The sequence below is a fragment of the Pseudomonas ceruminis genome, assembly GCF_021602025.1.
Classification (GTDB): domain Bacteria; phylum Pseudomonadota; class Gammaproteobacteria; order Pseudomonadales; family Pseudomonadaceae; genus Aquipseudomonas; species Aquipseudomonas ceruminis.
In genome coordinates, this window is record NZ_BQHW01000023.1 from 1 (window position 1) to 57,671 (window position 57,671).

Consider the following 57,671-nt stretch of genomic DNA (forward strand, 5'->3'; position numbering starts at 1 on the left):
AATCTGATCAACCACCGCCAATTTAAAAGACAGTGAGTAATCTCGCTGTGTGCGCTTTACACCTTGCTCCATCTGACTCTCCGGAAATTCGGGATGGGAGGTGTAAACCTTATTCAGGACGGGACAGAATCTTCGAAAAAAGACGCTTCGGCGTCTTTTTTCGTTTCCGATCATTTGTTTTTATCGTCACACAGGCCGCAGGGTGTTCACCCAGCGGCCTTTTTTGCGCGTTATTTGTAGCTTACGGTAAAGGTCAGCCCCCCCTCGGCCACGCCCGGGGTTATCACTGGTGCGCTCTGGTAGTAGCGCGCCTGGAAGTCCAGATGGGTAGTGCCGATGCTTATTGGCTTGACCATTTGCTCTGATTGCAGTGGCATGGGCGAGCCATCGCTACGCAGCAGCTGGATTTCCACCCCGGCGGCATCTGAAGCGCCACCCAGGCTAAAGCGTCCCTCGGCTGGAACGGTCGGCACCGAGCCATTGGCGCCATCCAGTTCGATGTACACATTCGCGGGCGCGGGGTTGGGAGCGCTGGCGTCTTCGCAGTCGCTGAGTGTTATCTGGAAGGGCACGGGCGGGGTCGCGGGATTTGCCCCTGTGAAATCGGCAGGGGTGTAATTGCCCAGGTTCACCAGACCGGGGCTCACTGAGTTGGATTTCAGCGAACACTGCGCCTGGTTCACCGTGGCGGTTATCTGGTACTCCAAGACCTCGCCCAGGTTATGCAGTTCCCCATGAAACATGGTGCTGTTGATGTATTGGGGGCCGGGTGCGATTGGCCCGGTCTTGATGAGCCAGGCATTGCCACGGATAGTCGACACCACGACGTTGAAAGGCTGGTCTCGCATGGTCCCCGAATAGGGTATGACAGGGGAGGTGCCAGGATCAGGGGCGAAGGAGTTGTTGGTCACGCCGTCAAAAGGCGCACCAAGCTCCAAGTACACACCAACCCCGGGGATGTTGGTTTCCAGGACGTGGCCATTGATGTTCTTGCCACCCACGGGGGGCAAGGTGCCAGAGAAGATTGGCGCGGTATTATTGAGCCTTGCCTTGGGCGGGTTGGCAGGGTCCCACACGCACGAGGCCCTGGCGCCTTCCCTGTTGTTCGCGTTCATTGTGTAGGTACCGATCACGGTACCGTCTGGGGCATCGCGGGGTACCCAGAATGTGTTCATGTCACGCACGTAGGTCATGTAGGTGGCGCTCGTCTGGAACGTACAATTGGCGTAAGCGTTGCCAGAGAACAGGCCCAGGGCCAGGCAGCAGGCGGTCAGGCGCAAGCTGCGGTCGATGTTGAAGGTGAACGCGGTCATCAGAGCATTTCCTGGGTATTGTCGCCGGGCAGCAGGGGCTGGCTGCTGGCTACGGGCAGTTGGCAGTGCAGGGTTTGCAGGCGATAGCCACCCTCTTGTGCGAGTGCTTGCGGGTCGATGTCCAGTGTGCAGGCTTTATCGCTGGCCTCGCCCCACAGCACGCGTATGGTTTGCGGGCCTGTGGTGCGGGTAGACACCAGCGCCTGGCCAGCCTGGCCGACCACACCCAGGCTCTGGCCACTGGCATCGAACACCTGGGCGCCAAACGGCACGGGTTGGTCATTGGCCTGCCGCAGGGTCAGCACCAGGCGGGCCACATGCTCGGTTTCGTAGCTGGCCTTGACCACCGCGCCGCGACGCGGCACCACTTGCTGGCTGGCATTGCCAAACACCACTTCCGGCGAAAGGTCGTCGGTTTGCAGTACCAGTGAATTCAGCCGATAGGGGCGCAGGTACGGCACCAGTGCATAACCTTGGGCATTGGTACGCGCCGAGGCGGTGCTCTGTACGCCGACGCCGGATACATCGGGCACGTGGACCAGGGCCATGGTTTCGCCCAGGTGGCTGCCAAATACCAGGCCGTCGCCATGCAGCATCACGGCACCGCTGGCGTTCACCGACATGCTGCGGTAGTCGTTGCCTTGGTTGTAGCCCATGCCGACACTGGCCTGGCTGCCCTGGTAGTTGATAGACAGCCCACCGCTGTTGCGCCCCTGGCCGTCGTTGGCCAGCAAGGTGCTGTAGCTGAGCTGGTTGTCCAGCAAGCCGCCGCTGAGGCTGGCGCGTTCGCTGGTCCGGCCATTGTTGTTGCGCACGTCGAAGCTGGCCTGTTGCTGGCGGCCAAAGTCCAGTGGCATGCTCAAGCTCAGGCCGAACATGCGGCTGTCGTCGTTTTTTGAGTCCAGGGCCTGCGAGGCAAACAGGTTGACCGCGACCTTGCCCAGGCGGGTGGTGTATTGCAACTGGTACTGGCGGCGCTGGTGGCTGGTTTGCCAGTAGGTGTCCTGAGATAAGGTCAGGTTGAGTGCGCTTCGGTCCCCGACGCTCTGGTACACCGATGCTTCCAGGCGGCTGCGGCGGTTGCCAAGGTAGCTGCTGGCATTACTGCGTTGCCGCACAGCTTCGTCGAAGTCGCGGTAGCCCTCGGTCGAGTAGCGATAACCGGCGAAGCGCACGCTGGTGCGGCTCTGGAAACTTTTGCCGTAGCGCAAGGCAAAGCTGTGGCCGTGAGCATCGCCCAGCGTGGCGCCCAGGGCGCTGGAGGAACGGGTGACATCGAACGACAACGCGCCTATCTGGCCAATGTCGCGGCCCATGCCCAGTACGCTGGCGTTGTAGTACTCGCTGGAAAGCACACCGCCATACAACGTAGTGTCCCAGACACCACCGCGGGCCAGGGTGGCCTGCCAGAACAGCGGGTCGTCGAGTTGTTCGGCGCCGTCGTAGCGGCCCACGGTCGCGCTGTAGCGCCACACGCCTTCGCGCAGCAGGCTGCCCATGCTCGAGTAGGGTTGAGTGAAGCGGCGGATCTGGCCATCGGCTTCGGTGATGACCACTTCCAGCTCGCCATGGCCAGAGCCTACGCTGAGGTCGTCGATGGCGTAAGGGCCGGGGGCAACGTAGCTGGAATAGATGGGGTAGCCATTGTGTAGGATTTCTACCTTGGCACGGCTTTGGGCTACCCCGCGGATTACTGGTGCGTAATGCTGCATTGCATCGGGCAGCATGCCTGTGTCGGACGCCACCTGCGCGCCTGTGAAGCGCACGCTGCGGAACATGTCGCTGTTGGTGAAGGTTTCGCCCAGGGTGAGGTTGGCCTGCAGGCCGGGCAGGTCGCGCTGCGCGAACGTGTCGCTACGGGTCCAGCGGCGTGCCCCATCGGCGTCCTCACGCAGTGCCTGTTTGCTGCGCAGGCGCCAGGGCCCTAGGTTAAGGCCGCTGTTCAGGTACAGGTCCTGGCTGCTGCGGCTGCGGCCATCGCGCTGGCTGCTGTGCTGGGCCGAAGCCTGATAACTGATGAAGGCGGCGTTGATGCCATTGCTCCAGCGGGCCTCGGGCACGCTGCCCGAACGGTCCTGGCGCAGGGCGATTTGCGGGATCGACAGCGACAGGTGCAACTGGGCGGGGTCGAAATCGGCACTGGCCTGTGGTACCAGCTGCGCCAGGTCCACGCAGCTGTCGTCGTCTGGCAGGGGTGATTCCAGGGCCTGCTCGCGCAGGTCGAGGGTGCGTAGCAGTTCGGCCGTCAGGCAGGGCTGCAACCCTTTGCCATTCGGGCCCTCGATGAAGTCGATGTCCTGTTCGTGCAGGGGGCTGAAGTTGAGCGAGACCTGCACCCGGTAGCGCCCCGGCGGCAAGAGTGCCTGGGTGGCTAGGTTTTGTAGCGCCAGGGTCCCGGCCTCGGCGGGCTGGCCGGGGGCCTGGCGCATGAAGCCGGGCTGGAAGGCGAGGTCGGACGGGGCTGCCAAGGCAGGGTGGGCAAGGGCCAACGCCAGGCAGCCGCCAAGCAGCGGCGGCAGCGGGGCGAGGCGCGGGCGCAACGGCAATAGCCTGCGCCGTTCGGGCTGGAGCATGAGCGTGTCCTGAGCGGCGCCGACGGACGATGCACAGGTGGGCTCGTGGCGGGCGCCTGAAGCTGGATATGGAGGTGTGTGTAGGCAGGGGTGCTGCCGGGTCACGGTTTACAGGCAGGGGCAGGGTAGGTGGGAGGGGCAGGTATGAGATGTAGGAATAATCAGCTGTTGCGAGGGGTATTGGATGCAGTGACGGTTCGGGGCGGGTAGGTGCCCGCTGCCTTTGGGCAGCGGGCTACAGCTAAAAAAATTACGGCATAAGCCCAAACTTGCCGCTACCAGCTGGCCCGTAACCCCGTCCTTTATTTCGACCTACAATGACATAGCCCCAAGGGGTTGAGGGAGGTGGTGGTGGCGTACCGGTAGGCTTGGTGATCACCTCTGATAGCCCGGAGAAGAAAGGTTTCATTTCTGCACTCGGTGCAGGGCTTACGGGTGGTCGTAGATTTGAAATTGAGCTGCTGCGCGCGAGGCTTGATACAGTTTCATTGCTGTTGGCCGGCATGTTGGCCCACCATGCAGAGCGCCACACTCGCGCAGGCGCCCGCGCCGGTGCCAGGTTCGGCGCACCCAGACTCCGCGGCGAGTTACCTCCGAGCATGCTCCGGCTGGCGCTTGTGGCTCTACTAACAGTTGCATTGGCGTTTACCGTCACATTTATATTGGAGCCAGCAGCCCCTGCGCTCTGCCCGGCACCTGTCTGGGCCGCCTTCATCCCCCCTTTCGTCGCCGCGGCTCCATACCCGGCCGCAAACATGCCGATAACGGAGAACACAGTCGCGAAGTTCTGCAGCAGGTTCGAAAGTTCCGGGTTTTGGTACATGTACGCTGTCGCCACCCCCTGCAGGACCGCAGCGGCCCCGTTGGCAGCCACGCCGATGACGCCAACGACATAGCTGGTAGTCACGCCGATGGTGGCCGGAGCCGACCAAGGCATTGCGATCGCCGATACGACGAAAATGGCGGCGGCAGCAGCGAGGCCCAGCCAGGCATACCAAGGTACCTTGGGTTTTTCTTCTATGCGCCGTTCCAGCGGTGCCTGGCGGCCACGGGTCACGGGTTCACCGCGATGGCCGGTGGGGTCGTGCCAGTAAACCGGATTGCCCAGGGCATACACGTACGGGTTGATGCCGGCCTCCTCAGGCGGCATCGAGTCTGGGCTGTGAAAGCGCATCAGGCCAGGGTTGTAGGCGCGGTAGCCGCTGCCCAGCAGGTACCAACCCAAAGCGTGCTCGCGGGCTTCGCCGTTGAAGGCCAGCAGGCTGCGCAAGGGCTGCTCGGCGTCGTCTGGCAGTTGTTCACCGTACGGGGCGTAGTGGGCATGGCGCGTACCTTCGGCATCGTACTCGGTGTTCACGCTGCCTGCATGGTCGGTAAGCAGCAGTGTGGCGTTGCCGGCTTGTTGCTGTGCCCGAGGCTGGCCACCGGCGTGCAGGTACTCGGTGAGCAGGCCGTCCTCCAATAGGCTGTCCAGGCTATGGCCCACGTAGCGGCGCTGCATCTTGCGCGCGTCCGTGCCCGAATAAAGCAGCTGATCATGCCCGTCATAGCCGTACTGTGCCGCCACTTTGCGGTTGGCATCCTGCACCTGGCTCAGGCGGCCAAGGCTGTCGTAGTACAAAGCATTGCCGCACTCATCGTTGAGCATGTTGCCCAGTTCGTCGTAGCTGAAGGTCTGTTCTTTCGCGCAGCCTTCAGAGGGCAGACTATGCGTGACCTTTTCCAGCCGGAACCCGTCATGAGCACAGTAGGTGAACTGCGCATCGTCCTGCTCGCGGTCATTGAACGTTGTGCGGCAGCGTATGATGTTGTCTACCGCGTCGAACCTGAACATTTGGGTTGTGATCTGCCGGCCGCTGGCGGTTTCGACAGGGCAATCGTATTTGGTCAGGCGGCCAAGGCTGTCATACTCGTACTTTTCTTCACGCAGTTTTTGCCCGCCTTCCCAAAGGGTTCGCGAATGCAGCATGTCGTCGTCCTGCCACACTTGTACCAGTTGGCGTGCCCTGCCGTTGACGCTCAAGGTGCGGCGGGTCTCCCTGCCCAGGCTGTCATAGTGCTGGGTGCACAGAGTGACAGGTTGCTGTTGCGCGTCGGAGTTGCTGGTGTCGCGGGTTTCGGTGGTCTCCAGCAGGCCGGTGTCTTCGGAGTATTTCAGCGTCGACTTGAGATTGCCCTGTAACACCGACACCAGCCGACCGTGCTCATCGAAGTCATAGTCACAGGCTTGGCCATCGCTGTGCTTGCGCTGTGTCGGCAGGCCTTGCCAGGACTGCTGGTAAATGACGCTGTAAGGCGTACCTTCAGTGTCGGTCAGGTGTTCTTCGCGAAGGTCGCCTTGTTCGGTGTACACATAACGGCGTTTACCCAGTGGATTGTTGGCGTGGGTAATTTCTGCGCTCTTGTCGTCATACTCGAAGTCTGCGCTCTGTTGCTCTTCCTGGTAGGTACGGCCGTCCTCGTCCTCCAGTGTTGCAACAAGCTTGCTGGGTTGCTCGGTCAGCTCTGGCTTGTACTCATAGCCGATCACCCGCTTGCGGGTGCCTTTGCCTGTGGCCTGCAGGCTGAACGCCGTGCGCGTGTCGACTAACTGGGTCGTGCCTTTATAGGTGTACTCCTCCACCCGCGAACCCACGGTCATGCGTACCAGGCGGCCAAGCCCGTCGAACTTGCGCTCGCAGAGCATCTGCTCAGGTGCGTTACTGTTCTCTTTCAACTGCAGTTCAGTGACCAGTTCGCCCATGTTGTGGGGGGCGAACTTGCGTACCAAGGTCGTGCCATCTGGCCGCTGATTGCTGGTCATGCGGCCCAAGGCGTCATAGGTGAACTTGCTGGTGCGTGTGATGACCTGGTTGTCGTCTCTCGGGTCCAGGATAGATTCGATCCGGCTCAGGCAGCGGCCGAGCCCGTCGTAGGTGTAGTCAGTGCGGCCGGCCTCGCGTGTAACCCGCTGTTTACCTCCCTCGGGGGAATCCACCTCTTCCTCCAGCAGGCGGTACTCGTAAATCGGTTTGCTGAAGCGATTGAGCTTACTGACGGTCTGTTGCAGCCTCTGCCCGGGCGCTTTTGGGCTTTCGATCCAGCGGGTGACCAGTTGGCCACCAGGCTCGAGCGGCGTAGCGTCGATACATTCCTTGATGCCGTCGGGGCGCACTTCTTCACACATTTGGCCCCAGCCGTCGTACGCGTAGCTCGACTTCAGCTCGAGCACGCGCGGCTGCGCCTTGCCGTCTTTGTCCGGCAGGTAGTCATAGCCGATTTTGCTCACCAGGCTGCCCGCCGAGTCATACTTCAGCTCGGCTACCGTGCGCGTCACGATCTCTCCTGTCACGGCGTCACAGGCTTTACGCTCTTCCCGGATGGGGCGGTGGCTGCCATCGAATACGGTGCGGGTGACGACGCCCTTGCTGTCGGTGGCTTCCTCACAACTACGTTTGCGCCCGCCGTCGTCGAGTAGCTTGTAGGCGGTGGTGCGCGTGGTGGCATAGGGGGTGCATGGGCTTGCGATTTCTGCGACTACACGGCCCAGTACGTCATGCTCATAGCCTGTGAATACGTCATTGGCATCGTGCTCCAATACCACCTGACCGTTGTGCAGGGAATAAGTGGTGGCCGTTTTTTTCACTAGCGTGTGAGTATGATCAGTGAAGGTTTCGGTGCTGCGGCTCCAGGTGAGTTGGTTATTGCCGTCCTTGACCTTTTCGTACTTCCAGTTGCTGGTGGTGATTGCACCGTTGATCTGCATGTCTTGCTGGTCCACCCGGCCATGCAGGAACGGGGTGTCGGTTTTATTCAGATAGCGGCGGACTTTGGTATTCAGCAACTGGCGCGCTTCGCCCTCGCCCTCCCCCTCGAAGATATATTCCTGTTCTAGCGACAGCCATCCGGGCATGTTCAGGTCGGGGTCAGCCTGTGGCAGTGCCGGCAGGCAGGCATAGATGAATTCACTGCTTATGATCTGGGCTAGCGGTTCGCCTGGGGTGGATGGGGCTGCAGGGTAGATGACGACGGACTCGAGATTGCGTTCGAATTCCTCCGGGTCATCCGCACCAGGGTAATAATTACGTACCATGCGTGTGCCGTCAGCTTTGAGTTCCGTCAACAAGTTGCCATGGCGGTCGTAGGTGGTTTTCGTTTGTTCCTGGTCACCTACCGTTGGGTCACCCACCTTCGTCCAGGATTTTGTCACAGTGTCTGGAAGCTGGAAGTACTCAGGCTGGTCTTTGAACGGTTTGTTATCTTCTTCGTGATACTTCGTTGTGATGGTTTCGATACAGCCATTGTCTGTGGTGATCTGGGATGTCATCAAATGGAAGCGATTAAATATACTTACGACCGTCCGGTAGGTTTTTCCATCCCGATAATGCTCGGCGGTAGAGCTGTATTCAAAGGCAGTGCCTGTAAAGCGGTAGAGTTGGTCCGTCCCGTCTTCAGCTCCATAAACCAGGCCTGTGCCGTTACCCAGGAAATTGTTGCTGGAGTATGTGTATTTCGTAAGTATGTGAGTGCGCTCGTCCCGTATATCAGGCTTGATCCAGTGCTCATCGACTGAAGGTAAATACCGCGCGATACCAGGGTACTTATGGCCCCCGGTACCTTCGTGGTAAGTGATCGTTTCCACACCTTTATCAGGGTTTTCCACGCTGCTCAAGAAGGGCAGTTTATCGTAGAGCTTGTACTTCAGCTCCCAGTATTCTTCACTTGATGTAGGCAGGGTGATTTTTCGCAGTTCATTGTCCTCCAGGTCCAGTGTGTACCGGGCCGGGCTGCTTGTCGTCGGGTTGATCGTAAACTCCGCCCGGATAGCAGTGGGGTATTTTACTTCCAGCAGTGTACGGCCAGTGTCATCGGTGATGGATTGCAGGCGTGCCTTGCTCTTGGTCTTATCGTAGTCCAGGTTGATACCATGGCCGGAAGCACCGATGACGCGCACAGGCACGGCGGTGACAGTATCATTGGTCTGGGGCTCGAGTATTTCGACCAGGCCGCCTTTATGTGCAATACGAATGCGTATTCTATCGCCTTTGCTGATATTGCTGAAGTGGAAGCTATCCAGTTTTTTTTCTGCGATAACGGGCGCATTGCCAGGCCCGTTGTCTGCAACTTTGAACGATTCACCGGTGTGTAATGAGAGCATGCCGGTGGTAATGTTGAAACTGCTGAGTTTCAGGTTCCAGCCAATACCAAACCCGTTGTTATCGTTGCTCATTGGGTTAAAGCTCAATTGCAACGGCAGGTCGGGGCCGCACAGGTCGTTGGCGTTCAACGCCGGAAGAGCAATGGATAGTGTGTACAGGCCAGTACGAGGGTCGACACTGCTCTGCATGAAACTTGAAAAATTGAAGGCATTCGATGTGGTTGCCATGGTGCGGGGTTCCTGAGTGTGCGGTATGCGTTGAATAGCCGGTGTGACGCTATGGGGCCTGTACCGGGCATCCTCAGGGGGGCGAGTTGGCGCTCCCCATCACTGCCGTGAGGGCGTCAGGCGTCATCCGAAACAAGTGGTCTGCCATGAAGGCTAGGATAAAAAAATGATGTGCACACCTGGCAGAATTACCAGGTACGCCTACCTTCGCCGCCAGGGGTGGCGTGTGGGCTACCTGTTAATTTTGCTAGTTGTGCAGCAGGGGAGACTCCTCTAAAACTGTTCTGGCGAGCAACCAAGGTGGGTGACAAGCTGGAACAGGGCCGTTAACGCTCTATTTATTTATCTACTCGACGCGTGCACCTGCTTATTCAAGCGGCGTGCAAGCACGCAACAGTTTTTAATTTTTATTCGGGATGTTTACTTTTCTTGAGTGCAGCGTTCACAGAGATCGTGCCGCTACGTTATATGGAGAACGGTTATGGCCAGACCAACACAAAGAAGCATTGCTCGAAGAGCTGGCAAAAGGCGGAGTACGTCTGCTTATCTACGCGGCGTGCAGTCCCTCAACACTTTTTGGCATTCGCGACATGAATAAGCGGCTAGATCAAGACGAGGCTCTGGAGGCGCCCACGATTGAGGGATTAACTTCATTCAATGAAATTGACCTGAATGCTTTGGGCGATGAGTCATTGAAGACCTTAATCAAGTACACGGGCATGGCGGAAAACGACTACGTGGTGGTACGTTGGTTAGGTCGTAGCGCTACCGGTGAAGCCTATGACCATACGGCGGGCTATTCGCTTCAGCGCGAGCATTTAGCAGATGGCCTCGAAGTCGAAATTGCCAACAGCTATATCACAGATGCCGCGGGGGGGGAGGCGTTTTATTCTTACACCAGTGAGGCGGATGGCGCCACGCATGAAGCAGCATCATTACGAACCTTTTGCTATATCGGGGTAAGGCCCCGCGGACAAGTTGAAACGCTGTCTGTACTGCAAGTGGTGGACTCTCATGGCTTGATTATTCAGCCTGACAACCTACCGAGTTCAGGGATGCGTGTTGTAGTGCCCCACTATCAGGCGATGCAGATAGGTGACAAGGTTACCCTGACAGTCGAATGCTATACACCGGACGATTTTCTCGACACCACGTGGAAACAAGAAGTAACCGTCGCAGGGGAGCACTTTGGAGAAAGCGCAATCAGTGGCACGGTACCCAAGGGTGACCTTGAATGGGTTGACCCAGGCTATGTACTTGCCTCTTATGAGATCGCATTTGCAGTGGGGGGGCGTTTGAAATCGCCGGTGCAACGGCTGCAGGTCGACTCCAGAAGCACTCTGCCAGGCTATCTTGGAAAACCCACGATCGAAGGGCACGTCGAAGGCGATCCGCTGGACCCGGGGCGCTTCCCCGATGGCCTGCTGGTCAAACTGTCGGATTATCCTGGCATTGCGGATTCAGATTACCTCACCCTGCAGTGGTCCATCCCCGGAGGCCAGCTGTACATGCCATCGGCGCGGGTCGACCCTAGCACCCGGGCAGCCGATTCGATCCCGTTTCATATTAGCCCGGGAATCCTGGCTGTCAGCCAAGGCACTGATGTAAGCGTGTCTTACCTGTATGGGCGCGAGGGTGAAGCACTGAGTTCAGAAGTGTTGCAAGTCGCTGTGCAAAATGCACGCGTGCTGAATGTGCCCTTGATTGAGGGCGCTACGGCGGATGGCGCATCCGACAGCGGTAATATATTGGCTGATCTGTCTGTATCTGGTGTTTACGTCAATGTGCCGCCCGGCATCACGCTGCCCGGTGAGGCGCTGCATGTGCATTGGGTGGGTATTGGGCCGCTTGGTGAATACGTGGCCAAAGAGCCCGCCTCCCCGGATAGGCCGTTGCGTTTCTTTATTCCGCCCGAACAGGTGCCTGGCAATATGGGGCGTACTCCTGCGGACACCAGTTGGAGGTTCAACGTGTTCTACAGGCTGTCGAAGGGATCAGACACGATCGATTCGATGCCTTACAGGTTGCGTATCAAGCCATTGGATAGCGCAACGCTGCCGACGGTCGATTTGACTGATGGCCCTGTTTACCTCAGCCGGTTACCTGAAGCGGGAGCCAGGTTGAACATGATTACCTGGCCGTTTATTGCCCGGGAGCAACTGCTGACCATCGTGATGGAAGGGGTGGACTCTCGGGATAACCCGGTGCAGTTCATTGTTCGGGACGAAAAGCCAATTACCGATGCCGAAGTGAGTAATGGCGTGAATGATGAAAGGTTGCCGAAGTCGGAACTCCGAAAGCTGAAAATAGGCGAGCGCTTCACCTTGTATGCTCGAGTGAGTTTCAATGGAGGAGCTTTTTATTTGAAATACCCGTCCCAGTCGACGCCCCTTAATCCGTAATTTCTTTCCGGACTGTTTGCTTTTGTTGAGCGCAGGGTCCAGAGAAATCGTGCGGCTACGTTATATGGAGAACTATCATGCCCAGACCAACACTAGAGCAATATTACAACTATTTGAAAGAGGCGCCGCGAACCCACGGTTGGGGTGCACTTTTGGTCTATGACCGCAAAAAAGCAAACCTTCTGCTGATGCAGGAGCATATTCTACGCGCTGATAGAAAGGCCTGGATCGAACCGGTATCGGGTGAAGCGCAGACGGAGAACGGCAAGTTTTCCCGGCTGTCCAACTTTACGTTCGGTCCACCAGTACTGTCGTTCGAGAACTCGAGTATAGGCAGCTCGATGGCCGCCCTGAGCATGCCAGTGGTGGGCGGCAAGCTGACCGAATGGAGCCGGGAGCAAGGTGCGCAGTTACCAACGCTGGTGGGTATCTCACACCTTGACCCGCTGAGCGCGCCTCGCGTGAAGATGAACATCAAGCTCAACGAGGGCAAAGGCGGGGTGGTTGATGAAGACGGTCGCGTGTACCTGGACTTGTCGGAGAGCAGTGCTTATTACTTTGAAGTGAGCCAATGGGAAGATCTGAACATCAAGTTGGGGGAATTGATTGAAGCGCAGTTGAAGGATCGTGAGAGGGGCGAGCAAATTTGGGAGTTGAATACGCTGGCACCTGTGGAGAGCGCATTGAACCCGACCTCCTTCAGGGTTCGCACGCACTCCCTGGGTAAGGCGGGGACCCCGGTGGCCAGTACGAACCAGGCAGACCTGGAAGAGGGTGCGGTCATTGTGGGTGTAGCGTTCAATGGCGCCACAAATGGTGGGTTTCCTGGGGGCGATGAGGACATGCCGTATTTACTGCCTCAGCGGCAGTCGGGTGATCCGTATTCTTTGAGCGTTGTTCTGAGTGACGAAACGTGGGTAAAAAACGTTCTAAATAGTTTGTTGGACGGCCTCGCGGGTACGGCTTATGTCCCCAGTGAAGTTACATACACAAAAAATTCATCGGGCTTCTACACGGAGGCGAAAGCGGGCTCGATTCGTTATCCCGAGGAATTGTTTTTTTGGATTGTTGATCTTCCATTAGTTAGGATGCGATTCCGTGTCTCTGGCGATTTGGGTCAGCTCTCATTTTCTTTTGCTCCTGGTAAAATTGATTGCACGTGGCGTTATAAAGGACGCTTTGAACACGGTACCTACATCGAGATAAATCTGAACGGTTATTGGCAGGGAAGTTATGCTCCATTGGACCTTGATGTTAGTGCATCCTGCTCCTTCTCAACAAGTATGGAAGACGGTGTAATTGTACTAACTAAGGGCCCCGTTACCGTTAACGGTGAATGGGAGTATGATCCGCGCGGTGAATATGCAGAAGAAGCAAAGAGAAAATTCACCCTTTTCAAAGACTATGTAGAGGGCCGCGTTGGGGGCGTTTTCGAGCGTCTGGCGGGAAGGCTTGAAGTTGTTGACCTCCTGCGCCTCAACGGCCTGCTCTTTCGCAATGAGCAACGCTCCGTAGCTGATACTTTCGCTAACCCTGGCGATGTGACGATGCTAGGCGAACTGGCCCCCACCCTCACTGCCTTCGCGATCGACCCGATAGAGAGAACTCTCATCGCCGGGGGCACGCAACCGCTTACCCTCACGCCCAAACCCCATGTGGTGGAATGGAGTGTCAAGGCGCTGCCAGACGATCCCGAAAAACCCGAGGGGCCTGAGCAGTTGGGTGAAATCGTCAACGACGTATACAAAGCGCCCAAAGCAGACACCATTGCTGGCACGTTCCGTCAGGTCATCATCACTGCAACGGTGGACGATACCAGCAGCAGCGCCCTGTTCACTGTCGTGCCTAAGTCCGTAGCGGTAAGGCCGATGTTGCTTAATGCATTCTATTCCAACCCCGGCCAACCGCAACGCTATGTGTTGGAGGGAGGAAGCGTCGATTCGGAATTGGTCTGGGCCAAAGGTGCCAGTTTCAAAGGTGAGCTGCGTGACCCTACAACCGGCGAATATGACGAGTTGAAGATCCCCAGGGACAAGCAAGTCAAGGTCTATGTCGCGCCCCTGAGCGACCCGGAAACTGGGCCGGTACTTGGCGCGCTCATGCAACTGGACCAGGTGCAGGTTACCGGTGGTAATCGTACCGAAACCATCGATATCACGGTGCTCTGGACGACGACTTCTGCAACGCTGAAGGTGGAGGCACAAGCAGGTGGAGCGCTGAAACTGGTGCTGGCCGTTCGGAGTTGGGGAGGAGGGGAGCAAGACCTGTCTCCTGACGAGACAAAATGGTTCGTGGTCAAGGGCAAAGGAGCCCTTGATGAGGGTGCGGGTATCTACAGCCCGGGGTCGGAGGAAGGTGACTACGTGATCATCGCCGGTGTTGGCATCCAATCAGGTAATTGGAATTACGCTGTTCTGCCAATGCCGTACACCTCTGAAGAAGCCCAGACGTTCCATGAAGTGAACCAGGCCATCAATGGCACGAACGCCAGCGCTCCTTACACCGCTGAGCAGATCGAGGCCATGGAGGTGGTGAAAAAAGCCTTCAGCAGCCTGAGTGCGGCGAGGACCTGACCATGACTACCCATACCAAAGAAGCATTGCTCGAAGAGCTGGCAAAAGGCGACAGCATGCGGGGCTGGGGCGCGGTACTGGCGCTAGGCCGTGATGCTGTCAATCATGCGTTGCAGGCTCATTTCGTCGAGCAATTCGATCAGCGGGGTGGCTTGCCGATCATCGAGGGTGAGTATTTTATCGACCCCGTCGCCCGCACTGAAAAGGTGGCCTTCGAAAACCTCACCCTGGGCCCGCCGCAGTTGTCTTTCAAAGGCGCCTCAGGTGCTTCGACCCAGGTGCGGGTGAGTATGGAGTTGCTCACCGGGCATTGTGTTTCGTCGACGATCATGTCGGCCCACGTCGAGCAATTCAGAAGAAGCCATGTACTGGAAATGGGCATGGGTTATCAGTTCGAAGTGTATGGGCACCTGAACGTGCAGCCACACCCGTACCTGGACAAGTACCAGGTCGTGCTCGACATTACCGGTGCCAGCGAAGCCACCTGCACGTTAGGCGGCACTAGCATCGCTGCGCAGAAGATGGGGGCGTTCATCCTCGAGCAGTTACAGTACGAGTGGGTTATCAACAGCCCACTGCCGGTGCTGGAATTCGACATTTTCGGGCATAGCGGCTTGTCCACCACGCGCATCGATGTGGCTGCGCAGCAAGCACCCGCCGGGGCGGGCGGTGGTACAAGCCCGGACGACGATGGGGCGCTGATGGTGCTCATGCAACTGGTTGACGGTGTCGAAGCTACCCGACCGAGCGGCTCCTGGCCTTATTTGTTGCCGCGCAAGAGTGGTACCGCCAACTACAGCAGTGCCCTATTGATCAGCCGGGAGCGGGCGCCGCTTGCCGAGAAACGCGCAGCTGTTGCACTGGAGCAACTGGTGTTGCCCGATGCAAACGTAGTCAGGCTGGAGGAGGAGGAGCATAACCCCCACGACATGATCGTTTTCGGCGATGTCCAGGCCACTGCCTTTTCCCGTCAGCCGCAACCGCGCATTGGCAAAGTGGCTGCAGGCAACCGCGCCCAGTTCACGGTCGCGAATCATTCGGTGGCTGCCTGGACAGCCCTGGATGTGCAAAACCCACGCAATTCTGGTGAGATCGAAGCTGGCACTTACACGGCGCCCGCTGCGAGCATGTTCCCGCTTCGGCAACGTCTGATGAACATCAAGGCCCAATTTGCCAATGTGCAGGAGGGGGCAAGCAAGTCGGCGTTGGTGGTCGCTTCTTCGGACGATTTGGTCATTTCGCCGCGGGTGGTCATTTGGGCCACGGGCGACGCCCCCGTCCGGCTGACCGCATCGCAGGGTGGAAGGCTGGAGTGGGAAACTGATGGCGACACGTTCGGCAGCATCGTGCGAGACCCAGCGGACGACAACGAAACGCCGCATGCCATTTTCACCCCGGATGCGCCCCCGAACCATCCACCCATTCGCCTTCAGCGTATCAAGGTAACCAACTGGGAGGAAGAGAGTGGCTACGCGACAGTGGTCATCCTAGCCATGCGCGCGCCGCGGCGGATGCAACCCTTCTACGTGCCGAACATGCGCGCTTCTGACTCGCAAACGTTCACCCTCACCGAGTCGCTCCCCGGTCAGGCCTCGGATGAGACATGGGGTGACCGCCCTGCGGTGCTGAGCACAGTGTGGGAGCTGTACGGCAAAGGCGAGTTTGTCGATGGGACGTACACCGCGCCGGAGTCGGACCCGGGTGAAGTCAGTGTGGTGGCGGGTGTTTATGACGGCCAGGCTGGCATTGCTGTTATCGAGCATGATGTTCATGCGAGCCTGTCAAATTCGATCGGCTCCCAACGCTGGAAGGCCCTGAATCACTTCAAGTTGTTCCTTAATGACACGTCGCGAAAAAAAGCCTGGGCGAATGGCAGGCAACAGGTAGCGGTCGATATCCACATCGAGACCCAACCATTTAATGATTCTGAAGGCGTCCCTATTTATGATCCGGTAAGCGATGCGGAGCTGGCAACGTTGCAGCTTACCCATCGGGATGGCACACCGATCCAGTGGTTACCTGCTGACACTGAAGTAATCCCACCGGGTGGAGGAAGCTGGGCCGCCAGTAAGTTTCGCAATCGCTTTGATTACCTACCCGCTGGCGAAGGATTGGTTTCGCCAAACGAGGCGCAAGAGGCGCAGGCGAGAAAGGACCAGTCAAAGGCGGTGGGGGTAAAGGGGAACGAGGAGGCGTTGCGCATTGTAACCGTTTACCTTCAGACCACAGAAAGCGAGATACGCTGGATTCGGGCCAAGTTTCAGAACCATGAAAACAAGACGTTCTACTCTTACGCACAAAACACCACTGATGGTGAGGTAGAACTGGGTGGGCTGGTACCCAAAAAACTGGATGTCGCAGACCTGGAGCCTTTTACGGGAAAACGCGTGGCTCAACAAGCTGGGTTCGACATCGTCGATAGCAATGGACGCCTTGTCGACGGTCACAACTATTGGCAATACACCACGCATTATTGGGCATTGCGTGCCAGGGGGCAGCGCAGTTTTGTCGATGTACGCTTCGATCATGTTTCAGTCCTTAAATACGAAAGTGAATTACTCGATGAAACGTTCGCCAGCTATGTCGGCGTTGCCTATGTGCCGCGGGTACTGCCGGGGCGCACCGCTGATCGACGCATTGAATATCAGGCTCAAATGGAGTTGTTGGCGTTGCAGCAAGCGGGCACACCCTTGAATCGAGAATTTGCAACGGGTGAGCATTTCTCTGCAGGCACATTACTGGTGTCGCTCGAACGCGTTTCGGACATGAGGTTCTGGTATGACCAGCAGGATATCAGGTGGCGTGAGGCGCTGAGCAAACCGTTGTATTTTACGCTGATCGATAACTACGGAACGCAAAGTGCGCTCTATATCAACTGGGGCCAGCAGTTGGACGATGGGTCGATAGACTCGACTGACGCCCGAAACTTTCTGCACTGGAAGTTCCAATGAGCGCGGCTGCCCCCTAAGGGGGGCGGTACTCTTCTTGAGTTAAGGAACAACAGAATGACTACGAATTCGCTGGTGCATTCCAATGCATTTAATTTCATGAGCTTCGTGCAAGGTGGCGTCGATCCACGGACGGGGCAATACAATGTGTCGCTCGAGTTGCCTACATTGGTGGCCAATCACTTGAACGGCCCCAACTTGCCCTTGCGCATTGGTTTCAACCCGATGAACCCCGAGAACTCAGGCTTTGGTGCTGGCTGGCGCTTGAACCTGAGCGAGTACGACCCGCAAAGCAACATGCTCAGCCTGCACAGCGGTGAGCGTTTCAAGGTGTTCGACAACGGCCCGGGTGAACAGCCGGTGATACCGGAGCGCAAGATCGACAGCTTTCACTTCGAGAATATTTCTGCTGGCACTACTACCCTTTATCGTGTGGCACACAAGTCGGAAATGATCGAAGTGCTTGGGTTGCACGATATCACCGAGACGGGCAAGCCGCCCGGGCAAGTGGCATTACCGATACGGGTGTTGGCACCGACCGGGCATGGTATTACTTTGGCATACCGCCAGGTGGATGTACCCTCTCCAATGCCAGGTATATCACGCAAGCGTGTGCCTTGCCTGGCATTGGTAGAAGATGACAGCAAGCGAAAACTGCTGCAAATCGATTATTCGAACCTCAGCCAGATCCTGATTACGCTCAATCCAGGCACGGTGGCCGAAGCTGTCTATACGCTGGAGTGCGACGACAGTGAACTGGTCAAGGTTATTTTGCCGACCGCGGACAAGGGGCGTTGGAAGTTCGAATACAAGACGATCGGCACGGTACGTTGCATTGAACGTTTGTGGACACCGGTCAACGGTTTTGAAGAAGTCTTCTACAAGGAGGCTGGGCATAACCTGCCAGGCGTCAGCCGGACACTGCCTCATGTAGAACGTCACTTGGTCACCCCAGGGGCCAACCAGCCGCAAGTGCGTACCGACTACATGTTCAGCTCGAACAATTTCCTGGGCAACAACACCGGTATCTCCTGGGAAGATAACGGGGAGGACAACCTTTACAAAGCCACAGGTGCGGACTATCTCTACGACGCTACAGCCACGCATTACCAGGGTGACAAACCGGCGTACACGGTCAAGACCTCATTCAACCGCTTCCACTTGATGGTCGAGCAGGTCACCACGCAGAACGATTGTATCGAAACCCAGACCCTCGGGTACCCGGAAATTGCCAATCGGCAGTTCAAGGATCAGCCCAATAACTTCCAGCTGGTTGAGACTACTACCACCTCTTGGCGCAAGGGTTTGGGCAGCCCTTCGCGCGAGGAGGTGGAAGTTACCTATTACGACCAGCATGGCAACCTGGTGGAAAAAAGAGAAGCCAACGGCAAGCGGACAGTAATGTCGTACTACCCAGCTGCCGACGACCCGGAAAAGTTCGAGCGTATGCTCAAGACCGAGGAGGTTATTCCGGGGGCTGGGGAAGCTGGCGCCGAAACGTTACGCAACGAGTATCGCTACCAGTTGGTTGCATCGCGGGATAAAGACGGGTATGCACGCGGCGCGTCATTGCGTTGCCATGAGCAGCAGCTGCGAGTGCGTGATGAGACGCAGTTGTCGGCGTTGGATACCTGCTACCACGACGAGCCCCTCAATTTGCTGGAGCATGGTCGTCCCCGTGAGCAAAAGCTTACGCTCAATGGCAAGGTAACCCTCACTGAATACGCATACAGTGAGGTCTCGGTAGAAGGCCACCCAGCAGTCCAGACTGAGGAAACCCTGACTGGCTTCGACCACGGCTCACCTTTGCCGGCCCGTGAGTTGAAGTATGCCAAGGGGAACAAGGAGGAATTGGCACGACACGCCCAGAAGGTCAGCACCTTGCAGCATTCGATACTGATTGGCGAACCGTTGCTCAATTATGACGACAATAAAGTGCAGATTGCCTACGTGTATGACGAACTGCGCCGTGTAACACGCGAAACGGTCGACCCTAACGGCGACTACGAGGCGTCACGCAACTACAGCTATTACCTGTCGTCCGATGGCCAACAGGCATGGCAGAAGCAGGTTGATGTGAAAGGGGTGCAAACGTGGAGCTACGTTGACGGGCTAAACCGTGCTGTACGGGTGACGCGCCAGGACCCGGACTTTGGCCCCACCGCAACAGCCAGGGAACAAGAACGGCTAACGTACAGTGCTAGCTATGACGCCCTTGGCAACTTGGTGAAAGAGGTCGAATACGACTGGTTGGAGCTGAAGAATCTGCCGCTGACGACCCTGTATCAGTATGACGACTGGCGTCAGCGCAGCAGTGAAATGGGGCCGGACAAAGTGCGTGTCTGCACGCAGACCGACCCGGTAGGGCTACCTGACCGCCTTGGGCCCGTACGCAAGGAGTGGCGTGAATCCATCAAGCGCAAGCTGCTCACCGGCACTACCGTTACCCGGCTGAACCTGTTCGAGCAACCCGTGGATGTCGAGCGCCTGGACAGCAAAGGTGCCCGTGTGAGTTTGCACCAGTACTTCTACGATGGCCTAGGGCGCACCGTGCGGGAAGTGGATGCACGGGGATATGAAACGGCCACAACCTACGATGAATTTGACAGGCAAGTGGACCAGACGCTGCCAGATGGTTCGGTGGTACACCGCGACTATGCGTTGCACAGCAAGGACGATTTGCCAACCTTGATCAAGGTGCTCGACCGCACCGACGGCGTGGATCACGTGCTGGGCACGCAGACCTTCGATGGTTTGGACCGCATGATCGAGTCGGTTACTGGCGGGCGCGTGCGCACCCTGCTGTATGGCATCGGGCAGCGTCAGCCAGAGGCGGTGATCACGCCAGCAGAAAACCGCATCGACTATGAATACGTTCCGCAATTGGGCGAGGAGCCATTAAGCCGCAGGACGCTCGGCCAAGCAGCGGACTATGTATACGACGAACATAACGGCCGCCTGTTGCACTGTACCGAAAACGACGAGACGCTCGAACGTGAGTATTTCAGTACCGGTGAACTGAAAGTTGAAAAGCGCCAAAACAGTGACGGTACAGACGCGTATGAGATGGTGTATGTGCACAGCCTGAAAGGCCGTATGCTGAGTTATACCGATGTGCTGGGCAAGACACAGATTTATGAATACAACCCGTTTGGGCAGTTGCAGCAGACCACGCTGGAGAACATCACCAGTACCTTCGGTTATGATGCGCTGGGCAGAACCGCCAGCATCCTGACTGAAACCGAGGACCCGGACGGGAGCGTGCGCAGCCTGGAAACCACACTGTTCTATGACGAGTTCGATCGTGAAGTTCGTCGTCGCTTCGATTTCGGCGACGCGGTGCAAACGTTGGTGCAAACGTATAACGAAGTGGATGGCATTGACAGTAAAACGTTGACAGAGGGTGAGGAAGATGGAAGGCGGCTGCGCCATGAAACCTTCGAATACGATAACCGGGCCAGGTTGTCGAAATACACCTGCGAAGGCGAGAGCGAGTATGTGCCTGTCGACCCTTACGGTAACAAGATAGAAACTCAGCTATTCCGCTTCGATGGACGCGACAATATCACCCGGGTCAGGACTTCTTTCGAAGGTGGCACGCTCGATGTCACTTATCAGTTCACCGATGAAAAGGATCCGGTGCAATTGAAGGGTATTGAAATGAAATGGGCAAAGCTAGTTGAAAACCAGGGTGTAGAGCAAGAGACTCCTTACAAGCAGGAGTTTATCGAACTGTGCTATGACCCTGACGGTAACCTGATTCAGGATGAGGAGAAGCGTGAGCTGGCCTATGACCCACTAGGGCGCCTGGCGCGGGTGCATGTGCCTGCGCAAGGCATTACTGCCAACTATCGGTATGACGCGGTGGACCGCTTGGCGTCGCAGGATGCCTGATTCGGTCAGTGAGTTATTTGATCGTTGCTAGTATGCCAGGGCCTGCACATGCGCAGGCCTTTTTTGTGGTGCGCCAGGCATGGCGCGTTGCGTGCAAGCGCAACCAGCTTGGCTGTGGTTTTGTGTGGGTTCGACATTTATTGTCAACTGATAAAAATGCCAGTTTCGTGGTTGGTCAGTAAGTGCTTAACTTTGGACTGGGTGAATGCTGCCCTTAACAATTGATATTGGCCATGGCAGGTTAAAACATGAACAAACAAGGCAGAACCTATACAGAAGCTGAAAAAACGCGCCAGAAAGTGAGGCGTGATCGGGCAACAAAGCGGGATGCCGATTCGCTTGAAAAACCGGGCATAGATTCGAGCCTGTTGGCAGACCCCGATGGTACGGTGTTCAGCGCGGTGTTGACTGAGCCTTCCAAGTCTCTTGATATCACCATTCAAGCCTGGCCGTTGCTGGGTTCCACCCCACCTAGCTTCTTTGATACTCTTGAAATTTACCACACGGATGAGAGGGGTGCGCCAACATTACTGTCAAGTGATCAGTACACAGGGACGGATGTCGGATTGTTTCCATTGACGGTTACTATAACTAAAGAGCATATTGAGAGTTGGCTGGATGGTTCGCAGTATTTCAGTTATAAGGTGCTTCGTTACAATGGTACAGAGACAGAGTCTGACATATTGAGTTTGATATTCGACCGCGTGCCGCCCTATGGCTATGCTGTGCCTGCGGCCATGCCTACGCTGGGTTATGATGTTACCGATGGGAATATTGATAAGGTTATTGTCACCTTGCCGGAGTACGACACTCATGCTGCAGGCGACAAGGTCTATGTCTATTGGTTAAACCATGTACCTGATGATCCTGGCTCGGTTGTGCCCGTTGTTACGGATACGGTCGATAACCTACCGAAGCAATTGACGGTGCCTCAAACCGCCATTGAGGACGTCGGGGATGGCGGTGTCTATGTGCTTTATGTGCTGGTGGACAAAGCCGGTAACATCAGCAGGCTATCAATGCCTTTGGCTGTGGGCGTGGCGATAGGCCCCCTGCCTGCCGGGCTCCAGGACCCTGTGGTGCCATTGGCGAATGATGGCCTGATTGATCAGGAAGACGCTTGGACGGGGGTAGTGGTGCAAGTTCCATCGTTCAGCAACTGGAAGCCTACGGATTGGGTGCAAGTTACCTGGGGTACCCTGGCATTGGGCTGGCGGGAGGTGGGTAGTGCGCCAAAATTTCCACTTGAATTTACCCTGTCGGGCGAGCAGTTGTGGGATCAATATGGTGCAGCGAGTACGGGTGACAAAGAAACCAATGTCAGTTATGCAGTGCGCCGCGGTACGGTTCCTCAGGGCAGTATGGAAATTGAAGTAGACGTCAATCTGGAAGTCGTCGGGCCTGTAGACCCCGGAACTGATCCTGAATGGCCGGACCCGGTTAACCCGAGGCTGGCCAAGGCTGAAGTTTATGGTGAATCAGCTAATAAAAATAAGCTGTTGCCGGTTGATGAAGGGAAAGATGCTACTGTCAAGGTAGTAGTCGATGCAACCTTGAAAGAAGGAGATGTGATCAGCCTCTATTGGGAAGGTATGCATATACAAGAGGCTGATCATGTGGTCGTGGCGGCGGAAATTGGCCACGAAATAGAAGAAGATATTCCTTGGAGCTATATCGAGGCTCGGAATAACGGAAGTATTCCGCTGCATTATGTAGTCGAACGCCCAAGCGTCCCCAATCGCGCCAAGTCGACCGCAACTATTGTCGAAGTTGAAGCAGTCATCTTGCGTCCAGATGCGCCTGAGTACCTGGGGGGGAATACAAGCGCTCCTGTTGGGTGGTTAACCTGCAACGCCTTGTATGATGATGAATACCCCAGCCCGCTGGACCCGGCAATCCGGGTTGTGGTGAAAGACCTGCGTCGTTACGGTTTGAAGGCGGGGGAAACAGTAACCTTCCACTGGTATGCCGTACATGGTTTTGCGGGCGAAGACATCATTGCGGAGACGGTATTCGACGACCCGGTCGTGCTGGAGGAAACCGATCTAGATGAACTGGTATGGCGTGTGCAGCCCTACACAGACTATATTCTTCCAATTTACAACTATAACGCCACGCTGCATGAGGGGCGTGGGCGTGTGACTTACAGTTTTGAGCTGGACGGCTCTACCATCACCTCAGAACAAGTGGAGCAAATAGTATCCATGCACAACGCTGCGGGTAGCTGCCCGCTCCGGCCCTGACGGTAGTTTAAAAGAGCCCGGGCAGTTTTGTGGCCGTTGAGATCTTCATGTTTTATTTGAGGGCTTTTCCTACAGAATTGCAGGAAATTCCTCGATAACCTTGTCGGCTATCACTTGATATTCGGCATGAGAGAGGTCATGAAGTCTATGAGAAATACCTTGCTAAGTCCAATGGCTCAAGCAGTGCGCTTGGCGCCGTTATTACTGCTGGCCAGCCCTTTTGCCGTGGCATTGACTGTCGTCGATGGTACGCGTGATATCGACAATACTACCTTGCTTGACAGCTACCGTCTGAACGCCAACGCCAGGCTCAATGCCGCGGGGGCGTCGATGCGTGAAGTGAATGTCGGTGCAGGTGCACAGCTGAACATGCAAGCAAGTACGATCGAAGCAGTTAGGGCTGATGGCATCGCGCTGGTCTCAGGCGCATCGGCCAGTGTGGCAGGCAATTCGCGAGTGGTCAGTGATCGGTTTGGCTTGCGCTTGCAGCGCAGTGACACTGCCGGTTCTTCGGCGCTGGTTTCAGACAGCTATGTCGAGGGGGGCACTGCAGGCGCGCTGGTGTCTGCTGCATCGAGTTTGTCGCTGCAACGCAGCTCCTTGGTGGGCAGTGGAACAGCAGCGGCAGCGCAGTTGTTCGGCAATGCCGAACTGAGCGCGCAAGACAGTTCGATCGTGGGGGCCAGCGACGGTTTGCGTGTGCTTGCCGATGCTGCCTTCACGGGGCCTGCAAAGGTGACTTTGGCAGGGGCGACAGTCGAAGGCCAGGACGGCTCGGCAATTGTGGTGGGCAATGCCTTGATCGGTCCGGCCAAAGCGGAAATCATCGTTGCCGATGGTTCCAGCCTGGTCGCAAGCAATGGCATCTTGCTGGATGTGGTAGGCGGTTCCGAAGCCACCATGACTGTAGACAACAGCCATCTGATGGGGGATGTACGGGTCGAAGCGGGTTCTACGGCCTCGCTGACGCTGGACAACCAGGCCAGCCTGTCCGGTAGGCTGCAGAACGTGGCCGGGTTGACGTTGAACAACCAGGCCCGCTGGAACATGGTGGAGGACAGCCAGGTGGGCAGCCTGGCGCTCAATGGCGGCGTGGTCAACTTTGGGGAGCCGGGGCAGTATCAGCGGCTCACGCTTGGCACGCTGGCTGGTAACGGTACCTTTGTCATGGATGCCGATTTCAGTACTGGCGCTTCTGACTTCCTGGAAGTGGGTAACGCCACCGGCAGTCATAGCCTGCTTGTGAGCAGCAGTGGCGCGGACCCACTGACTGAAAACCAGATACACCTGGTGCATGCGGCGGCAGGTGATGCCAGCTTCTCTTTAGCCAACGGCGCGGTTGATCTGGGGGCGTTCTCGTATGACCTGGTCCAGCAAGGTGGCGATTGGTACCTTGATGGCTCGCGCAAGATTATCAGCCCGGGCACCGCTTCGGCGTTGGCGCTGTTCAACACCGCCCCCACCGTGTGGTATGGCGAGTTGACCACGTTGCGTAGCCGCATGGGCGAGTTACGCCTGGATGACCGTAAATCCGGCGCTTGGGTTAGGGCCTACGGTAACAAATATAACGTATCGGACAGTGCCGGAAGCCCTTATAACCAGGTTCAGCGCGGCTTCTCGATCGGTGCCGATGCGCCGTTGCCGGTGGGTGATGGCCAGTGGCTGGTCGGGGTGATGGCGGGCCATAGTTCATCAGATCTGGACCTGATTCGCGGGAGTTCTGCCGAGGTCAAAAGTTACTACCTCGGGCTTTATGCTACCTGGCTGGATGCTCAAACCGGCTATTACTTCGATGGTGTAGTAAAGGCTAACCGCTTCGATAACAGTGCCAAGGTCGAGCTAAGTGACGGCAAGCGCAGCAACGGTGACTTCAACAACCTGGGCGTTGGTGCATCTGCAGAGTTCGGACGCAACATCGGCCTGGGCCAAGGTTATTTCATTGAGCCCTACACCCAGTGGTCTGTGGTTTCGATCCAGGGCAAGGACTATCACCTGGACAACGGCCTGCAAGCGCGCGGTGACGATACGCGATCAGTGCTGGGCAAGGCGGGGGCAACCTTGGGGCGTACTTTGCAACTTGGTAATGGGCAGCAAGTACAGCCCTATGTACGGCTTGCCTATGCCCATGAGTTCATTCGCAGTAATGAAGTGAAGGTCAATGACCATCGGTTTGACAACGACCTGTCGGGCTCTCGGGCCGAAATGGGCATGGGTGTGGCCATCAGTTTGAATGAGCGCATGCAGTTGCATGCCGACTTCGATTACTCCAATGGCGAGAAGATCGAGCAGCCTTGGGGGGCGAATGTGGGGCTTCACTACAGCTGGTAGGTTACAAACAAAAGGAAGGCTCAAGCCTTCCTTTTTTGTGGGTGGCACAAAGTGAGGATGCTGTGATGCGCTTTATTCGAAACTGGCTACGTGCGCGTTGGCCTGGCTTGTTTGGGACTAATCAACTTGGGCCACCGACGGCACCGATGGCGCTCCCGGATATACCAGATGGCGAGCCAGGCCTGTTGCCACTTTCGATTCTGGATAAGCCCGTCAGGATTGAGGTGCCGATGTGGCCAATCTCCCACCCATCCCCAGACACCCCCGAAGTGCTACGGTTGTACTGGAATCGCATGCAGGTTGATGAAAAACGCTGGGAAGCTGCCATCCCTGAAGATGAGCTGTTTGTTGAGGCCCCGGTTTCTGTTCTGCAGCATGGCCCTGTAGAGGTTTCTTACGAGGTGCAGGGTTACAATGGCGTTATTACACCCTCCCTGTCGTTGACGTTGACAATAGACAAAATGCCGCCGGTATTGGGGGGGGATGAGGGGCTTTTGCTTTTTGATGAAGAGGTCAGGCGCGGGGGTGTGACGGCGCGCTACCTGGAGCAGCATGAAAACATCTTGCTCGCCGAGTTGCCGCCTTACCAAAAGCCCAGCGCTGGCGATGTGATCAATTATTACTGGGACGACCAGCCATTTGCCAACGATTGGATGGGTGAATTCACCGTGGAGGAGCTTGACCAGCCGATTTACCTGCCAATTGATGGTGATGCAATCAAAGACCGCGGCGATGGCGCGCGCTATGTTCATTACCAGATTCGCGACCGGGCGGGTAATCTCAGTGCGCGCTCCAGGCCGGCTGTGCTGGAGGTTGACGCCGAACCCATTCCCAGAAACCTGCCGTGGCTTAGCGTACCCCAGGCCAGTGGTAGCGGGGGGGAGTTGTCGTTGAAGTTGGATGATTATGAAGCCCCCTTGGTGGTGATCGTGCCGGCAGATGCAGTTATCTACCCGGACGAGGTGATCACCGTGCAGTGGGGGGCGCCGGGTGATTATGGTTACTACACCACGTCCGAGCCGGAGGTGGGGACGGATGATCGGTTTGTGATTCCAGAGCGTAGTGTGTTGGCATACAGCAAGCGCACGTTGGAAGTAGGGTATGTAGTGAGTGATGGACAAGAACATTTCCCCGGCACTCCATGTAACCTGAAAGTGACCGAGTTCAAGGAGGGATTACCCCAGGTAGCGCTGGAGGGGGCCGATTCAAATGGATTCAGCCTGGGGCGGGCGCCGGAGCGGGTGCCTGTCAGCCTGGGTGTGTGGCAGGGCATTGCCGTGGGGCAGCGGGTCAATATCACGGTAACGGGCGTGCTACCGGGCGGGGCGGATGCGCCCCCTTATAATGTCCTGACCGCCCATTCGGTCACTGATGCGCAAGTGAGGCGGGGCATTGGCGCGAACAAGGATGTGACCCTCTCCAAAGCCTACCTTGCAACGCTTTGGCGTGGCCAGACGTTCACCTTCCATGTCGAGGTCAGTTTTGACGACGGTACGACGTGGATCAAATTTCCCCTCTACAGCCCTAAGCTCCTCCCGTGAGCGACCTTCACGGGCGTTCCACCGGTCGGGACAGCTCGGGCGTGAGGCCGCCGTAGTCATTGATGGTTGTGAAGACGACTTTCAGACCGTCCTGCACGGTCGAGGTTTTGAGGGGGTAGGTTTGCCTGCCCATGGGAATGGCCATTTTCCTGCCGTCTATTTTCTCACTGCCCTTGGCGCTGCGCAGGGTCAGCTGGTTGAAGGTGAAGTAGTAAGGGGAGGGGTTGTCCACCACAAGGTGTGGCTTGCCTTCGAGTGTTTGCACTGACCAGGCCAGGTCCTGGAGGTGGTCCTGTGGGCGGCCTTTGAGCTGGGTTGGGCGGTAGAAAACCTTGATGCGGGTGCGCAGGGCGATAGTCAGGTTATTGTCAGTTTTGTCGTCCGCCTGCGGGATTTCCTGCAGGTTGAAGTAGAACACCGATTCACGGTCCTGGGGCAGGTTGTTGGGCAGGCGGTTGAGCTGCACCGTCTGTTCGCCGGCCGGGTCGATGCGAAACAGCGCAGGTGAGGCGATCAAGGGCACTGCGGTGGTGTTGTCGTCTGCCTCTGTATTGATCCAGGCCTGGGCCGCGTAGGGGCGCTGGCTGGGGTTGCCGACCACGATGCTGGTGCTTTGCCGGTCGCTGGGCTGGATGACTCGGGTTGAGCTGATGGTGAGGGCGGCGTGGGCACTGGCTTGGATGAGCAAGGCAAGGCAGGTGCCGATTGCCAGGGCAAGCCTGGAGGCAATGGAGTTGGGGCGGGGCATGGGCATGTCTCTTTGCTACTTTTTGCAGGGGCTCCAGGTGCGTCCGCAGAAGCGCCTGGAGCGCAACGTATTACCTGATATCTACCGAGAAACGCACTTCCGATGCCGCGTCGCCGTCACCTACCGGTCCGGTGTTCTCGTACATGGCGTGGAAAAGCAGTTCGTTCGCTTCGGTGGTTTTGAGCGGGTAGGGCGCCGATTCCCGGCCTGGGGCAAGGTTGGTCAGGCTCTTGTCCTGAATGGCCAGTGCCACTCCGGTAGCGCCGTGTGGCTTCAGTGAGTAAAGGTTGGTGCCTTCATTGCCGTAGACCCCCGTGAAGGTGACATAGGCATCTGTGCCGGGGTTGATGGTGCAATGATCTGGGTCAATGCGCAGGGCGAACGTACGAGGGGTCGTCTGCTTGCCTGCAGTGGGGCCGAAGTACTCTGGGGGATAGCTCCCGAGGCCAATCTGAGGCAGGATGCTGCCGCCAGTGCCCGGCATGACCACTTCGATAGGGCAGGTACCGCCTGGGGTGATGGTGCCGTGGAAGTTGATATTGCCGGTGTTTGCAAATGCTGCTGTGCTCGCCAGGCCCATAGCGAGGGCGATAAGTGTGTGCTTCATTGTTTATATCCTGGAAGTGGGTAGCATTCGAACATGCGGGTGGATGTTCGGCTGGCAGGATATTCAGGGCGGGGCTTTAAGGGCTGTAGGTCAATACCACAAAAGCCATGGGAACAATGGACGAAGTAGCCGGGGCGGCGCAGCGGACCGCGCCGGTCGGTCGAGCTCAGTGTTGCGTGTTACCGCGCGCTTGGCCCAGCAACTGCTTCTGCTGGTTCCAGTCAAAGGCTTCGCCGTTCTGTTCGGCCTCGTAACGGCGTTCTTCCAGCTGTTGGTACAGCTCCAGCTCTTGGTCAGGCATGAAATGGAGGCAGTCGCCGCCGAAGAACCACAACAGGTCCCGTGGTACCAAGTGGGCAATTTGCGGGTAGCGCTGGATCACCTGGCAGATCAGATCCTGGCCCAGGTATTGGCTTTGCAGCGGGTCTTGCGGCAGCAGCGTCAGCAGCTCGTCGAAGCGTTCGAGAAACAGGGTGTGGCTTTCCTCCGGTACCTGTTCGGCTTCACCCAGGGCCACCAGGATGGTCCGCAGGTGATGCAGCAGTTGCAGGTGGTACTCCAGGTGGGGATTGACCATGGGGTGATCCTTGAGGGTAATTGAAACGGGGCCGAAGTATACGCCGGTTGTGGACCTATTGTGGAAGGTCCACCGGGTCAGTCCACTTGTTTGTCCATGATGCGTCCCTACCTATCAGTTCTGCCAGGTGCGTGACTGCCTCCGGTGATTTAGATTCAAGCCTGAACCAACGATGCGGCCTTTCAGTAGGTGGCGGCGGTGTCGAAGGCCATACAATCTTCTGAGCGAGGTTAGCACCATGGTAAGTGACAACACCCCAAAGCAGAGCGGTTCTATTATCTTCTGGAGGGGCGATAACAGTAGCACCGGGCTCAATTTGCCGGCAGAAGGAAGTGGCGAAAGCGTTAAAAAGACAGTTGTCGCCAACCACAGCGTAATTGAGATGAGCGACATCCCCTCTGCCTCGACCATCATCTTGAACTACAGAACTGCCCCGAACGACCCTACTGTGCGATCATCCATCACACTGCGTACCACCCACAAACCAGCCTCGCTCGACCGTACCGAATACAGCTATCTGTTGAATACGTATGCCGTTGGTGAGTTCGTCAGTAGCGGCTTGGGGTTGATGGTGATTGCGAAAAAGGATGGACCTCCCTCTCAGGCTGATGTCAACGCAGACCATCAGATAGATTGTTACGTTACACTTTCCAGCTCGCCGCCCAGCGCCTGAACTGGTCTCGTCCAAGCGTGTGATACTTGGCGATTGCAAGGTGCGGGCGCGGCCGGGGACGAGACATAACGCTGCGTCTTGGCCAAGCGCCGCCCTTGCACCTGAATGGCTTAATCGCTCAGCGCACCTTGCCCTCTACCGGTAGCAATTGCTCTTTGTCGAACGCGTCCACATCGATCACTACACGGCAGGCTTGCTCCGCTTCACGCAGCCGTTGCGCATCGCCCGGTTGTACTAGGCCACTTTCGACTGCCGCATCGATTATCGATTGGCCGGTGACGGTTTGCACCTTTCCCTCCTTGACGGCCTGATGCAGCACCTTGCGCACCGGCACCACCTCATCACACAAATCGCAGGCCCGCTGCAGTGCCGCCACAGGGTCACCCGCAGCCTGCGGTCGGAAGCAGCCGGCCAGCAACTCTTCCAGCGCAGGGTCGCCTTTGCTGCGTCCGATCAGTGCCGCCACTTCGGCATCCAATTCATCGCTCGGCCCTGCATGACGCCGACCGAACGGGAATACCAGCACGCGCAGCGCGCAGCCGACAAACCGGTTAGGAAAGTTGTCGAGCAGCCGATCCAGGGCTTTTTCCGCCTGGCCCAGGCATTCTTCCATGGCCCAGCGCAGCAATGGCTGCATGTGGTCCGGCGAGCCCAGGTCGTGATAACGCTTGAGTGCCGCCGATGACAGATACAGATAACTCAATACATCACCCAGGCGTGCACTCAGGCGTTCTCGGCGTTTGAGTGCACCGCCAAGCAGCATCATCGAAAGGTCCGCGAGTAGGGCAAAGGCAGCAGCCTGCCGGTTGAGGCTGCGCAAGTAGCCCTGGCTCAGTGCATCACCTGGCACGCTTTCCAGGCGGCCGAGCCCCAGGTTGAACACCAGTGTGCTGGCCGCGTTGCCGGCGGCGAACATGATGTGTTTCATCAGCAGTTCGTCGAACTCTTTCAGCGCCTGATCGTAGTCCTCACGCCCGGCCAACGCCATTTCCTTCAGCACGAAAGGGTGGCAGCGGATTGCGCCTTGGCCAAAAATCATCAAGTTGCGCGAAAGGATATTGGCGCCTTCGACCGTGATGAAGATCGGCGCCCCTTGCCAGTTACGGCCCAGGTAGTTGTTCGGGCCCATGATGATGCCCTTGCCGCCGTGCACGTCCATGGCGTGCTGGATGCACTCGCGGCCCCGCTCAGTCAGGTGGTACTTGAGGATCGCCGACAGCACCGAGGGTTTCTCGCCCAGGTCTACGGCCTTGGCGGTCAGCAGGCGGGCACTGTCCATCAGCCAGGCGTTGCCGCCGATGCGCGCCAGCGACTCTTGAATACCCTCGAACGCTGCCAATGGAACGTTGAATTGCTCGCGAATGTTCGCGTACTGGCCGGTCACCAGGCTGGTGTACTTGGCGGCGCCCGTGCCGACTGCCGGCAGGGAAATGGAGCGCCCCACCGACAGGCAGTTCATCAGCATCATCCAGCCCTTGCCGAGCATGGCCTGGCCGCCGATCAGCATGTCCAGCGGCACGAACACGTCCTTGCCGCTGTTGGGGCCATTCATGAATGCTGCACCTAGCGGCAGATGGCGTTTGCCGATCTCCACACCGGGTATATCGGTGGGGATCAGGGCCAGGCTGATGCCCAGTTCCTCCTCGTCGCCCAGCAGATGGTCAGGGTCGTAGGCCTTGAAGGCCAGGCCCAGCAAGGTCGCCACAGGGCCCAGGGTGATGTAGCGCTTTTCCCAGTTCAGGCGCAGGCCCAGCACCTCTTCACCGTTCCACTGGCCCTTGCAGATGATACCGGTGTCGGGCATGGCGCCAGCGTCGGAGCCGGCCAGGGGGCCGGTGAGCGCGAAGCAGGGGATCTCCTCGCCGCGGGCCAGGCGCGGCAGGTAGTGGTTGCGTTGTTCGTCGGTGCCGTAATGCAGCAGCAGTTCGGCCGGGCCCAGCGAGTTGGGTACCATCACCGTGGACGCCAGGTCGCCGCTGCGGGTGGCCAGTTTCATCGCCACCTGGGAGTGGGCGTAGGCAGAAAAGCCTTTGCCGCCGTACTCCTTGGGAATGATCAGGGCGAAGAAGCCGTTCTGCTTGATGTGCTGCCAGGCTTGGGGCGGCAGGTCCAGGTCCTGGCCGATCTGCCAGTCGCTGACCATGGCGCACAGTTCTTCCGTGGGCCCATCGATGAACGCCTGCTCTTCTTCGGTCAGCTTCGGCGCCGGGTAGGCCAGCAGGGTGCGCCAGTCTGGGCGGCCGCTGAACAGTTCACCGTCCCACCAGACCGTGCCAGCATCGATGGCTTCGCGCTCGGTTTGCGACATGGGTGGCAGGGTGCGCTGGAACCAGCGGAACACCGGAGCGGTAAACACTTTGCGCCGCCACTCCGGCAGTGCCACCAGGGCGATCTTCAGGGCCAGCACCACCCAGATCAGGGCCAGTAGCCAGCCAGGGGCACTGCTGAAAATGCCCATTAGCAGCACATAGGCCGCCACGATGCCGAGAATTTGCAAGGGCGCCAGGCGCCGGTGCGTGAGGTACGCCGCGCCGATCACCAGCACTACCAACCACAACAGCAACATAATCGGTCCTCCTTGGAACCAGGGGCTTGGGCCGTCCCAGACAGCTTAGACGCAATGCTGTGAACGGCAGGGTCAGAACAGTGACAGGGTGTGGCGGTGGGAGTTTCAGTTCATTGCTTGCCTGTGCCGGTACAGGCGGCGAAGGTCTGGAGTAGACTGTGCCACCTTTGCATCTCATAAGGACGTTGCCATGTTGAAGATCTGGGGCCGCAAGAATTCGAGCAATGTGCGCAAGGCGCTGTGGATCGCCCAGGAGCTGGGCCTGGACTTCGAATCCATCGACGCCGGGGGGGCCTTCGGCGTGGTCAACGAGCCGCATTACCGCGCCCTCAACCCCAACGGCCTGGTGCCCATGCTCGAGGATGGCGACCTGGTGCTGTGGGAGTCCAACACCATCGTCCGCTACCTGTGTGCCGAATATGGCGACGAGCAGGGCTGGTACCTGGACGACCCTCGCCAGCGCGCCTTGGCCGACAAGTGGATGGATTGGGCCACTTCATCCTTCGCCACGCCGTTCCGCCCGCTGTTCTGGGGCCTGCTGCGCACGCCTGAAGACCAGCGGGATTGGGTGGCGATCAATGCCGCGCAAAAGCAGTGTGCTCAATTGCTGTCGATTGCCGATCAAACCCTGGCGCATCAGCCGTACCTCTCAGGTGACCAGATCGGCATGGGCGACATCCCACTGGGCAGCTTCGTCTATGCCTGGTTCGAAATGCCCATCGAGCGTCCGGCCATGCCTCATCTGCAAGCCTGGTACGAGCGCCTCAAGCAGCGCCCGGCCTATCAGGCAGCGGTCATGACGGCACTGACCTGAACCTGCTTCGATAGTCACTATCAATACATGTAACTGTACTTGTGCGGCCGGGCCTTGCACCATGGCCGCACTCACTGCGCCAGTGATTTGCCCTGGCGTGTCCTGACCTTTCCACTCGGTACGTGACCCGCTATGAGTTCTGCCCTGTCCATCCGACAGTTGACCAAAACCTACGGTAACGGCTTCCAGGCCCTCAAAGGGATCGACCTGGATGTCGCCGAAGGTGACTTCTTCGCCTTGCTCGGCCCCAACGGCGCCGGCAAATCCACCACCATCGGCATCCTCTCGACCCTGGTCAACAAGACCAGTGGCACGGTGAACGTGTTCGGCCACGACCTCGACCGCGAGCCCTCCGCGCTCAAGCGTTGCCTGGGTGTGGTGCCGCAGGAGTTCAACTTCAACCAGTTCGAGAAGACCTTCGATATCGTTGTCACCCAGGCCGGCTATTACGGTATCCCGCCAAAACTGGCCAAAGAGCGCGCTGAACAGTACCTGACCCAGCTGGGGTTGTGGGACAAGCGCGATGTCCAGTCGCGTTCGTTGTCCGGCGGCATGAAGCGTCGGCTTATGATCGCTCGGGCGTTGATCCACGAGCCACGCCTGCTGATCCTCGATGAACCGACTGCGGGGGTGGACATCGAGCTGCGCCGGTCGATGTGGAGCTTCCTCACTGAGCTGAACCAGAAGGGCATCACTATCATCCTGACCACCCACTACCTGGAAGAAGCCGAACAACTGTGCCGTAACATCGGCATCATCGACCATGGCACCATCGTCGAGAACACCAGCATGCGCAAACTGCTGGGCAAGCTGCATGTCGAAACCTTCGTCCTCGACCTCAAGCAGGATCTGGCCCAGGCGCCGGCACTGCAAGGCTACCCGTGCCGGCTGTTGACCCCCCACACCCTTGAAGTGCAGGTGGACAAAGACATCGGCATCACTGCGTTGTTCGGCCAACTGGCCCTGCAGAACATCGAAGTACAGAGCCTGCGCAACAAGACCAACCGACTCGAGGAACTGTTCGTGTCCCTGGTGGAAAAGAACCTGTCGAAGGTGGCCGTATGAGTGTGGAACTGCGCACCAACTGGGTCGCCCTGAATACCATCGTCTACCGCGAAGTGCGGCGCTTCCTGCGTATCTGGCCGCAAACCTTGCTGCCCCCGGCCATTACCATGGTGCTGTACTTCGTCATCTTCGGTAACCTGATCGGGCGGCAGATTGGCGACATGGGTGGCTTCACCTACATGGAGTACATCGTGCCCGGGCTGATCATGATGTCAGTGATCACCAACTCGTACGGCAACGTGGTGTCGAGTTTCTTCGGCAGCAAGTTCCAGCGTTCGATCGAAGAACTGATGGTGTCGCCGGTGTCGCCCCACACGATCCTGGTCGGCTATGTGCTGGGCGGCGTGTTGCGCGGTTTGGCGGTCGGGGTGATCGTGACCATCCTGTCGATGTTCTTCACCCACCTGCAGGTGCATCACCTGGGCGTGACCGTGATCGTGGTGTTGCTGACGGCCACTATCTTTTCCCTGCTGGGCTTCGTCAACGCAGTGTTTGCGCGCAACTTCGACGATATCTCGATCATCCCGACCTTCGTGCTGACGCCGCTGACCTACCTGGGCGGGGTGTTTTATTCGATCAACCTGCTGCCACCGTTCTGGCAGGCCGTCTCGTTGGCCAACCCGGTGCTGCACATGGTCAACTCGTTCCGCTACGGCATTCTAGGGGTGTCGGATATCAGTATTGGAACGGCGATTACCTTCATGCTGGTCGCCACGGCGGTGCTGTACCTGCTGTGTGTTCGCCTGCTGGTCAGTGGCCGCGGCATGCGCGCCTGAGGCTTTTTGCTTGCGCCGGCGCCACTGCCGGCCGATCCACCAGCGCCAGTAGAGCAAGGTGGTGAAGTACGCGGCGATGCCCAATACCACCCCACATACCACCGAGCCAAGCAAGAACGGCTGCCAGAGGGTTGCCAGTTGGTCGGTGATCCACTCGAAGGTCAGGTCGTCGGGCAGGCTGCGCGGTGGCGTGCCCAGCAACCAGGCGCCGGTCATGTAGGTGACGAAGAATACCGGCGGCATGGTCAGCGGGTTGGTCAACCATACCAGGCTGACGGCAATCGGTAGGTTGCCACGCACGGGGATCGCCAGCGCTGCGGCCAGCAGCATCTGCATAGGGATGGGGATCAGCGCCGCGAACAGGCCGACGCCCATGGCCCGAGCCACCGAGTGGCGGTTGAGGTGCCAGAGGTTCGGGTCGTGCAGCAGCTTGCCGAAAAAGCGCAGGGACTTGTGATCCCTGATGCTGGATGGATCCGGCATGTACCGTTTGAAAAGTCGGCGCGGCATGTAGGCTCCCGGAGCGTTGATCGAGGCAGTATGCCTTGATTCCCTCTCGGCCTCGTTCAGAGTTTGTGACAATTGTTGAGCGAGCCAGGGCGGCAATTCGTCTATGCCTGAATAGGCAATTTCGCTTCTGGAGCTCTACCTCATGCGCACAGGGATGTCTGCGCTGGCGCTCGGGCTGCTGTGCCTGGGCTTTCTCCCCGCATTGCCATCGCCCGGGTGGCTGTTGCTGCTGGTGGTTGGCGGATTGGTGTGCCTTGGCACGCGGCTGTGGCCGCTGGGCTGCTTTGTGTTGGGGGTGTGCTGGGCCTGCTGGTCGGCGCAGCAGGCCCTGGATGACCGCCTGGCGCCCAGCCTGGATGGCCGAACGGTGTGGCTGGAGGGCAGGGTGGTCGGGTTGCCGACACGCACCGGACAAGGGGTGCGCTTTGAGCTGGCGCACCCCCAGTCGCGCCGTGCCGAGTTGCCGCAGCGCCTGCAGTTGAACTGGTTCGACGGCCCGCCCGTGCGCGCTGGCGAGCGCTGGCGCCTGGCGGTCACCTTGCAGCGTCCGGCCGGCTTGCTCAACCCCCATGGGCCGGACCGGGAGGCACACCTGCTGGCCCGTCGCATCGGTGCTACCGGCACGGTCAAGGCAGGCCAGGCGCTGCATACCGTTGCGCCGGGGTGGCGGGACGCGTTGCGCGCGCGGCTGTTGGCCGTCGATGCCAACGGCCGCGAAGCCGCGCTGGTGGCTTTGGTGCTCGGCGATGGCGCGGGTTTGGCCCGCATTGACTGGCAAGTGCTACAAGCCACCGGCACGGTGCACCTGCTGGTGATCTCGGGCCAGCACATCGGCCTTGTGGCCGGCTTGTTGTATGCCTTGGTCGCTGGCCTGGCGCGCGTGGGGCTGTGGCCTCCCCGGTGGCCGTGGCTGCCCTGGGCCTGTGGCTTGGCGCTGGCGGCTGCGCTGGGTTATGCCTGGCTGGCCGGGGGCGGGGTGCCGGTGCAGCGCGCTTGCCTGATGCTGGCGGTGGTACTGGCCTGGCGTCTGCGGTTTCGCCACGTCGGGGCACTGTTCCCATTCCTGCTGGCACTCGTTGGGGTGTTGGTGGCCGAGCCCCTGGCGCCGCTGCTGCCGGGCTTCTGGCTGTCGTTCGCGGCGGTGGCAGTGCTTGTCTACTGCTTCAGGGCGCGCCTTGGCGGCTGGCGGCCTTGGCACGCGTGGACCCGTGCCCAGTGGGTAATTGCCATCGGCTTGCTGCCAGTCCTGCTGGCCACTGGGCTGCCGGTCAGCCTGACCGCGCCAGCGGCCAATCTGTTGGCTGTGCCGTGGATCAGCCTGGCAGTCTTGCCACTGGCGTTGCTCGGTACCCTGTTGTTGCCTGTGGCGGGTGTAGGCGAAGGCCTGTTGTGGCTGGCCGGTGGCTTACTGGAGCTGTTGTTTCAGTTGCTGACGCAGGTGGCAGGCTGGCGCCCCGCGTGGGTGCCGCCAGCATTGCCAGGCTGGGCCTGGTGCCTGGTGTGCCTTGGCGCGCTGCTGGTGTTGCTGCCTTCTGGTGTGCCGCTGCGTAGCCTGGGCGGGGTCATGCTGCTCGCGCTGTGGGTGCCCAGGGAGCCTGTGCCGCACGGTCAGGTGGAGACTTGGCAACTGGATGTAGGGCAGGGCCTGGCGCTGTTGTTGCGTACGCGAAACCATAGTCTGCTCTACGACGCCGGGCCAGCGCGGGGCGATAACGACCTGGGAGCGCGGGTGGTACTGCCGACCTTGCAGAAATTGGGCGTGGGGCACTTGGACCTGATGTTGATCAGCCATGCCCATGCCGACCATGCGGGCGGTGCGGCCGCGGTTTATCGAGGGTTGCCGGTGGCTCGGGTCGTGAGCGGTGAGGCACAGGCGTTGCCGACGGCGCTGGCAGCCCAACCTTGCATCACCGGTGAAGCCTGGGAGTGGGATGGCGTGCGCTTTTCTCTGTGGCACTGGCCAGAAGGGCAAAGCAGCAACGATCGTTCTTGCGCGCTGCTGGTGGAGGCGCAGGGCGAGCGCTTGCTGCTGGCCGGTGACATGGAGGCCGGTGCCGAACAAGCCTGGCTGGGGGCCACTGAAGCGACTGCCATCGACTGGCTGCAAGCCCCCCATCATGGCAGTCGAAGCTCATCAACCGAGGCGTTCATCCGTGCCACGGCGCCGCGCGGGGTGTTGATCTCGCGGGGGCGCAACAATGGTTTCGGTCATCCGCATGCGCAAGTGATCGAGCGATACCGCAGGCATGGGCTGGTGATTCATGATACGGCAGTGGAAGGGGCGCTGCGTTTGGTGCTGGGTAGCCAAGGTGAGGTGCAAGGTGTGCGTCAGCAACCGCGTTTCTGGCGGGAAGCTGGGGGTGGCGGATAGGGCGCTGTCGCCGGTCTACCCACTGAGCGCGGTGCAGTACCGGCGAAGGTACCGGTCGGTGAATTCCCTGACCTCCGGCAGATGAGCCCCCCGCACGCCTATGGTAGAGTGGCGGCCTTTTTCCGAAGGGGCATTTAACGTGTGGGAATTGGTCAAGTCCGGCGGTTGGATGATGCTGCCGATCATTCTGAGCTCCATCGCTGCCATGGCTATCGTCGTCGAGCGCCTGTGGACCCTGCGCGCCAGCCGCGTGACCCCGCCGCACCTGCTGGGCCAGGTCTGGATGTGGATCAAGGACAAACAACTCACCAGTGACAAGCTCAAGGCCCTGCGCGCCGACTCGCCGCTGGGTGAGATTCTCGCGGCGGGCCTGGCCAACTCGCGCCATGGCCGCGAGATCATGAAAGAGTGCATCGAAGAGGCTGCCTCACGGGTCATCCATGAGCTTGAACGCTACATCAGTACCCTCGGCACCATTGCCGCCATGGCCCCGTTGCTCGGCCTGCTGGGCACCGTATTGGGCATGATCGATATCTTCAGCGCCTTCATGGGTTCGCAGATGACCGCCAACGCGGCAGTACTTGCCGGGGGGATCTCCAAGGCGCTGGTCACCACTGCCGCGGGTTTGATGGTCGGTATTCCGGCGGTGTTCTTCCACCGCTTCCTGTTGCGCCGCATCGATGAACTGGTGGTAGGCATGGAGCAGGAGGCAATCAAGCTGGTGGAAGTGATCCAGGGCGATCGCGAAGTCGAAGTGGCCGGAGGCAAGGCGTGAAGTTCCGGCGCAATCGCCAGCGGGAGAACGTCGACATCAACCTGGCGTCGTTGATCGACGTGGTGTTCGTTCTGCTGCTGTTCTTCGTGGTAACCACGACATTCACCCGCGAGACGCAGCTGCGGGTCGAGTTGCCGGAGGCAGCTAGCGCCGAACAGCCGTCGGCCGACCAGGACAAGCTGGTGGAGGTGACCATCAGCGCTGATGGTGTGTATTCGGTGAATAATCACCTGCTGCCCAAAAGCGACCTGGCCACCTTGACCGAGGCGATCGAGCGCGAGTCCGGCGGCGACAACACGCTGCCCTTTGCCATCAGCGCCGACGGCAAGACGCCGCACCAGGCCGTGATCACCGCAATGGATGCTGCCGGCAAGCTCGGTTTCAGCCACCTGCGCATGACCACTGTCGAGGCGGCCCAGGGGACTCCTTGATGGCGTTAGCCGACCGTCTGCTCGCTGCTTGGTACGCGGGGCATCCGGCCCTGGCGGTTCTGCGTCCCCTGGAGGCCCTGTACCGCCGGGTGGTGACGCGCAAGCGCAACCGCTTCCTCAGTGGCCAAAGCGCCAGCTACCGTGCTCCGGTGCCGGTCATCGTGGTGGGCAACATCACCATTGGAGGTACCGGCAAGACGCCGATGATCCTTTGGCTGATCGAGCATTGCCGGCGTCAGGGGCTGAAAGTAGGTGTGGTCAGCCGTGGTTATGGTGCCAAGCCACCGCAGTTGCCCTGGCGTGTGCTGGCACAGCAGAGCGCTGAGCAGGCGGGCGATGAACCCTTGCTGATCGTCCAGCGCACCGGCGTACCGCTGATGATCGACCCTGACCGTTCCCGCGCGGTGCAGGCGCTGCTGGCCAGTGAGCCGCTGGACTTGATTCTGTGCGACGACGGCATGCAGCACTATCGCCTGGCGCGCGACCTGGAACTGGTGCTGATCGACGCCGCGCGTGGCTTGGGCAATGGCCGGTGCCTGCCCGCCGGGCCGTTGCGGGAGCCGGTCGAACGCCTGCAGGCGGCTGATGCGGTACTGTTCAATGGTGCCAGCGCCGATCGGCCCGATGGCTTCGCCTTCCGCCTGCAGCCCAGCGCCCTGGTCAACCTGCGCAGCGGCGAGCGCCGCAGCCTCGATCTGTTCCCGGCGGGCCAACGCCTGCACGCGGTTGCCGGCATCGGTAATCCACAACGTTTCTTCAATACCCTGCTGGGGCTAAACTGGCAGCCAGTACCGCATCCGTTCGCCGACCATGCGCACTTCAGCGCCGAGCGCCTGGCGTTCAGCCCGCCGCTGCCGCTGGTCATGACCGAAAAGGATGCGGTGAAGTGCCGGGCCTTCGCCGCTGATGACTGGTGGTACCTGGCTGTAGAAGCGCAGCCTACGGCTGCCTTCAGCGCCTGGTTCGACAGCCAGTTGCAACGCCTGCTGGCTGCGCAGCGAAAGCCCTGAGCCCTTTTCTACGTTCGGCCACCTGGCCTCAAGGAAGCTTCCATGGACACCAAACTGCTCGACATCCTGGCCTGCCCGATCACCAAGGGGCCGCTCAAGCTCAGCGCCGACAAGACCGAGCTGATCAGCAAGGGCGCAGGCCTGGCTTACCCCATCCGTGATGGCATCCCGGTGATGCTGGAAAGCGAGGCGCGCACCCTGACTGACGACGAGCGCCTGGACAAATGAGCCTGAACTTTACCGTGGTGATTCCCGCCCGCCTGCGCTCCACGCGCCTGCCGGGCAAGCCGTTGCAATTGATTGCCGGTAAACCGATGGTCCAGCACGTCTGGGAGCAGGCGCGTAAAAGCGGTGCAAGCCGTGTGGTCATCGCCACCGATGATCAGAGCATTGTCGAGGCCTGCCAGGCGTTCGGCGGCGAAGTACTGATGACCCGCGCCGACCATGAGTCCGGCACTGACCGCCTGGCCGAAGTGGCCGCGCATCTGGGCCTGCCTGCCGATGCCATCGTGGTCAACGTTCAGGGGGACGAACCGTTGATCCCGCCGGTGATCATCGATCAGGTCGCGAACAACCTGGCCGCTCATCCCGAGGCTGGTATCGCTACCCTGGCCGAGCCGATCCATGCACCGGAAACCGTTTTCAACCCCAACGCGGTCAAGGTGGTGAGCGACAAGAACGGCCTGGCGTTGAGTTTCAGCCGTGCACCGCTGCCCTGGGCGCGCGATGCCTTCGCCAAGGACCGCAACCAGTTGCCGCAGGGCGTGCCGTATCGCCGTCATATCGGCATGTACGCCTACCGTGTCGGGTTCCTTCAAGACTTCGTCAGCTGGGGCCCTTGCTGGCTGGAGCAGGCCGAAGCGCTGGAGCAATTGCGTGCGCTGTGGCACGGCGTGCGCATCCACGTGGAAGACGCCATCGAGGCGCCAGCAGTGGGCGTCGACACCCCCGAAGACCTGGAGCGCGTAAGGCGCTTGTTGGAGGCCTGATGCGCGTCCTGTTCGTGTGCCTGGGCAACATTTGCCGTTCGCCGACCGCCGAAGGTGTACTGCGCCATCAATTGCAAGCTGCAGGCCTGGCTGAGCGGGTTCACGTGGCGTCTGCCGGTACCGGTGACTGGCATGTGGGCAAGGCGCCTGACAGCCGCACCTGCAAGGCGGCGCTGGCGCGCGGTTATGACTTGTCGCGCCAGCGTGCCCAGCAGGTGAAGGCGGCGCATTTTGCCGAGTACGACCTGATCCTGGCGATGGATGAAAGCAACCTGGGCCACCTGCGTGCCATGCGCCCGCAGGCCGCGGTCGGCGAGCTCGACCTGTTCCTGCGCCGCTACGGCGCTGCCCTCGATGAAGTGCCAGATCCGTACTACGGTGGCGCAGAGGGCTTCGAGCAGGTGCTGGACCTGATCGAGGCGGCCTGCCGCGAGCTGGTCGTGGAAATCAAGGGGCGGCTATGACGGCGAGCTGGCAGGAGCACGTATCGCTCAAGCCCTACAACACCTTCGGCATCGATGTGAAAGCCCGCTACTTCACCCAGGCGCACAACGACGGTGAGGTGCGTGAAGCATTGGCACAGGCGCGCGAGCGGGGCGTGGCGGCGCTGGTGATCGGTGGCGGCAGCAACTTGCTGCTGACCCGTGACGTCGATGCGTTGGTGTTGCACATCGCCAGCCGGGGCCGCCGTGTGGTGAGCGATGAAGCGGGCCGGGTGGTGGTCGAGGCTGAGGCGGGTGAGCCTTGGCACCCATTCGTACAATGGTCGCTGCAGCAAGGCTTCTGCGGCCTGGAAAACCTCAGCCTCATCCCGGGAACCGTGGGCGCTGCGCCGATGCAGAACGTCGGTGCGTACGGGGTCGAGATCAAGGACGTGTTTGCCGGGTTGACGGCCCTTGACCGGGAGACCGGCGCGTTGCGTGACTTTGGCCTGGAGCAATGCGCTTTTGGCTACCGCGACAGCCTGTTCAAGCGCAGCCCAGGGCGTTGGTTGATCCTGCGTGTACGGTTTGCCTTGAGCCATACGCTACAGGCCCACCTGGACTACGGCCCGGTGCGCCAGCGTCTGGTGGAGCAGGGTGCCCAGCCGCCGACCGCGCAAGCGATCAGTGATGCCATTTGCAGCATTCGCCGTGAGAAGCTGCCAGACCCGGTCGAACTGGGTAATGCCGGGAGTTTCTTCAAGAATCCGGTCGTACCCGCTGATCGCGTGGCGCGCATTCGCGCTGAGCATCCAGGCGTGGTGGCCTACCCCCAGGCGGATGGCCAGATGAAGTTGGCGGCGGGATGGTTGATCGAGCAGGCGGGGTGGAAAGGGTTTCGCGATGGCGATGCTGGGGTGCACCGTTTGCAATCGTTGGTGCTGGTCAATTATGGCCAGGCGAGCGGTGCTCAATTACATGGCTTGGCCCAGCGTATCCAGGCGGATATTCAGCAGAAGTTTGGTGTTGAGCTGGAGATGGAGCCCAACCTGTACTGACTTCAGGGTTTTCATCGCCTTTCGCGGGTACTTCGGCAAGGTCAAATAGCCATCCATGAAAAAGCCCCGCCAGTGCGAACTGGCGGGGCTTTTTCATTCAGCCGTGGCTATCAACCGTGATGAGGCTTGTGCTCATCGGCAGCTTCCAGCACTGGCTCGCCCGTAGCGGCGGCCGCTTCCTGCGCAGCCTTGGCAGCTGCTTCGGCTTCACGCTTGCGGCGACGCACTTCACGTGGGTCGTTAGGTGCGCGGCCGTTTGGCAGCATGACAGTCGGCGCTTCCACTACTGCCGGGGCTTCGGCCGGGGCCGCCTCGACAGCCACGGGCGCTGCTTGGGCAACGACCGGGGCGAGATCAGCGACCACTGCTGGCTCGGCTTCGACCACAGCGGCAGGCTGCTCAATCGACGCTTGCTCGACAACCACTGGCGCTTTCTCGGCTTCACCGGCTTCGACGGCGGGTGCTTCGACCGACGTTTCGGCAACCACCTGCGGCTCGGCCACAGGGGCTGGCTCGGCGGCTGGCTGGGCGGCGGCTTCGATTACCGGCTCGGCAGTGGCTTCAACCACCGCGAGCGGCTCGCTGACTGGCTGCTCGACCACTGGGGCGATAGCGAACGCCTCGGCCTGTGCTTTGACCTGTTCTTCCGCTTGCGCGACAACTTCAACCTGCTCGGCCGGCTGAGTGGCTTCGCTGTTGTCGGTAACGGCAGCGTCGGCGGTGGCGCGCTCGGCCTGCTGGTTGGCTTCAGCCTCGGCGTCGGCACTGATGTTGCTGGTGGCCACTGCGGCGGTGACGGCCAGGCCCGCAGCCAGTTCGGCACCCAGCTCGGTGGCCTGGTGCTGTTGCGGCTGCTCGTCGCTGCCTTCGTCTTCGCTGCCTTCGATCAGCTCGCCATTGGCATTGCGTTGGCGCTCACGACGGTTGCTGCGGCGACGCTGCCCGCGGGAGCGGCGACGCGGACGCTCGCCATCGGCGCCTTCCTGCTCGTCCTGCAGCAGCTCTTCGTTCGGCAGTTGCTCTTCGGCAAGCTCCGCAGCCTGCTCGGCGGCCTGTTCGGCTGCGCGAGGCTGACGCTCTTCGCGTGGTGGGCGAGGCTGGCGTTCTTCGCGAGGGGCGCGCTCTTCACGTGGCGCACGCTCTTCGCGCGGTGCGCGTTCTTCACGGGGGGCACGCTCTTCACGCGGTGCGCGCTCTTCACGAGGGGCACGCTCTTCACGAGGTGCGCGCTCTTCACGAGGTGCACGCTCTTCGCGAGGTGCACGTTCTTCGCGAGGTACGCGCTCTTCACGCGGCTGGCGCTCTTCGCGGGCTACCGGTGCGGCATCGAGAGGCTCGCGCAGTTCGCGTACGCGCTCCTCGCGGTTGCCGCGACGGTCTTCGCGGGGCTGGCGCGGAGCACGTTCTTCACGCGGCGCGCGCTCTTCGCGTGGGGCACGCTCTTCACGGGGGGCACGTTCTTCGCGTGGTTGACGCTCTTCACGCGGTGCACGCTCGGCGCGTTCTTCGCGCGGCTTGCGCTCTTCGTCACGGCGCCCATTGCGGTTGCGGCTTTGCTGGCGGCCGTTGCGACGCTCTTCGTTGCGCTGGTTGCGCTCGGTGGCCGGCTTCTCGGCGGCGACCACGGGGGTGGCGGCAGGTTCGTCCTTGCCGGCGAACAGGCTGACCAGCGACTTCACCAGGCCTTTGAACAGGCTTGGCTCCGGTACGCTTGGAGCAGGCGCTACCGGCGCGGCAGGCTGCTGCTCTTCGGCTGCGCTCGGCGCTGGGGCATTGGCGCGGGCCGGGGCTGTCTTGACGGCGGCCTCCTGGCGAACCAGGGTGCGGGTGGCGGTCGGCTGTAGCGGTTCCTCGGCTTCGGCGGCGGCGATCTCGTAGCTGGACTGGTTGTTCAGCACTTCCGGGTTGTCGTCGCGCAGGCGCTGGACTTCGAAGTGCGGGGTTTCCAGGTGATCGTTGGGCAGAATGATGATGCGCGCACGGGTGCGCAGTTCGATCTTGGTGATCGAGTTGCGCTTCTCGTTGAGCAGGAACGCGGCCACCGGGATCGGTACCTGGGCACGCACTTCGGCGGTGCGGTCCTTCAGGGCCTCCTCCTCGATCAGGCGCAGGATGGCCAGCGACAGCGACTCGACGTCACGGATGATGCCGGTGCCCGAGCAGCGTGGGCAGACGATGCCGCTGCTTTCACCCAGCGATGGACGCAGGCGCTGACGGGACATTTCCAGCAGGCCGAAGCGCGAGATGCGGCCAACCTGGACGCGGGCACGGTCGGCCTCGAGGCATTCGCGCACGCGCTCTTCGACGGCGCGTTGGTTCTTCGCCGGGGTCATGTCGATGAAGTCGATGACGATCAGGCCACCGATGTCACGCAGGCGCAGCTGGCGGGCGATTTCCTCGGCCGCTTCCAGGTTGGTCTGCAGTGCGGTTTCCTCGATGTCGCTGCCCTTGGTGGCACGCGCCGAGTTGATGTCGATGGAGACCAGGGCCTCGGTCGGGTCGATTACGATCGAACCGCCGGACGGCAGGTCGACGACGCGCTGGAAGGCGGTCTCGATCTGGCTTTCGATCTGGAAGCGGTTGAACAGCGGTACGCTGTCTTCGTACAGCTTGACCTTGCTCGCGTACTGCGGCATCACCTGGCGGATGAAGGTCAGGGCTTCTTCCTGGGCATCGATGCTGTCGATCAGCACTTCGCCGATGTCCTGGCGCAGGTAGTCGCGGATGGCGCGGATGATGACGTTGCTTTCCTGGTAGATCAGGAACGGCGCGGCGCGGTCCAGGGACGCTTCCTTGATGGCGGTCCACAGCTGCAGCAGGTAGTCGAGGTCCCACTGCATTTCTTCGCTGCTGCGGCCAAGGCCGGCGGTGCGCACGATCAGGCCCATGTCGCCCGGCACGGTCAGGCCGTTGAGGGCTTCGCGCAACTCATTGCGCTCTTCGCCTTCGATGCGGCGGGAGATGCCCCCGGCGCGCGGGTTGTTGGGCATCAGCACCAGGTAGCGGCCAGCGAGGCTGATGAAGGTGGTCAGGGCGGCGCCTTTGTTGCCGCGCTCTTCCTTCTCGACCTGGACGATGACTTCCTGGCCTTCGCTCAGGACTTCCTTGATGTTAACGCGGCCTTCAGGGGCCTTCTTGAAGTACTCGCGGGAGATTTCCTTCAGCGGCAGGAAGCCGTGACGTTCGGAGCCGAAGTCGACGAAGGCGGCTTCGAGGCTAGGCTCGATCCGGGTGATCTTGCCTTTGTAGATGTTGGCCTTTTTCTGCTCACGCGCGCCGGACTCGATGTCCAGGTCGTAGAGACGTTGGCCGTCCACCAGGGCTACACGCAACTCTTCGGGTTGAGTTGCGTTAATCAGCATTCTTTTCATGTTGTACCGTCGGTTTCCGGGCTGCCGGAAACGGCGTGCGGCACACACGACTTCTCATGGTCGGTGCCAAGGTGCGCAAAGGGTGGCCGGGCCACCCCCGTGTCGAGCAACGTTCGGCACCAGCCGGTTACCCAGCCTGCCGTTGTCGCGACGACGCGTCCTGTTTGCTGCGGTGCCAAGAGGCCCCTGCGGTATCTGCAGAGATATCCGAATCGATATCCGAATCAACCCAGCAGGCCTCGTGCACTCAGTCAGGAGGAGGAATCAACCGTCAGCCGTGGACGCCCGGGGGCATCTGTTCAGGACCTTATCCGCTCGCCGGCCATTCACTGGGCCGGTGGCCGGACGCGGTGCTACACGGTCCGAGGGCTGTGCATCTCCACCCTGCACGTATCCCTGATAATTCGGGTGCTGCCGCGCGCTGAATCCGCAACGGGTTGCATTTTTCGCCAGCGCAGATTCTGGGCTGGCGCCATTCATGTCCAAGGCAGGTATTTCCGAAGCATTCGCCGGGCGTTGCGTGGAAGCGACGGGCGGGCAGAGGTACAGCGAAAAGAATCGGGTAAGCAGGTGAAACACCGCACTTGTCGTTTTTTTTCGGTCTTCTCTACACAGCGCTGGTGGCGATTCCAGGCAATTCGGTAAACTGGCGAAAACCCCGTAGGACGGCCTCGCGTCCTGGAGAATTGCGTAGGTCAGGGACCGGCTAAGGGCCTGGTGCCGCTGGCCTGCCGCTTTTGGCGGCGTTCGCGACTATAGCAGTAATGATTAAGTGCTTCAATTCCATAAAAAATTGTTATGATCCCGCCATGACGACCAATACCCCTCCGACTTCCGGCGTTCAGCTGATCGAAGTCGCGCCGGAACTTGCCGGCCAACGCATCGACAATTTCCTCATCACGGCGCTCAAGGGCGTGCCCAAGACGCTGGTTTATCGCATCCTGCGCAAAGGCGAGGTGCGGGTCAACAAGGGCCGTATCAAGCCTGAGTACAAGCTGCAGGCCGGTGACATCGTGCGCGTGCCGCCCGTCCGCCTGCCTGAGCGCGACGAGCCGGCGCCGGTCGCCCAGGGGCTGCTGCAGCGCCTGGAAGCGGCCATTGTTTATGAAGACAAGGCGCTGATCGTGATGAACAAGCCGGCCGGCATCGCCGTGCATGGTGGCAGCGGCTTGAGTTTTGGCGTGATCGAGGCGTTGCGCCAGTTGCGTCCGGACGCCAAGGAGCTCGAGCTGGTGCACCGCCTGGATCGTGACACTTCCGGCCTGCTGATGATCGCCAAGAAGCGCAGCATGCTGCGCCACCTGCATGCCGCGCTGCGCGGTGATGGCGTCGACAAGCGCTACATGGCGTTGGTGCGCGGTCACTGGCCAACCTCCAAGAAGCAAGTCAATGCGCCGTTGCTCAAGAGCAACCTGCGCTCGGGTGAGCGCATGGTCGAGGTCAACGATGAGGGCAAGGAGGCGCTGACCCTGTTCCGTGTGCTGCGCCGTTTCGGCGAGTTCGCCACCATCGTCGAGGCGCGCCCGATCACGGGGCGCACCCACCAGATCCGCGTGCACACCTTGCATGCCGGGCACATGATCGCCGGTGACAGCAAGTACGGCGACGAAGATTTCAGCCGCGAGATTCGCGAGCTGGGCGGCAAGCGCCTGTTCCTGCATGCCTATGCCCTGACCGTGCCGCTGCCTGATGGCGGTGAGCTCAAGCTTGAGGCGCCCGTGGATGAAGTTTGGGCAAAAACCGTGGAGCGCCTGAGTGCGTCCTGATTTATGACAAAGCGCTACGAGCTTCTGATCTTCGATTGGGATGGCACGCTGGCTGACTCCATTGGCCGTATCGTCGAAGCCATGAACGCCGCGGCCGAGCGTGCCGGTGAGGCGCCGAGCCGCGACGAGGCAGTCAAGGGCATCATCGGTCTGGCCCTCGGTGAAGCCATTGCCACCCTCTATCCTCATCTGGACGCCGTGCAGGTCGAGGTCTTTCGCCAGCACTACGCCGATGTCTACATGGCGCTCGATCAGCAGCCGTCGCCACTGTTCGAGGGCGTGGTCGAGTCGCTGGACGCTTTCAGGAGTGAGGGTTACCGCCTGGCGGTCGCAACCGGCAAGGCGCGTCGCGGGCTGGATCGGGTACTCAGGGCCAATGGCTGGGAAGGCTTTTTCGACATCACCCGCGCAGCCGACGAGGCGCGTGGCAAACCCCATCCGTTGATGCTCGAGCAAATCCTCGGCCATTGCGGCGTCGAACCTGGGCGTGCGCTGATGGTCGGAGATTCGGCGTTCGATCTGCAGATGGCCAGCAATGCCGGCATGCATTCGGTGGCGGTGGGGTATGGTGCCATGCCGTTGCAGGCGCTGGCCGAGTTCGGCCCGCAGGTTTGCATCGATCATTTCTCCCAGTTGCGCGAGTGGCTGGCAGGTTCCACGCAATTCCAATTCCAAGGTAGGTGAGCATGGCTGACGAGTGGAAGGCCCCTGAGTCCGAACCCGATGAGCGCGAAGAGCGCAAGAGCTGGAAGCTTCTGGAGAAGACCCTGCTGGCAGGGGTGCAGGAGCAGCGCCGGTCGCGGCGTTGGGGGATATTCTTCAAGCTGCTCACGTTCGTCTACCTGTTCGGCCTGCTGGTGCTGTTCTCGCCGCTGATGGACATGGACAAGGCCGCCTCGCGCAGTGCCAACCACACGGCGCTGGTCGAGGTGCGCGGGGTTATTGCCGACCAGGAGGCCGCCAGCGCCGACAATATCGTCAAAAGTCTGCGCGAGGCATTCAAGGACGCCAAGACCAAGGCGGTGGTCATGCGCATCAACAGCCCGGGCGGCAGCCCGGTGCAGGCGGGCTATGTGTATGACGAGATCCGTCGGCTGCGCGGTGAGCACCCGGACATCAAGCTGTATGCAGTGATAACCGATCTGGGGGCTTCTGGCGCTTATTACATCGCCAGTGCGGCCGATGAAATCTATGCCGACAAGGCCAGCCTGGTGGGGTCCATCGGTGTCACAGCGGCCGGTTATGGCTTCGTCGGCACGATGGAGAAGCTAGGGGTGGAGCGGCGCAGCTATACCGCTGGCGAACACAAGGCCTTCCTGGATCCGTTCTCGCCAGAAAAGCCCGAGGAAAAGGCGTTTTGGCAGGGTGTGCTGAATACCACTCACCAGCAGTTCATCGCCATGGTCAAGCAGGGGCGGGGTGATCGCCTGAAGGACAAGGAGCATCCAGAGTTGTTCAGCGGCCTGATCTGGACCGGTGAGCAGGCCAAGGCGCTGGGGCTGGTCGATGGCCTGGGCAGTGCCAGCTATGTGGCGCGTGAGATCGTGGGAGAGAAGGAGTTGGTCGACTTCACTGTTCAGGAGTCGCCGTTCGATCGCTTCTCCAAGCGCATCGGTGCCAGTGTGGCTGAACATCTGGCCCTGTACATGGGCTTCCAGGGGCCTACCTTGCGTTGAGGCCCCCCGTGTGATCTCAGGGGATCGTTACGCCTTCTGAGCTCAGCATGTCCACCAGTCGAATCAGCGGCAGCCCGATCAGGCTGGTGGCATCGCACCCATGCGTGCTCTGGAACAGGCTCACTCCCAGCCCCTCAGCCTTGAAGCTGCCTGCGCAATCCAGCGGCTGCTCCGCTGTCACGTAGCGCTCCACGCGCGCGCGGTCCAGTTCCCGCATCGTCACGGTAAAAGGTACGCAGTCGACCTGGCATTGCCCCGTGGCAGTGTTGAGCAGTGCCAGCCCGGTGAGGAAGGTGACCTGTTGGCCGCTCGCTTCGAGCAACTGTTCACAGGCGCGTTCGAACGTGTGTGGCTTGCCAAGGATCTGTTCACCCAGCACGGCGACCTGGTCGGAGCCGATGATCAGGTGTCCGGGGTGGCTGGCTGCCAGTGCCTCGGCTTTTTCCCGGGCGAGGCGGCGAACCAGGTCGACGGCTGGCTCGTCACCCTGGCGCTGTTCGTCTATGTCGGGGCTTGCCCAGGTGAAGGGCAGGCGCAGGCGCGCAAGCAGTTCGCGCCGGTAAGTGGAGCTGGAAGCCAGCAACAAAGGCAGCATGGTAGACTCCTGGTCAGTTGAACCTGATTCTAACATGTGAGATGCCGCCGAATTTCCTTTGACAGGGGCGGGGGGCATCCCTAGAATGCTGCGCCTATGTTGAATGACCCGATTCCACCTCACGTTGACCCGCGCAAATTAGCCGATCGTGGCGTAACCCTTAACGGTTCGCTGCAACTCGCTGATTTGGAAAGACTCTGCGACCCGCTTTCCGACAATGTCGGTACGGTGCAGGCGAAGTTCGATTTTGAACGAGATGAACAGCACGTGGTGGTTATCCACAGTGAGCTGGATGTCGAGGTCAAAATGGTTTGCCAGCGTTGTCTTGAGCTGGTCACCCTGCCGATTCACAGTGAATGTACATACGCTGTGGTGAAGGAGGGTGCGAATACCCAGTCGTTGCCGAAAGGCTATGACGTGCTGGAACTGGGCGAAGATCCTTTGGATCTGCAGGCCTTGATCGAGGAGGAGCTTCTGCTCGCCTTGCCCATCGTGCCTGCTCATCATCCGGAAGAATGCCAGCAGCCGGCGGGCGCAGACGAGCCCGAATCGAGCAAGGACGAGGTATCGCGGTCCAACCCGTTCAGTGTTTTGGCGCAGTTAAAGCGTGACCCAAACGTTTAGGAGTTAATCAATTATGGCTGTTCAGCAGAACAAAAAATCCCGCTCTGCCCGTGACATGCGCCGTTCGCACGACGCCCTGTCGGAAAACGCGCTGTCGGTAGAGAAAACCACCGGTGAAGTACACCTGCGCCACCACGTTTCGCCAGAAGGCGTATACCGTGGTCGCAAAGTGGTCGACAAGGGCGCTGACGAGTAATCCTTGTCCGCTCAGATCATCGCGATCGACGCAATGGGCGGGGACTTCGGTCCCCGCAGCATTGTCCAGGCTAGCATTGCCTGCCTTTCGGCTACCCCCTCGCTGCACCTGACCCTCGTCGGTCAACCCTCCCTCCTTGAAGATCTCGTCAGCGGCCTTGCGGCTGCGGATCGCGCGCGCCTGCAGATTGTCGCGGCCAGTGAGGTGATCGGCATGGACGAGCGGCCGTCCCAGGCGTTGCGCGGCAAACCCGATTCGTCGATGCGCATTGCCCTGGAACTGGTGCGTGATGGCAAGGCTCAAGCCTGCGTCAGCGCCGGCAATACCGGTGCGCTGATGGCGCTGTCGCGTTTTGTGCTCAAGACCCTGCCGGGCATCGATCGGCCGGCCATGGTGGCGGCCATCCCGACTCAGGTAGGGTATTGCCAGTTGCTCGACCTGGGCGCCAACGTCGATTGCAGTGCCGAAAACCTCTACCAGTTTGCCGTGATGGGCTCGGTGGCCGCTCAGGCTCTGGGGGTTCATCGTCCGCGGGTGGCGTTGTTGAACATCGGCACCGAGGACATCAAAGGCAACCAGCAGGTCAAGTTGGCCGCCACGCTGCTGCAGAATGCCCGGGGCCTCAATTATGTCGGCTTCGTCGAAGGTGATGGGCTGTATCGAGGTGAAGCCGACGTCGTGGTGTGCGACGGCTTTGTCGGCAATATTCTGCTCAAATCCAGTGAAGGCCTGGCGACCATGATCGGTGCGCGCATCGAGCAGTTGTTCAAGGGCGGCGCCTTGGCCCGTATAGCCGGTGCCATGGCCATGCCACTGCTCAGGCGCCTACAGGCCGACCTGGCGCCGGCGCGGCATAATGGCGCAAGCTTCCTGGGGTTGCAGGGTATCGTCATCAAGAGCCACGGCTCGGCAGGGGTCCAGGGGTTCCAGAGCGCCATTCAACGGGCGTTGATCGAGATTCAGGAGAACCTGCCCCAGCGCCTGCACGGCCGCCTCGAAGACCTGTTGCCTTAGGCGTATCGCCGATGAAGTGCTTAAATGTGACCGTTTGGTCTGTGTTTCCATCCAACTGTTCAGATTCCGCGTCCAGCCTCGTGCTCGGCGCGCCCTATCCGACGACAAGATCATAAGGGCTTGTTCAATGTCTGCATCCCTCGCATTCGTCTTCCCGGGTCAAGGTTCCCAGTCTCTGGGTATGCTCAAAGAGCTCGGCGCCGAGAAGCCAGTGATCGTCGAGACCTTCAAAGAAGCGTCCGATGCTCTGGGTTACGACCTGTGGAAGCTGGTCCAGGAAGGTCCGGAAGAACAACTCAACCAAACCGACAAGACACAGCCTGCCATCCTCACTGCCTCCATTGCGCTGTGGCGCCTGTGGCTGGAAGAGGGCGGTGCGCAGCCGGCATTCGTGTCCGGGCACAGCCTGGGTGAATACAGCGCTCTGGTCGCTGCCGGCAGCCTGGCGTTGAAAGACGCGGTCAAGCTGGTAAAGCGTCGTGGTGAGCTGATGCAAGAGGCCGTGCCGGCTGGCCACGGTGCCATGGCCGCGATCCTCGGCCTGAGCGACGACGATGTGAAAGCCATCTGTGCCGAAGCGGCCGAAGATGAAGTGGTCAGCGCTGTTAACTTCAACTCTCCGGGCCAGGTGGTCATTGCTGGCAACGTCGCAGCGGTCAACCGTGCCATCGAGCTGTGCAAGGCCAAGGGCGCCAAGCGCGCCTTGCCGTTGCCGGTCAGCGTGCCGTCGCACTGTGCATTGATGAAGCCGGCCGCCGAGCGGTTTGCCGACGACGTCAACGCCATTGAATGGAAGGCGCCGCAAATCCCGGTGGTGCAGAACGTCACGGCTGCCATCGCCGCCGACCTCGACACCCTCAAGCAGGACTTGCTGGCGCAGCTTTACCAGCCCGTGCGCTGGGTCGAGTGTGTGCAGACCCTGGCCGCCAACGGTGCGGTCAATCTGGTCGAGTGCGGCCCAGGCAAAGTCCTGGCTGGCCTGAACAAGCGTTGCGCCGAAGGCGTGACCACCTACAACCTCAATACCCCTGACGCCGTCGCCGCCACCCGTGCGGCGCTGGCCTGAATTTTTGGAGATGCTTGCATGAGCCTGCAAGGTAAAGTTGCATTGGTGACCGGCGCCAGCCGTGGTATCGGCCAGGCCATCGCCCTCGAGCTGGGCCGCCAGGGCGCGACCGTGATCGGTACGGCCACTTCGGCTTCTGGTGCCGAGCGCATTGCCGCTACCCTGAAAGAACACGGCATCGCCGGCACCGGCATGGAGCTGAACGTGACCAGCGCCGAATCCGTGGACGCGGTACTGGGCGCCATCGGCGAGCAGTTCGGCGCACCGACCATTCTGGTCAACAACGCCGGCATCACTCGTGACAACCTCATGCTGCGCATGAAGGATGACGAGTGGTTCGACGTGATCGATACCAACCTGAACAGCCTCTACCGTTTGTCCAAGGGCGTGCTGCGTGGCATGACCAAGGCGCGTTGGGGTCGTATCATCAGCATCGGTTCGGTCGTCGGCGCCATGGGTAACGCTGGCCAGGCCAACTACGCGGCCGCCAAGGCAGGCCTGGAAGGCTTCAGCCGCGCCTTGGCGCGTGAAGTAGGCTCGCGTGGCATTACCGTCAACTCGGTAACCCCTGGCTTCATCGACACCGACATGACCCGCGAGCTGCCTGAGGCGCAACGCGAAGCCCTGCAGACCCAGATTCCGCTGGGCCGCCTGGGCCAGGCCGACGAAATCGCCAAGGTGGTTTCCTTCCTGGCATCTGACGGCGCAGCCTATGTCACTGGCGCTACCGTGCCGGTGAACGGCGGGATGTACATGTAAAACCGCAACTCAATGTGACGGATTGCTTAAAAAAAGAGTCATACTGCGAGCCTAAAATCCGTTATAAAGCTGCAACCAGATTCCAGGCAGGGGGCCAGGTCACTAAGCCGAAGGTGCGTTGAGCTTGAAAAGCGAACGTCTTTCTATAAACTTGGTCACCGGCCAGCTGCCTGACATATGTCCATTAGGAGTGAAAACTAGGTATGAGCACCATCGAAGAACGCGTCAAGAAAATCGTCGCCGAGCAACTGGGCGTCAAGGAAGAGGAAGTGACTAACGAGAAGTCCTTCGTCGATGACCTGGGTGCCGATTCGCTTGACACCGTTGAGCTGGTGATGGCTCTGGAAGAGGAATTCGAGACCGAAATCCCTGACGAAGAAGCCGAGAAGATCACTACCGTTCAAGCTGCCATCGACTACGTCACCAGCCACCAGGCCTAAGACGCTTTAGTCGACGCTTCTTGTCGAGAAGAACCGCACTGCCTTTGCCGGCGTGCGGTTTTTTCTTTGCGAGCTGCGTGCGTCGACCGATCCGCATCGAGAGCTTGTTGCCATTTCATTCCGTTGCCTTGAATGCAATGGCAAGAGACTCTGTTATTAGAAAAGGAGAGTACTGTGTCGCGTAGACGCGTCGTGGTCACCGGTATGGGTATGCTGTCGCCACTGGGTACCGATGTACCGAGCACCTGGCAGGGCATTCTGGCTGGCCGCAGTGGCATCGGTCCGATCGAACACACGGACTTGTCTGCCTACTCCACCCGTTTTGGCGGCTCGGTGAAGGGCTTCGAGGTCGAGCAGTACCTGTCGGCCAAGGAGGCTCGCAAGCTTGACCTGTTCATTCAGTACGGGCTGGCAGCCGGTTTTCAGGCGGTGCGCAACGCCGGCCTGGAAGTCACCGATGCCAACCGCGAACGCATCGGCGTGGCCATGGGGTCGGGCATCGGTGGCCTGACCAATATCGAAGAAACCAGCCGTACCTTGCACGAGCAGGGGCCGCGCCGTATTTCGCCGTTCTTCGTGCCGGGTTCGATCATCAACATGATTTCTGGCTTCCTGTCGATTCACCTTGGGCTGCAGGGGCCGAACTACGCCATTGCCACGGCGTGCACCACCGGTACTCATTGCATCGGCATGGCCGCGCGCAATATCGCCTACGGTGAGGCCGATGTGATGATCGCCGGTGGCGCCGAAATGGCGGCGTGCGGCCTTGGCATGGGCGGCTTCGGCGCGTCGCGTGCGCTGTCGACCCGCAACGATGAGCCGGCCCGTGCCAGCCGTCCGTGGGACAAGGGCCGCGATGGTTTCGTGCTGTCTGATGGTGCCGGTGCCTTGGTGCTGGAGGAGTTGGAGCACGCCAAGGCCCGTGGTGCGACCATCTATGCCGAGCTGGTCGGTTTTGGCATGAGTGGCGATGCTTACCACATGACCTCGCCACCGGACAGCGGCGAAGGGGCAGCGCGCTGCATGGCCAATGCCTTGCGCGATGCCGGCATCCAGCCGCAAGAGGTCAGTTACATCAACGCCCATGGCACCTCAACCCCGGCTGGCGATGTCGCCGAAGTTGCGGCGATCAAGCGTGTGTTTGGCGACCACGCCTACAAGCTGGCGGTCAGCTCGACCAAGTCGATGACTGGCCACTTGCTGGGCGCGGCCGGTGCGGTCGAGGCGATCTTCAGTGTACTGGCGATCAACAGCCAGATGGCACCCCCTACCATCAACCTGGATGAACCGGACGAAGGTTGCGACCTCGACTTCGTGCCGCACCAGGCGCGCAGCATGCCGATCGACGTGGTGTTGTCCAACTCGTTCGGCTTTGGCGGCACCAACGGCTCGCTGGTGTTCCGCCGGTTCGCCGGTTGATGCACAGTTGGATCGATGGCCAGCCTGCGACTGCGGTCAACCTGCAGAACCGTGGCCTGGCCTACGGCGATGGCCTGTTCGAGACCATCGCCGTACGTGCTGGCCGGCCCAGCTTGCTCGAAGGCCATCTGGACCGCTTGGCGCTGGGTTGTCAGCGCCTGGCTATCGACGCCGACCTGGCACTGCTGCGTGACGAAATTTTGCGTTACGCCGCCCAGCTGGGTGAAGGCGTGGCCAAGCTGATCCTTACCCGCGGTGATAGCCAGCGTGGCTATGCCCCGGTGGTTGGCGTCGCACCCCGGCGTATCCTTCAAGGCGGCCCGCTGCCCAGCTATCCTGTCGAGCATGCCGAGCACGGCGTGCGACTGTTTTCCTGCCAGACTCGGCTTGGGGAACAACCCTTGCTGGCAGGCCTCAAACACCTCAACCGCCTGGAGCAGGTGCTGGCCCGTGCCGAATGGCAGGACAGCGAACATGCCGAAGGCCTGATGCGTGACGGGCAGGGCAGGGTAGTCGAGGGCGTGTACAGCAATCTGTTCCTGGTGCGCGACGGCGTGCTGCTGACGGCTGATCTGAGCCGTTGTGGTGTTGCTGGCGTGATGCGCAGTGCCTTGCTCAAGCAGGCCCGGGCGATGGCCATTGCGGTGCAGGTACGTGACGTGGCGTATGACGAGTTGGAGCAGGCAGACGAAGTGTTTGTCTGCAATAGCGTCTACGGTGTCTGGCCTGTGCGTGCAATTGCTGCATTGAACTGGTCGCCGGGCCCACTCACCCGTAAACTGCAGGCCGTTGCCCGTACGTTACTGGATACCTGAATTCGTGAGACGCAAATTCCTGCTGCTGCTGGAAATGGGCTTGATTCTGGCTGGCCTGGCCTTGGGCTGGGCGGCCTGGAAGGTTCATTCAGTGCTGGAGCAGCCCTTGCATGTGACGCAAGAACGCCTGCTCGACGTGCCCAGTGGCACCAACCCTAACCGCATGTTCTACCGCATGCAGAGCGAGGGGTTGCTCGACGACGCCTTCTGGCTGCGCCTGTACTGGCGCTTCAACATGGTGGGCACACCACTTAAAACCGGTGAATACCGCCTCACCCCCGGCATGACTGTCGAAGACTTGTTCGATGCCTGGCGCCGTGCCGACGTGGTGCAGTACAACCTGACCCTGGTCGAAGGCTGGACCTTCCGCCAGGTCCGCTCGGCCATCGCCAAGCATGAAAAGATCAAGCACACCCTCGACGGCTTAGCCGATTCGGAGGTGATGGACAAGCTAGGCCATACTGGGGTGTTCCCGGAAGGGCGCTTCTTCCCCGACACCTATCGCTTCGTGCGGGGCATGAGCGATGTCGAGCTGCTGCAGCAGGCCTATATGCGCCTGGACGAAGTCCTCGCCAAGGAGTGGGCCGAGCGCACCACTGACCTGCCATACCGTGACCCTTACCAGGCGCTGATCATGGCCTCGTTGGTAGAGAAGGAGACCGGTATCCCCCAGGAGCGCGGGCAGATCGCCGGCGTGTTCGTCCGACGCCTGCGCCTGGGCATGATGTTGCAGACCGATCCAACGGTCATCTATGGCATGGGCGAGCGCTACAACGGCAAGATCACCCGCGCCGACCTGCGTGAACCCACGCCCTACAACACCTACACCATGACCGGGCTACCACCGACGCCGATCGCCATGGTAGGGCGCGAGGCAATCCATGCTGCGCTCAACCCGTCCGACGGCACCAGCTTGTACTTCGTCGCCCGGGGCGATGGCAGCCATGTGTTCTCCGACGACCTCGACAATCACAACTCGGCGGTGCGCGAGTTTCAGCTCAAGCGGCGCGCCGACTACCGGTCCAGCCCGGCACCGCAGGCGCTGCCGGGTGCAGGCGAGGCGCCGGCGGTAGACCCTGCAGCACCGGGCGAGCCCGCCACGCAGGACTCGGCCCCCTCCGGCGAGCCTGCTCCGGGTGAAGCGCCGGCGCCTGACGAACAACATTAAGGACTGCCTGTGAGCGGCTTGTTTATTACCCTGGAAGGCCCCGAAGGCGCGGGCAAGAGCACCAACCGCGACTACCTGGCCGCACGCCTGCGTGAGCAGGGGTTGGATGTCGTGCTGACCCGCGAGCCTGGGGGCACCCCGCTGGCCGAGAAAGTCCGCGAACTGCTGTTGGCGCCCAGCGATGAAACCA

42 protein-coding genes (1 of these 42 running past the window's edge) are annotated in these 57,671 nt (G+C 60.1%); 32 read left to right on the forward strand and 10 right to left on the reverse strand.

Annotated elements, in window-relative coordinates:
• Nucleotides 1-230 precede the first annotated feature (230 nt).
• From L6D80_RS22510 to L6D80_RS22520, 3 genes are all read right to left on the reverse strand, one after another.
• Nucleotides 231-1,313: a fimbrial protein gene (locus L6D80_RS22510; protein ID WP_054901195.1), complete on the reverse strand. Its 1,083-nt coding sequence runs from the start codon at nt 1,311-1,313 to the stop codon at nt 231-233.
• The gene (locus L6D80_RS22515) at nt 1,313-3,886 is read right to left on the reverse strand and encodes a fimbria/pilus outer membrane usher protein (protein WP_176516260.1); all 2,574 of its coding nucleotides are present in this window, start codon (nt 3,884-3,886) and stop codon (nt 1,313-1,315) included. The genes L6D80_RS22510 and L6D80_RS22515 overlap by 1 nt, the downstream gene beginning before the upstream one ends.
• 250 nt (nt 3,887-4,136) lie before the next feature.
• Nucleotides 4,137-9,251 (reverse strand): RHS repeat domain-containing protein, encoded by a 5,115-nt coding sequence (locus tag L6D80_RS22520; RefSeq protein WP_176516259.1) that lies wholly within the window; start codon nt 9,249-9,251, stop codon nt 4,137-4,139.
• 506 nt (nt 9,252-9,757) lie between these two features.
• Here L6D80_RS22520 and L6D80_RS22525 point away from each other — a divergent pair.
• The 7 genes from L6D80_RS22525 to L6D80_RS22555 all read left to right on the forward strand — a co-directional run bounded on the left by L6D80_RS22525 (nt 9,758) and on the right by L6D80_RS22555 (nt 27,180).
• Nucleotides 9,758-11,653, forward strand: a complete 1,896-nt coding sequence (locus tag L6D80_RS22525) for a hypothetical protein (protein ID WP_176516257.1) — start codon at nt 9,758-9,760, stop codon at nt 11,651-11,653.
• A gap of 77 nt (nt 11,654-11,730) precedes the next feature.
• Complete coding sequence (locus L6D80_RS22530) at nt 11,731-14,226, forward strand: hypothetical protein (RefSeq protein WP_176516255.1); 2,496 nt, start codon at nt 11,731-11,733, stop codon at nt 14,224-14,226.
• Between the two features lie 2 nt (nt 14,227-14,228).
• The gene (locus L6D80_RS22535) at nt 14,229-17,177 is read left to right on the forward strand and encodes a hypothetical protein (RefSeq protein ID WP_176516253.1); all 2,949 of its coding nucleotides are present in this window, start codon (nt 14,229-14,231) and stop codon (nt 17,175-17,177) included.
• A 54-nt stretch (nt 17,178-17,231) separates the two neighbouring features.
• Nucleotides 17,232-21,068 carry an RHS repeat domain-containing protein gene (locus tag L6D80_RS22540; protein WP_176516252.1) on the forward strand — a complete coding sequence of 1,279 codons (3,837 nt, stop codon included), beginning with the start codon at nt 17,232-17,234 and terminating at the stop codon, nt 21,066-21,068.
• Between the two features lie 248 nt (nt 21,069-21,316).
• A complete protein-coding gene (locus tag L6D80_RS22545) occupies nt 21,317-23,311 on the forward strand; it encodes a hypothetical protein (RefSeq protein ID WP_176516250.1) in 1,995 nt (664 codons plus the stop codon).
• A gap of 147 nt (nt 23,312-23,458) precedes the next feature.
• Nucleotides 23,459-25,639 (forward strand): autotransporter outer membrane beta-barrel domain-containing protein, encoded by a 2,181-nt coding sequence (locus L6D80_RS22550; RefSeq protein WP_223849245.1) that lies wholly within the window; start codon nt 23,459-23,461, stop codon nt 25,637-25,639.
• Nucleotides 25,640-25,932: 293 nt separating this feature from the next.
• The gene (locus L6D80_RS22555) at nt 25,933-27,180 is read left to right on the forward strand and encodes a hypothetical protein (RefSeq protein ID WP_223849169.1); all 1,248 of its coding nucleotides are present in this window, start codon (nt 25,933-25,935) and stop codon (nt 27,178-27,180) included.
• A gap of 7 nt (nt 27,181-27,187) precedes the next feature.
• Here L6D80_RS22555 and L6D80_RS22560 read toward each other — a convergent pair whose 3' ends face one another.
• From L6D80_RS22560 to L6D80_RS22570, 3 genes are all read right to left on the reverse strand, one after another.
• A complete protein-coding gene (locus L6D80_RS22560; protein ID WP_176516248.1) occupies nt 27,188-27,928 on the reverse strand; it encodes a fimbrial biogenesis chaperone in 741 nt (246 codons plus the stop codon).
• Between the two features lie 70 nt (nt 27,929-27,998).
• Nucleotides 27,999-28,535 carry a fimbrial protein gene (locus tag L6D80_RS22565; RefSeq protein ID WP_176516246.1) on the reverse strand — a complete coding sequence of 179 codons (537 nt, stop codon included), beginning with the start codon at nt 28,533-28,535 and terminating at the stop codon, nt 27,999-28,001.
• A gap of 166 nt (nt 28,536-28,701) precedes the next feature.
• Entirely contained in the window at nt 28,702-29,112 is a 411-nt protein-coding gene (locus tag L6D80_RS22570) for a PA2817 family protein (protein WP_054901185.1), read from the reverse strand.
• 238 nt (nt 29,113-29,350) lie between these two features.
• On the opposite strand from L6D80_RS22570, the gene L6D80_RS22575 reads away from it, so the two are divergent.
• Complete coding sequence (locus L6D80_RS22575; RefSeq protein WP_176516244.1) at nt 29,351-29,785, forward strand: hypothetical protein; 435 nt, start codon at nt 29,351-29,353, stop codon at nt 29,783-29,785.
• Nucleotides 29,786-29,903: 118 nt separating this feature from the next.
• Here the strand turns inward: L6D80_RS22575 and L6D80_RS22580 are convergent, their stop codons facing one another.
• The gene (locus L6D80_RS22580) at nt 29,904-32,351 is read right to left on the reverse strand and encodes an acyl-CoA dehydrogenase (protein WP_176516242.1); all 2,448 of its coding nucleotides are present in this window, start codon (nt 32,349-32,351) and stop codon (nt 29,904-29,906) included.
• A 190-nt stretch (nt 32,352-32,541) separates the two neighbouring features.
• Between L6D80_RS22580 and L6D80_RS22585 the strand changes: the two genes are divergently transcribed.
• From L6D80_RS22585 to L6D80_RS22595, 3 genes are all read left to right on the forward strand, one after another.
• Nucleotides 32,542-33,165: a glutathione S-transferase gene (locus tag L6D80_RS22585; protein WP_176516240.1), complete on the forward strand. Its 624-nt coding sequence runs from the start codon at nt 32,542-32,544 to the stop codon at nt 33,163-33,165.
• A gap of 132 nt (nt 33,166-33,297) precedes the next feature.
• Complete coding sequence (locus L6D80_RS22590) at nt 33,298-34,230, forward strand: ABC transporter ATP-binding protein (protein WP_054901181.1); 933 nt, start codon at nt 33,298-33,300, stop codon at nt 34,228-34,230.
• Entirely contained in the window at nt 34,227-35,006 is a 780-nt protein-coding gene (locus tag L6D80_RS22595) for an ABC transporter permease (protein WP_054901180.1), read from the forward strand. Before L6D80_RS22590 ends, L6D80_RS22595 begins: the two co-directional genes overlap by 4 nt.
• Here L6D80_RS22595 and L6D80_RS22600 read toward each other — a convergent pair.
• Nucleotides 34,890-35,516 carry a DUF2062 domain-containing protein gene (locus L6D80_RS22600; RefSeq protein WP_176516238.1) on the reverse strand — a complete coding sequence of 209 codons (627 nt, stop codon included), beginning with the start codon at nt 35,514-35,516 and terminating at the stop codon, nt 34,890-34,892. The genes L6D80_RS22595 and L6D80_RS22600 overlap by 117 nt on opposite strands.
• Nucleotides 35,517-35,658: 142 nt before the next feature.
• Here L6D80_RS22600 and L6D80_RS22605 point away from each other — a divergent pair, with 142 nt between their 5' ends.
• The 8 genes from L6D80_RS22605 to murB all read left to right on the forward strand — a co-directional run bounded on the left by L6D80_RS22605 (nt 35,659) and on the right by murB (nt 42,572).
• Nucleotides 35,659-37,887 carry a DNA internalization-related competence protein ComEC/Rec2 gene (locus tag L6D80_RS22605; protein ID WP_054901179.1) on the forward strand — a complete coding sequence of 743 codons (2,229 nt, stop codon included), beginning with the start codon at nt 35,659-35,661 and terminating at the stop codon, nt 37,885-37,887.
• A gap of 139 nt (nt 37,888-38,026) precedes the next feature.
• Entirely contained in the window at nt 38,027-38,662 is a 636-nt protein-coding gene (locus L6D80_RS22610) for a MotA/TolQ/ExbB proton channel family protein (protein WP_016391244.1), read from the forward strand.
• Nucleotides 38,659-39,093 (forward strand): ExbD/TolR family protein, encoded by a 435-nt coding sequence (locus L6D80_RS22615; RefSeq protein ID WP_054901178.1) that lies wholly within the window; start codon nt 38,659-38,661, stop codon nt 39,091-39,093. The genes L6D80_RS22610 and L6D80_RS22615 overlap by 4 nt, the downstream gene beginning before the upstream one ends.
• Nucleotides 39,093-40,103 (forward strand): tetraacyldisaccharide 4'-kinase, encoded by a 1,011-nt coding sequence (gene lpxK / locus L6D80_RS22620; protein ID WP_054901177.1) that lies wholly within the window; start codon nt 39,093-39,095, stop codon nt 40,101-40,103. The genes L6D80_RS22615 and lpxK overlap by 1 nt, the downstream gene beginning before the upstream one ends.
• A gap of 42 nt (nt 40,104-40,145) precedes the next feature.
• The gene (locus tag L6D80_RS22625; protein ID WP_003247142.1) at nt 40,146-40,331 is read left to right on the forward strand and encodes a Trm112 family protein; all 186 of its coding nucleotides are present in this window, start codon (nt 40,146-40,148) and stop codon (nt 40,329-40,331) included.
• Nucleotides 40,328-41,092, forward strand: coding sequence for a 3-deoxy-manno-octulosonate cytidylyltransferase (gene kdsB, locus L6D80_RS22630; protein ID WP_054901176.1), 765 nt, complete (start codon nt 40,328-40,330; stop codon nt 41,090-41,092). The genes L6D80_RS22625 and kdsB overlap by 4 nt, the downstream gene beginning before the upstream one ends.
• On the forward strand, nt 41,092-41,556 hold the full coding sequence (locus L6D80_RS22635) for a low molecular weight protein-tyrosine-phosphatase (protein WP_054901175.1): 465 nt from the start codon (nt 41,092-41,094) through the stop codon (nt 41,554-41,556). The genes kdsB and L6D80_RS22635 overlap by 1 nt, the downstream gene beginning before the upstream one ends.
• A complete protein-coding gene (gene murB, locus L6D80_RS22640; RefSeq protein WP_176516236.1) occupies nt 41,553-42,572 on the forward strand; it encodes a UDP-N-acetylmuramate dehydrogenase in 1,020 nt (339 codons plus the stop codon). The genes L6D80_RS22635 and murB overlap by 4 nt, the downstream gene beginning before the upstream one ends.
• 110 nt (nt 42,573-42,682) lie before the next feature.
• On the opposite strand, the gene rne is transcribed toward murB, so the two are convergent.
• On the reverse strand, nt 42,683-45,943 hold the full coding sequence (gene rne, locus L6D80_RS22645) for a ribonuclease E (RefSeq protein WP_176516229.1): 3,261 nt from the start codon (nt 45,941-45,943) through the stop codon (nt 42,683-42,685).
• An 809-nt stretch (nt 45,944-46,752) separates the two neighbouring features.
• Here rne and rluC point away from each other — a divergent pair.
• From rluC to L6D80_RS22660, 3 genes are read left to right on the forward strand one after another with little or no spacing between them, the layout of a single operon-like run.
• Nucleotides 46,753-47,709 carry a 23S rRNA pseudouridine(955/2504/2580) synthase RluC gene (gene rluC, locus L6D80_RS22650; protein WP_054901172.1) on the forward strand — a complete coding sequence of 319 codons (957 nt, stop codon included), beginning with the start codon at nt 46,753-46,755 and terminating at the stop codon, nt 47,707-47,709.
• Nucleotides 47,710-47,712: 3 nt separating this feature from the next.
• The gene (locus tag L6D80_RS22655; protein ID WP_054901171.1) at nt 47,713-48,393 is read left to right on the forward strand and encodes an HAD family hydrolase; all 681 of its coding nucleotides are present in this window, start codon (nt 47,713-47,715) and stop codon (nt 48,391-48,393) included.
• A gap of 2 nt (nt 48,394-48,395) precedes the next feature.
• Nucleotides 48,396-49,385, forward strand: coding sequence for a S49 family peptidase (locus tag L6D80_RS22660; protein ID WP_054901170.1), 990 nt, complete (start codon nt 48,396-48,398; stop codon nt 49,383-49,385).
• Between the two features lie 16 nt (nt 49,386-49,401).
• Here the strand turns inward: L6D80_RS22660 and L6D80_RS22665 are convergent, their stop codons facing one another.
• Nucleotides 49,402-49,980: a Maf family protein gene (locus L6D80_RS22665; RefSeq protein ID WP_054901169.1), complete on the reverse strand. Its 579-nt coding sequence runs from the start codon at nt 49,978-49,980 to the stop codon at nt 49,402-49,404.
• A 96-nt stretch (nt 49,981-50,076) separates the two neighbouring features.
• On the opposite strand from L6D80_RS22665, the gene L6D80_RS22670 reads away from it, so the two are divergent.
• The 10 genes from L6D80_RS22670 to tmk form a co-directional block, all read left to right on the forward strand.
• Entirely contained in the window at nt 50,077-50,604 is a 528-nt protein-coding gene (locus L6D80_RS22670) for a YceD family protein (protein WP_012313431.1), read from the forward strand.
• Between the two features lie 13 nt (nt 50,605-50,617).
• Nucleotides 50,618-50,800: a 50S ribosomal protein L32 gene (gene rpmF, locus L6D80_RS22675; protein ID WP_003247154.1), complete on the forward strand. Its 183-nt coding sequence runs from the start codon at nt 50,618-50,620 to the stop codon at nt 50,798-50,800.
• Nucleotides 50,801-50,803: 3 nt separating this feature from the next.
• Nucleotides 50,804-51,814 (forward strand): phosphate acyltransferase PlsX, encoded by a 1,011-nt coding sequence (plsX, locus tag L6D80_RS22680; protein ID WP_082422773.1) that lies wholly within the window; start codon nt 50,804-50,806, stop codon nt 51,812-51,814.
• Nucleotides 51,815-51,941: 127 nt separating this feature from the next.
• Nucleotides 51,942-52,880 carry an ACP S-malonyltransferase gene (gene fabD, locus L6D80_RS22685; protein WP_054901166.1) on the forward strand — a complete coding sequence of 313 codons (939 nt, stop codon included), beginning with the start codon at nt 51,942-51,944 and terminating at the stop codon, nt 52,878-52,880.
• Between the two features lie 18 nt (nt 52,881-52,898).
• Nucleotides 52,899-53,639, forward strand: a complete 741-nt coding sequence (fabG, locus tag L6D80_RS22690) for a 3-oxoacyl-ACP reductase FabG (RefSeq protein ID WP_054901165.1) — start codon at nt 52,899-52,901, stop codon at nt 53,637-53,639.
• 203 nt (nt 53,640-53,842) lie between these two features.
• On the forward strand, nt 53,843-54,079 hold the full coding sequence (gene acpP / locus L6D80_RS22695) for an acyl carrier protein (RefSeq protein ID WP_054901164.1): 237 nt from the start codon (nt 53,843-53,845) through the stop codon (nt 54,077-54,079).
• Nucleotides 54,080-54,253: 174 nt separating this feature from the next.
• Nucleotides 54,254-55,498, forward strand: coding sequence for a beta-ketoacyl-ACP synthase II (fabF, locus tag L6D80_RS22700; RefSeq protein WP_054901163.1), 1,245 nt, complete (start codon nt 54,254-54,256; stop codon nt 55,496-55,498).
• Nucleotides 55,498-56,313 carry an aminodeoxychorismate lyase gene (gene pabC, locus L6D80_RS22705; protein ID WP_176516227.1) on the forward strand — a complete coding sequence of 272 codons (816 nt, stop codon included), beginning with the start codon at nt 55,498-55,500 and terminating at the stop codon, nt 56,311-56,313. Before fabF ends, pabC begins: the two co-directional genes overlap by 1 nt.
• Before the next feature lie 4 nt (nt 56,314-56,317).
• Nucleotides 56,318-57,481, forward strand: a complete 1,164-nt coding sequence (gene mltG / locus L6D80_RS22710) for an endolytic transglycosylase MltG (RefSeq protein ID WP_054901161.1) — start codon at nt 56,318-56,320, stop codon at nt 57,479-57,481.
• Between the two features lie 9 nt (nt 57,482-57,490).
• Nucleotides 57,491-57,671 carry the 5' portion of a dTMP kinase gene (tmk, locus tag L6D80_RS22715; protein ID WP_054901160.1) on the forward strand. The gene runs 452 nt beyond the window's last position, so 181 of the gene's 633 nt are visible here — the first part of the coding sequence; its start codon is at nt 57,491-57,493; the stop codon falls past the right edge of the window.

What these genes read in the sequence shown, in the direction of transcription:
- L6D80_RS22510 (WP_054901195.1), bottom strand. Translation starts at nt 1,313, where the DNA reads ATGACCGCGTTCACCTTCAACATCGACCGCAGCTTGCGCCTGACCGCC.
- L6D80_RS22515 (WP_176516260.1), bottom strand. Translation starts at nt 3,886, where the DNA reads ATGCTCCAGCCCGAACGGCGCAGGCTATTGCCGTTGCGCCCGCGCCTC.
- L6D80_RS22520 (WP_176516259.1), bottom strand. Translation starts at nt 9,251, where the DNA reads ATGGCAACCACATCGAATGCCTTCAATTTTTCAAGTTTCATGCAGAGC.
- L6D80_RS22530 (WP_176516255.1), top strand. Translation starts at nt 11,731, where the DNA reads ATGCCCAGACCAACACTAGAGCAATATTACAACTATTTGAAAGAGGCG.
- L6D80_RS22535 (WP_176516253.1), top strand. Translation starts at nt 14,229, where the DNA reads ATGACTACCCATACCAAAGAAGCATTGCTCGAAGAGCTGGCAAAAGGC.
- L6D80_RS22540 (WP_176516252.1), top strand. Translation starts at nt 17,232, where the DNA reads ATGACTACGAATTCGCTGGTGCATTCCAATGCATTTAATTTCATGAGC.
- L6D80_RS22545 (WP_176516250.1), top strand. Translation starts at nt 21,317, where the DNA reads ATGAACAAACAAGGCAGAACCTATACAGAAGCTGAAAAAACGCGCCAG.
- L6D80_RS22550 (WP_223849245.1), top strand. Translation starts at nt 23,459, where the DNA reads ATGAGAAATACCTTGCTAAGTCCAATGGCTCAAGCAGTGCGCTTGGCG.
- L6D80_RS22555 (WP_223849169.1), top strand. Translation starts at nt 25,933, where the DNA reads ATGCAGGTTGATGAAAAACGCTGGGAAGCTGCCATCCCTGAAGATGAG.
- L6D80_RS22560 (WP_176516248.1), bottom strand. Translation starts at nt 27,928, where the DNA reads ATGCCCCGCCCCAACTCCATTGCCTCCAGGCTTGCCCTGGCAATCGGC.
- L6D80_RS22565 (WP_176516246.1), bottom strand. Translation starts at nt 28,535, where the DNA reads ATGAAGCACACACTTATCGCCCTCGCTATGGGCCTGGCGAGCACAGCA.
- L6D80_RS22570 (WP_054901185.1), bottom strand. Translation starts at nt 29,112, where the DNA reads ATGGTCAATCCCCACCTGGAGTACCACCTGCAACTGCTGCATCACCTG.
- L6D80_RS22575 (WP_176516244.1), top strand. Translation starts at nt 29,351, where the DNA reads ATGGTAAGTGACAACACCCCAAAGCAGAGCGGTTCTATTATCTTCTGG.
- L6D80_RS22580 (WP_176516242.1), bottom strand. Translation starts at nt 32,351, where the DNA reads ATGTTGCTGTTGTGGTTGGTAGTGCTGGTGATCGGCGCGGCGTACCTC.
- L6D80_RS22585 (WP_176516240.1), top strand. Translation starts at nt 32,542, where the DNA reads ATGTTGAAGATCTGGGGCCGCAAGAATTCGAGCAATGTGCGCAAGGCG.
- L6D80_RS22590 (WP_054901181.1), top strand. Translation starts at nt 33,298, where the DNA reads ATGAGTTCTGCCCTGTCCATCCGACAGTTGACCAAAACCTACGGTAAC.
- L6D80_RS22595 (WP_054901180.1), top strand. Translation starts at nt 34,227, where the DNA reads ATGAGTGTGGAACTGCGCACCAACTGGGTCGCCCTGAATACCATCGTC.
- L6D80_RS22600 (WP_176516238.1), bottom strand. Translation starts at nt 35,516, where the DNA reads ATGCCGCGCCGACTTTTCAAACGGTACATGCCGGATCCATCCAGCATC.
- L6D80_RS22605 (WP_054901179.1), top strand. Translation starts at nt 35,659, where the DNA reads ATGCGCACAGGGATGTCTGCGCTGGCGCTCGGGCTGCTGTGCCTGGGC.
- lpxK (WP_054901177.1), top strand. Translation starts at nt 39,093, where the DNA reads ATGGCGTTAGCCGACCGTCTGCTCGCTGCTTGGTACGCGGGGCATCCG.
- L6D80_RS22625 (WP_003247142.1), top strand. Translation starts at nt 40,146, where the DNA reads ATGGACACCAAACTGCTCGACATCCTGGCCTGCCCGATCACCAAGGGG.
- kdsB (WP_054901176.1), top strand. Translation starts at nt 40,328, where the DNA reads ATGAGCCTGAACTTTACCGTGGTGATTCCCGCCCGCCTGCGCTCCACG.
- L6D80_RS22635 (WP_054901175.1), top strand. Translation starts at nt 41,092, where the DNA reads ATGCGCGTCCTGTTCGTGTGCCTGGGCAACATTTGCCGTTCGCCGACC.
- murB (WP_176516236.1), top strand. Translation starts at nt 41,553, where the DNA reads ATGACGGCGAGCTGGCAGGAGCACGTATCGCTCAAGCCCTACAACACC.
- rne (WP_176516229.1), bottom strand. Translation starts at nt 45,943, where the DNA reads ATGAAAAGAATGCTGATTAACGCAACTCAACCCGAAGAGTTGCGTGTA.
- rluC (WP_054901172.1), top strand. Translation starts at nt 46,753, where the DNA reads ATGACGACCAATACCCCTCCGACTTCCGGCGTTCAGCTGATCGAAGTC.
- L6D80_RS22655 (WP_054901171.1), top strand. Translation starts at nt 47,713, where the DNA reads ATGACAAAGCGCTACGAGCTTCTGATCTTCGATTGGGATGGCACGCTG.
- L6D80_RS22660 (WP_054901170.1), top strand. Translation starts at nt 48,396, where the DNA reads ATGGCTGACGAGTGGAAGGCCCCTGAGTCCGAACCCGATGAGCGCGAA.
- L6D80_RS22665 (WP_054901169.1), bottom strand. Translation starts at nt 49,980, where the DNA reads ATGCTGCCTTTGTTGCTGGCTTCCAGCTCCACTTACCGGCGCGAACTG.
- L6D80_RS22670 (WP_012313431.1), top strand. Translation starts at nt 50,077, where the DNA reads ATGTTGAATGACCCGATTCCACCTCACGTTGACCCGCGCAAATTAGCC.
- rpmF (WP_003247154.1), top strand. Translation starts at nt 50,618, where the DNA reads ATGGCTGTTCAGCAGAACAAAAAATCCCGCTCTGCCCGTGACATGCGC.
- fabD (WP_054901166.1), top strand. Translation starts at nt 51,942, where the DNA reads ATGTCTGCATCCCTCGCATTCGTCTTCCCGGGTCAAGGTTCCCAGTCT.
- fabG (WP_054901165.1), top strand. Translation starts at nt 52,899, where the DNA reads ATGAGCCTGCAAGGTAAAGTTGCATTGGTGACCGGCGCCAGCCGTGGT.
- acpP (WP_054901164.1), top strand. Translation starts at nt 53,843, where the DNA reads ATGAGCACCATCGAAGAACGCGTCAAGAAAATCGTCGCCGAGCAACTG.
- pabC (WP_176516227.1), top strand. Translation starts at nt 55,498, where the DNA reads ATGCACAGTTGGATCGATGGCCAGCCTGCGACTGCGGTCAACCTGCAG.